The 53416-nt window shown below is 65.8% G+C and carries 42 protein-coding genes and 3 pseudogenes; 25 read left to right on the top strand and 20 right to left on the bottom strand.

Annotation, left to right across the window (positions count from 1 at the left end; all coding sequences use genetic code 11):
• From WAO18_RS17995 to WAO18_RS17985, 3 genes and pseudogenes are all read right to left on the bottom strand, one after another.
• Nucleotides 1-178: pseudogene (locus WAO18_RS17995) on the bottom strand (hypothetical protein); the annotation flags it as partial.
• A gap of 43 nt (nucleotides 179-221) precedes the next feature.
• Nucleotides 222-443, bottom strand: a complete 222-nt coding sequence (locus WAO18_RS17990) for a hypothetical protein (RefSeq protein ID WP_422207592.1) — start codon at nucleotides 441-443, stop codon at nucleotides 222-224.
• Nucleotides 392-610, bottom strand: a pseudogene (locus WAO18_RS17985) (FHA domain-containing protein); the annotation flags it as partial. The pseudogene WAO18_RS17985 and the gene WAO18_RS17990, both read right to left, overlap by 52 nt.
• 320 nt (nucleotides 611-930) lie before the next feature.
• Between WAO18_RS17985 and uvrB the strand changes: the two are divergent.
• The gene (gene uvrB / locus WAO18_RS17980) at nucleotides 931-3090 is read left to right on the top strand and encodes an excinuclease ABC subunit UvrB (protein WP_422207587.1); all 2160 of its coding nucleotides are present in this window, start codon (nucleotides 931-933) and stop codon (nucleotides 3088-3090) included.
• Entirely contained in the window at nucleotides 3087-4490 is a 1404-nt protein-coding gene (locus WAO18_RS17975; RefSeq protein ID WP_422207586.1) for an MFS transporter, read from the top strand. The genes uvrB and WAO18_RS17975 overlap by 4 nt, the downstream gene beginning before the upstream one ends.
• Nucleotides 4491-4540: 50 nt before the next feature.
• Here the strand turns inward: WAO18_RS17975 and WAO18_RS17970 are convergent, their stop codons facing one another.
• Nucleotides 4541-6103, bottom strand: a complete 1563-nt coding sequence (locus WAO18_RS17970) for a glycosyltransferase family 39 protein (RefSeq protein WP_422207591.1) — start codon at nucleotides 6101-6103, stop codon at nucleotides 4541-4543.
• A gap of 310 nt (nucleotides 6104-6413) precedes the next feature.
• Between WAO18_RS17970 and WAO18_RS17965 the strand changes: the two genes are divergently transcribed.
• Genes WAO18_RS17965 through WAO18_RS17950 form a run of 4 tightly spaced genes read left to right on the top strand, consistent with a single transcriptional unit; the run spans nucleotide 6414 to nucleotide 8950 of the window.
• Nucleotides 6414-6857 carry a universal stress protein gene (locus tag WAO18_RS17965; RefSeq protein WP_422207585.1) on the top strand — a complete coding sequence of 148 codons (444 nt, stop codon included), beginning with the start codon at nucleotides 6414-6416 and terminating at the stop codon, nucleotides 6855-6857.
• Between the two features lie 23 nt (nucleotides 6858-6880).
• On the top strand, nucleotides 6881-7738 hold the full coding sequence (locus tag WAO18_RS17960) for an SDR family NAD(P)-dependent oxidoreductase (protein ID WP_422207584.1): 858 nt from the start codon (nucleotides 6881-6883) through the stop codon (nucleotides 7736-7738).
• A complete protein-coding gene (locus WAO18_RS17955; RefSeq protein WP_422207583.1) occupies nucleotides 7680-8174 on the top strand; it encodes a nuclear transport factor 2 family protein in 495 nt (164 codons plus the stop codon). Before WAO18_RS17960 ends, WAO18_RS17955 begins: the two co-directional genes overlap by 59 nt.
• Entirely contained in the window at nucleotides 8171-8950 is a 780-nt protein-coding gene (locus WAO18_RS17950) for an SDR family NAD(P)-dependent oxidoreductase (protein ID WP_422207582.1), read from the top strand. Before WAO18_RS17955 ends, WAO18_RS17950 begins: the two co-directional genes overlap by 4 nt.
• 2 nt (nucleotides 8951-8952) lie before the next feature.
• Here WAO18_RS17950 and WAO18_RS17945 read toward each other — a convergent pair whose 3' ends face one another.
• The 3 genes from WAO18_RS17945 to WAO18_RS17935 all read right to left on the bottom strand — a co-directional run bounded on the left by WAO18_RS17945 (nucleotide 8953) and on the right by WAO18_RS17935 (nucleotide 11636).
• Nucleotides 8953-10467, bottom strand: coding sequence for an Hsp70 family protein (locus WAO18_RS17945; protein WP_422207581.1), 1515 nt, complete (start codon nucleotides 10465-10467; stop codon nucleotides 8953-8955).
• 103 nt (nucleotides 10468-10570) lie between these two features.
• On the bottom strand, nucleotides 10571-10876 hold the full coding sequence (locus WAO18_RS17940; RefSeq protein WP_422207580.1) for an alpha/beta fold hydrolase: 306 nt from the start codon (nucleotides 10874-10876) through the stop codon (nucleotides 10571-10573).
• Nucleotides 10877-10958: 82 nt separating this feature from the next.
• On the bottom strand, nucleotides 10959-11636 hold the full coding sequence (locus tag WAO18_RS17935) for an MBL fold metallo-hydrolase (protein WP_422207579.1): 678 nt from the start codon (nucleotides 11634-11636) through the stop codon (nucleotides 10959-10961).
• A gap of 93 nt (nucleotides 11637-11729) precedes the next feature.
• On the opposite strand from WAO18_RS17935, the gene uvrA reads away from it, so the two are divergent.
• Nucleotides 11730-14645, top strand: a complete 2916-nt coding sequence (gene uvrA / locus WAO18_RS17930; protein WP_422207578.1) for an excinuclease ABC subunit UvrA — start codon at nucleotides 11730-11732, stop codon at nucleotides 14643-14645.
• Here the strand turns inward: uvrA and WAO18_RS17925 are convergent.
• The 5 genes from WAO18_RS17925 to lysX all read right to left on the bottom strand — a co-directional run bounded on the left by WAO18_RS17925 (nucleotide 14635) and on the right by lysX (nucleotide 21336).
• Nucleotides 14635-15798, bottom strand: coding sequence for a winged helix DNA-binding domain-containing protein (locus WAO18_RS17925; protein WP_422207577.1), 1164 nt, complete (start codon nucleotides 15796-15798; stop codon nucleotides 14635-14637). The two genes, uvrA and WAO18_RS17925, sit on opposite strands and share 11 nt — an antisense overlap.
• A 14-nt stretch (nucleotides 15799-15812) precedes the next feature.
• Nucleotides 15813-16064 (bottom strand): hypothetical protein, encoded by a 252-nt coding sequence (locus WAO18_RS17920; protein ID WP_422207576.1) that lies wholly within the window; start codon nucleotides 16062-16064, stop codon nucleotides 15813-15815.
• A 9-nt stretch (nucleotides 16065-16073) separates the two neighbouring features.
• Nucleotides 16074-16487, bottom strand: a complete 414-nt coding sequence (locus WAO18_RS17915) for a DUF6653 family protein (protein ID WP_422207575.1) — start codon at nucleotides 16485-16487, stop codon at nucleotides 16074-16076.
• 5 nt (nucleotides 16488-16492) lie between these two features.
• A complete protein-coding gene (locus tag WAO18_RS17910) occupies nucleotides 16493-17962 on the bottom strand; it encodes an alpha/beta hydrolase (RefSeq protein WP_422207574.1) in 1470 nt (489 codons plus the stop codon).
• A 62-nt stretch (nucleotides 17963-18024) separates the two neighbouring features.
• Complete coding sequence (gene lysX / locus WAO18_RS17905; RefSeq protein WP_422207573.1) at nucleotides 18025-21336, bottom strand: bifunctional lysylphosphatidylglycerol synthetase/lysine--tRNA ligase LysX; 3312 nt, start codon at nucleotides 21334-21336, stop codon at nucleotides 18025-18027.
• A 429-nt stretch (nucleotides 21337-21765) separates the two neighbouring features.
• On the opposite strand from lysX, the gene infC reads away from it, so the two are divergent.
• The 4 genes from infC to WAO18_RS17885 all read left to right on the top strand — a co-directional run bounded on the left by infC (nucleotide 21766) and on the right by WAO18_RS17885 (nucleotide 23903).
• Nucleotides 21766-22365, top strand: a complete 600-nt coding sequence (gene infC / locus WAO18_RS17900) for a translation initiation factor IF-3 (protein ID WP_422207590.1) — start codon at nucleotides 21766-21768, stop codon at nucleotides 22363-22365.
• 20 nt (nucleotides 22366-22385) lie between these two features.
• Nucleotides 22386-22580, top strand: a complete 195-nt coding sequence (rpmI, locus tag WAO18_RS17895) for a 50S ribosomal protein L35 (protein WP_422207572.1) — start codon at nucleotides 22386-22388, stop codon at nucleotides 22578-22580.
• Between the two features lie 66 nt (nucleotides 22581-22646).
• A complete protein-coding gene (rplT, locus tag WAO18_RS17890) occupies nucleotides 22647-23036 on the top strand; it encodes a 50S ribosomal protein L20 (protein WP_422207571.1) in 390 nt (129 codons plus the stop codon).
• A gap of 81 nt (nucleotides 23037-23117) precedes the next feature.
• On the top strand, nucleotides 23118-23903 hold the full coding sequence (locus tag WAO18_RS17885; RefSeq protein WP_422207570.1) for a TrmH family RNA methyltransferase: 786 nt from the start codon (nucleotides 23118-23120) through the stop codon (nucleotides 23901-23903).
• Here WAO18_RS17885 and WAO18_RS17880 read toward each other — a convergent pair.
• Entirely contained in the window at nucleotides 23900-24979 is a 1080-nt protein-coding gene (locus WAO18_RS17880; RefSeq protein ID WP_422207569.1) for an oxygenase MpaB family protein, read from the bottom strand. The genes WAO18_RS17885 and WAO18_RS17880 overlap by 4 nt on opposite strands.
• A gap of 212 nt (nucleotides 24980-25191) precedes the next feature.
• Between WAO18_RS17880 and WAO18_RS17875 the strand changes: the two genes are divergently transcribed.
• Entirely contained in the window at nucleotides 25192-26130 is a 939-nt protein-coding gene (locus WAO18_RS17875) for an adenylate/guanylate cyclase domain-containing protein (RefSeq protein ID WP_422207568.1), read from the top strand.
• Nucleotides 26131-26139: 9 nt separating this feature from the next.
• Nucleotides 26140-26940: a rhomboid-like protein gene (locus WAO18_RS17870; RefSeq protein WP_422207567.1), complete on the top strand. Its 801-nt coding sequence runs from the start codon at nucleotides 26140-26142 to the stop codon at nucleotides 26938-26940.
• An 8-nt stretch (nucleotides 26941-26948) separates the two neighbouring features.
• Here the strand turns inward: WAO18_RS17870 and WAO18_RS17865 are convergent, their stop codons facing one another.
• Both WAO18_RS17865 and WAO18_RS17860 read right to left on the bottom strand, forming a co-directional pair.
• Nucleotides 26949-28322, bottom strand: coding sequence for a M1 family metallopeptidase (locus tag WAO18_RS17865; protein ID WP_422207566.1), 1374 nt, complete (start codon nucleotides 28320-28322; stop codon nucleotides 26949-26951).
• Nucleotides 28277-32170 (bottom strand): Pls/PosA family non-ribosomal peptide synthetase, encoded by a 3894-nt coding sequence (locus WAO18_RS17860; RefSeq protein WP_422207565.1) that lies wholly within the window; start codon nucleotides 32168-32170, stop codon nucleotides 28277-28279. The genes WAO18_RS17865 and WAO18_RS17860 overlap by 46 nt, the downstream gene beginning before the upstream one ends.
• A gap of 192 nt (nucleotides 32171-32362) precedes the next feature.
• Here WAO18_RS17860 and pheS point away from each other — a divergent pair, with 192 nt between their 5' ends.
• Genes pheS through argH form a run of 10 tightly spaced genes read left to right on the top strand, consistent with a single transcriptional unit; the run spans nucleotide 32363 to nucleotide 44327 of the window.
• The gene (pheS, locus tag WAO18_RS17855; protein WP_422207564.1) at nucleotides 32363-33406 is read left to right on the top strand and encodes a phenylalanine--tRNA ligase subunit alpha; all 1044 of its coding nucleotides are present in this window, start codon (nucleotides 32363-32365) and stop codon (nucleotides 33404-33406) included.
• Nucleotides 33406-35904, top strand: coding sequence for a phenylalanine--tRNA ligase subunit beta (gene pheT, locus WAO18_RS17850; RefSeq protein ID WP_422207563.1), 2499 nt, complete (start codon nucleotides 33406-33408; stop codon nucleotides 35902-35904). Before pheS ends, pheT begins: the two co-directional genes overlap by 1 nt.
• A 57-nt stretch (nucleotides 35905-35961) precedes the next feature.
• A complete protein-coding gene (gene argC / locus WAO18_RS17845; protein WP_422207562.1) occupies nucleotides 35962-37005 on the top strand; it encodes an N-acetyl-gamma-glutamyl-phosphate reductase in 1044 nt (347 codons plus the stop codon).
• Nucleotides 37002-38216 (top strand): bifunctional glutamate N-acetyltransferase/amino-acid acetyltransferase ArgJ, encoded by a 1215-nt coding sequence (argJ, locus tag WAO18_RS17840; protein WP_422207561.1) that lies wholly within the window; start codon nucleotides 37002-37004, stop codon nucleotides 38214-38216. The genes argC and argJ overlap by 4 nt, the downstream gene beginning before the upstream one ends.
• Nucleotides 38213-39082, top strand: coding sequence for an acetylglutamate kinase (gene argB / locus WAO18_RS17835; RefSeq protein WP_422207560.1), 870 nt, complete (start codon nucleotides 38213-38215; stop codon nucleotides 39080-39082). The genes argJ and argB overlap by 4 nt, the downstream gene beginning before the upstream one ends.
• Complete coding sequence (locus WAO18_RS17830; RefSeq protein ID WP_422207559.1) at nucleotides 39079-40269, top strand: acetylornithine transaminase; 1191 nt, start codon at nucleotides 39079-39081, stop codon at nucleotides 40267-40269. Before argB ends, WAO18_RS17830 begins: the two co-directional genes overlap by 4 nt.
• Nucleotides 40266-41192 carry an ornithine carbamoyltransferase gene (gene argF, locus WAO18_RS17825; RefSeq protein ID WP_422207558.1) on the top strand — a complete coding sequence of 309 codons (927 nt, stop codon included), beginning with the start codon at nucleotides 40266-40268 and terminating at the stop codon, nucleotides 41190-41192. The genes WAO18_RS17830 and argF overlap by 4 nt, the downstream gene beginning before the upstream one ends.
• Complete coding sequence (locus WAO18_RS17820) at nucleotides 41189-41683, top strand: arginine repressor (RefSeq protein WP_422207557.1); 495 nt, start codon at nucleotides 41189-41191, stop codon at nucleotides 41681-41683. The genes argF and WAO18_RS17820 overlap by 4 nt, the downstream gene beginning before the upstream one ends.
• A 26-nt stretch (nucleotides 41684-41709) precedes the next feature.
• Nucleotides 41710-42918 carry an argininosuccinate synthase gene (locus tag WAO18_RS17815; RefSeq protein WP_422207556.1) on the top strand — a complete coding sequence of 403 codons (1209 nt, stop codon included), beginning with the start codon at nucleotides 41710-41712 and terminating at the stop codon, nucleotides 42916-42918.
• Complete coding sequence (gene argH / locus WAO18_RS17810) at nucleotides 42915-44327, top strand: argininosuccinate lyase (protein WP_422207555.1); 1413 nt, start codon at nucleotides 42915-42917, stop codon at nucleotides 44325-44327. The genes WAO18_RS17815 and argH overlap by 4 nt, the downstream gene beginning before the upstream one ends.
• Nucleotides 44328-44331: 4 nt before the next feature.
• On the opposite strand, the gene WAO18_RS17805 is transcribed toward argH, so the two are convergent.
• Nucleotides 44332-46623: a putative bifunctional diguanylate cyclase/phosphodiesterase gene (locus WAO18_RS17805; RefSeq protein WP_422207554.1), complete on the bottom strand. Its 2292-nt coding sequence runs from the start codon at nucleotides 46621-46623 to the stop codon at nucleotides 44332-44334.
• Between the two features lie 165 nt (nucleotides 46624-46788).
• Nucleotides 46789-48567 (bottom strand): ABC-F family ATP-binding cassette domain-containing protein, encoded by a 1779-nt coding sequence (locus WAO18_RS17800; protein WP_422207553.1) that lies wholly within the window; start codon nucleotides 48565-48567, stop codon nucleotides 46789-46791.
• Between the two features lie 170 nt (nucleotides 48568-48737).
• Here WAO18_RS17800 and WAO18_RS17795 point away from each other — a divergent pair, with 170 nt between their 5' ends.
• Entirely contained in the window at nucleotides 48738-51707 is a 2970-nt protein-coding gene (locus WAO18_RS17795) for an acyl-CoA synthetase (protein WP_422207552.1), read from the top strand.
• Between the two features lie 14 nt (nucleotides 51708-51721).
• Nucleotides 51722-51946, top strand: a complete 225-nt coding sequence (locus WAO18_RS17790; RefSeq protein WP_422207589.1) for a Trm112 family protein — start codon at nucleotides 51722-51724, stop codon at nucleotides 51944-51946.
• Here WAO18_RS17790 and WAO18_RS17785 read toward each other — a convergent pair.
• From WAO18_RS17785 to WAO18_RS17775, 3 genes and pseudogenes are all read right to left on the bottom strand, one after another.
• The gene (locus WAO18_RS17785; RefSeq protein WP_422207551.1) at nucleotides 51912-52535 is read right to left on the bottom strand and encodes a TetR/AcrR family transcriptional regulator; all 624 of its coding nucleotides are present in this window, start codon (nucleotides 52533-52535) and stop codon (nucleotides 51912-51914) included. The genes WAO18_RS17790 and WAO18_RS17785 overlap by 35 nt on opposite strands.
• Before the next feature lies 1 nt (nucleotide 52536).
• Nucleotides 52537-53286 (bottom strand): ABC transporter permease, encoded by a 750-nt coding sequence (locus tag WAO18_RS17780; RefSeq protein WP_422207588.1) that lies wholly within the window; start codon nucleotides 53284-53286, stop codon nucleotides 52537-52539.
• A 14-nt stretch (nucleotides 53287-53300) separates the two neighbouring features.
• Nucleotides 53301-53416, bottom strand: a pseudogene (locus tag WAO18_RS17775) (ABC transporter ATP-binding protein); the annotation flags it as partial.

Here is a 53416-nt window from a genome sequence, read left to right as displayed (position 1 = left end):
GATTGAAGTGAAAGATCGTTGCGCGTAGACCCAGCGTCGGCAGCAGCCACGATTCGAGGTAGTTGAACTGTGCGCGGCCAGGAGTTGGGCGGGCCAGATAAAGGCCCCATGGCCGCACGACGTACTCATCGACGGCCCGCACGACACCCTTAGGATCGGTGTTGGTGCGGGCGAGCAGGTCGAACGTCTCGTGCTTGGGCGGGTGGATGGTGTACCTCTTATCAGCGGCGGAGCCGGATTCTCCAACGGACAAAGCACGCGAAGAACAGCGTCAATCCGGCCAGCATGCCCATGTCGAGTAGCCCGAAGTGCCGGGTGTGCGGCCAGAACTGGTCCTGGGGAAGCAGCGTGTCCGGCACCAAGTGCCGGACGTCGACAGTTGACGACGCGGCCGCGTACCCACGAAGTTCCCGTTCACCGAACCGTTGTCGATGGCCATCCACTTGCCCTGCTCGAAACGCAGGATCAGGTGCGCGCGCGAGATGCGTGGGTCTGCGATTCGGACGTCAACGCGCAGATCGCGGCCGATGACGACGTCGTGACCCGGCGCAAAGGTGCTTTCTGAGCTCTTGGGCCCGATGCTCAGATGGGGAGGGGCTGGTCGACTCACCACTCCAGTATCGACTCCACAGCGGCACGGCTTCCTCGGTACGCACCGTGATTCGCCTATGTGTTGCCGTGAGCTGCAAAGGAGCTGCGATTCACAGCTGTTTCATAAGCGGCACAACAGGAGCCGCGAGGCCCACGGAGGGTCGTGTAGAACTCGGCCGCGCCCGACGAGATGTCGAACACGGCTTCGTCCGACGACTCACCGGTGTTCACCATGTCGAAGTCTGACGACGGGCACCTCATTGAATGCGACCCGGGCACCCGGGTATGGAGCAGCCAGCACAGCTGACCTTGTCGGTGATGCGTTCTACCCTGGTGAACATGGCGTTTGCTACCGAGCATCCTGTGATTGCGCACTCCGAATACCGCCCGGTCGAGGCGATGGTGCGCGCCGGTGGCCATTTCGAGGTGGTCAGCCCCTACGCACCGGCCGGTGACCAGCCGGCCGCCATCGACGAGTTGGAACGCCGGATCCAAGCGGGGGAGCGCGACATCGTGCTGCTGGGCGCCACCGGTACCGGAAAGTCGGCCACTACCGCGTGGCTCATCGAGCGGCTGCAGCGGCCGACTCTGGTGATGGCGCCCAACAAGACGCTGGCCGCGCAGCTGGCCAACGAGCTGCGAGAGATGTTGCCGCACAACGCCGTTGAATACTTCGTCTCCTACTACGACTACTACCAGCCCGAGGCGTATATCGCGCAGACCGACACCTACATCGAAAAAGACAGCTCGATCAACGACGACGTGGAGCGGCTGCGACACTCCGCCACGTCGTCGCTGCTGTCGCGCCGCGACGTAGTGGTGGTGGCGTCGGTGTCCTGCATCTACGGCCTGGGCACGCCGCAGTCCTACCTGGATCGCTCGGTCGAGCTTCAGGTGGGCACCGAGGTCCCGCGTGATGGACTGTTGCGGCTGTTGGTCGACGTGCAGTACACCCGCAACGACATGTCCTTCACCCGCGGCACGTTCCGGGTCCGTGGCGACACCGTCGAGATCATTCCGTCGTATGAGGAATTGGCCGTCCGCATCGAGTATTTCGGCGACGAAATCGAAGCGCTCTACTACATGCACCCGCTCACGGGCGAAGTAATCCGCAAGGTCGACTCGCTTCGCGTCTTCCCGGCGACGCACTACGTTGCCGGACCGGAGCGAATGGCCCACGCCATCTCCACCATCGAGCAGGAACTCGAGGAGCGCCTCGCCGAGCTGGAGAGCCAGGGCAAGCTACTGGAGGCCCAAAGGCTGCGGATGCGGACCAACTACGACGTCGAGATGATGCGTCAGGTCGGGTTCTGCTCCGGCATCGAGAACTACTCGCGACACATCGACGCTCGCGGCCCGGGCTCGCCACCCGCGACCCTGCTGGACTACTTCCCCGAAGACTTCCTGATGGTCATCGACGAGTCGCACGTGACCGTGCCGCAGATCGGTGGCATGTACGAGGGCGACATGTCGCGTAAACGCAACCTCGTCGACTACGGGTTCCGGCTCCCCTCCGCGTGCGACAACCGGCCGCTGACCTGGGAGGAGTTCGCCGACCGGATAGGGCAGACGGTGTACCTGTCGGCCACGCCCGGTCCTTACGAGTTGAGCCAGGCCGCGGGCGAGTTCGTCGAACAGGTCATCCGTCCGACCGGGCTGGTCGACCCGAAGGTGGTGGTGAAGCCGACCAAGGGCCAGATTGACGACCTGATCGGCGAGATCCGCAAGCGCGCCGCGGCCGACCAGCGGATCCTGGTCACGACGCTGACCAAGAAGATGGCCGAGGACCTCACCGACTACCTGCTGGAACTGGGCATCCGGGTGCGCTACCTGCACTCCGAGGTCGACACCTTGCGGCGGGTCGAACTGCTCCGCCAGCTGCGGCTGGGTGACTACGACGTGCTGGTCGGCATCAACCTGCTGCGCGAGGGCCTCGACCTCCCCGAAGTGTCGCTGGTCGCGATCCTGGATGCCGACAAAGAAGGCTTTCTGCGCTCATCCCGCAGCCTGATCCAGACCATCGGCCGCGCCGCCCGCAACGTGTCCGGCGAGGTCCACATGTACGCCGACAAGATCACCGACTCAATGCGAGAGGCGATCGACGAGACCGATCGGCGCCGTGCCAAGCAGGTCGCCTACAACGAGGCCAATGGCATCGACCCGCAACCGTTGCGCAAGAAGATCGCCGACATCCTGGACCAGGTCTACCGCGAGGCCGACGACTCCGATGCCATCGAGATCGGCGGCTCGGGGCGTAACTCGTCGCGCGGCCGGCGAGCGCAGGGCGAGCCCGGTCGGGCGGTCAGTGCCGGCGTGTACGAGGGGCGGGACACCGCCAACATGCCGAGGGCCGAGTTGGCCGACCTGATCAAAGACCTCACCGCGCAGATGATGACCGCGGCGCGCGACCTGCAGTTCGAGTTGGCCGCCCGGTTCCGTGACGAAATCGCCGACCTCAAGAAAGAGCTGCGCGGAATGGACGCCGCCGGTCTGAAGTGAGCTCACCCCACGGCTCGGTGGCCGCCGACGGCTGGCGCACGCTATTGGGTCCCCAGTTCCTGGGGACCTCGATACTGCTTGCCGGCGGAGTTTTGCTCTATGCGACCAACGAGTTCCTGACGATCAGTCTGCTGCCGAGCGCGATCGCGGACATCGGTGGCGAACGGCTGTACGCCTGGGTCACCACTCTGTACCTGGTGGGGTCGGTGGTCGCTGCGACGACGGTCAACGCGGTGCTGCTGCGCATCGGACCGCGGGTGTCATTTCTGTTGGGACTGGCCGTGTTCGGGATCGGCAGCGTGGTGTGCGTGGCGGCTCCCGGTATGGAGGTATTGCTGGTAGGTCGCACTCTGCAGGGCGCGGCCGGAGGGTTGTTGGCCGGTTTGGGCTACGCGCTGATCAATACCGCTCTGCCCCGGTCACTGTGGACCCGCGCCTCGGCACTGGTGTCGGCGATGTGGGGCGTCGCGACGGTGACGGGCCCGGCGGCCGGCGGTCTGTTCGCCCAATTCGGCTTGTGGCGGTGGGCGTTCGGCGTCATGGCAATGCTCGCCCTGGCGATGGCCGTGCTGGTCCCGATGGTGTTACCGGCGCGCCGCGTCGATCCGGAGGGCGTCGAGCCGGCGCTGAAGGTGCCGGTGTGGTCGGTAATGCTGCTGGGCGCTGCGGCGCTGATCGTCAGCGTTGCCCAGGTGCCCACCAACGTCGCGCTGACCGCAACGCTGCTTGCGGTCAGCCTGGTCCTGATCGCCGCATTCCTGGTCGTCGATCGGCGGATGGTTGTTAAAGTACTGCCGCCCAGTGCATTTGGCGCCGGGCCGTTGAAGTGGATCTATCTGACTCTGACGGTGCTGATGGCCGCGGCAATGGTGGACATGTATGTGCCGCTGTTCGGGCAACGCCTGGCGCATTTGGTTCCCCTCGCGGCCGGTTTTCTGGGCGCGGCGCTGGCGGTCGGCTGGGCCGTCAGCGAGATCCTCAGCGCGTCGCTGAAGAACAGGAGAACCATCAACCGCGTGGTCGTGGGTGCGCCGCTGCTGATTGCGGTGGGTCTGATCCTGGCCGCGGCCACCCAATTCGACAACGCGGCCACGGGGCTCGTCGTCACGTGGGCACTGGCGCTCACGATCACCGGAGTCGGCATCGGGACGGCCTGGCCGCACCTGTCGGCCTGGTCGATGCTGTTCGTCGACGACGAGAAGGAAGGTGCCGCAGCGGCCGCGGCGATCAACACGATCGAGGTCATCGCTGGCGCCTTTGGCGCCGGGCTGGCTGGTGTCGTCGTCAACACCGCGCACGGCAGCACGGTCATCGCCGCGCGGGCGTTGTTCGCGGTCTTCGCCGTTGTGGGCGTGCTGGGCGCATTTACCGCTCACCGCGCCACTCGGAGCATGCGATGATCAACTTATGTTCGCGCACAACCGGATTCGACTAAAGCGAAGTCCTGTCGTCAGCGGGTCGACTTGAGCACCTGAGTGCGGTGAAACTGCCACCGCTCGACGATGTGAAATCCGACATTTCTCGCTGTCTGGTACGCGGGTGCGCGCACCAGCACCCGTCCCGGCGGTAGCGATTTCCCGCTCTGATGGTTGGGCAGCTTGGTGTCGTGGGTGGAAATGGTCCACAGCGTGGTGCATTTGTAGAGGTGACCCACCACCAGCCACACCGCCACGTGACCGTCCCACAGCGTCTCGCGCTTGGGCGCGGGGACGCCGCGACTGATGTCGACCAGCGGCCGGAACGCGTCGGGACGGGCCGCAAGCAGCGCCCGAACCGGCCCGGGCAGCCAGCCGACCGTGTTGTCGACCAGCAGGCAGTCGCCGGGAGCTGCTTGCGCGCTGATCAGATCGGCAACGTCGCTGTAATCCCAGCCTTCTTTGGCGTACCGCTGTCGCTGCGACAGAAGATAATTCGGGAATGCCGCGACGGTGAGCACGATCAGCGTCGCAGCGATCCATCGCGGTTTACCCGCGACTGCGACGATGCAGATCGCCAGCACGACCGCCATCGCCGGGGCGCTGAAGAACAGATACCGCGGGTAGTAAAACGGATCGCTGACCGCCGAATAGATCAGGCTGATGGCGGTGGGCACTAGTATCCAGGCGGCGCAGATGATCAGCACCCGGCGGGTATCTCCGGCCGAGTGCCATCGACCCATTTTCCGAATCGCCAGCGCTGCAATGAAAATGAGTGCTGCCACGATCGCGAACGGAACGCTGTTGTCGAAATACTGATGCAGCACGACATCGAGGATGTTGTGCCAATTCAACGGATAGATCCAGGCGACCTGGAAGCTCTGGCCGTGCGCGAACAGCATCAACGGTGTCAATGCGGCTACCGCGATCGCTGATGTGATCGCCCACCACCGCAACACCGACTTGCTGCGCCGTAGCACAGGCGTCACGACGGCGTAGACCGGCACCAGCAACACCAGATAGATGTTGAGCAATATCGACAGCATCAGCGCGAGCGCGTAGAACGCCCAAAGCCGCGGCCGTTGTCGGCGTACCGCGGCGATCAACAAAATGGTCAGCCACACCGCGGCGGCCGCCGTCAAGGCGTACGAACGCGCTTCGACGGCCGCCCACGTCACCCGCGGCAGGATGGCGAACACGACGCCCGCACACACCGCGGTGGTCCTCGGCAGGAACTGCCTCGCGAACACCACCACGCCGGCTGCGGCGATCCCGACGGCCAGGCAACTGGGCACCCGGGACCAGAACTCGGTCAGCGGGAAGATGCTGAACCAGCCATGCATCACTAGGTAGAACAATCCGTGCACGGCGTCGATGTGGCCCAGCAGCCGCCACAGGTCGGGTAGCGAACGGCCGGCGGAGGCGGAAATCGTGGCGCTCTCGTCGAACCACAGTGACGGCCGGCCCGCCCCGGCAGCTCCGATGACAGCGGCCAGCACCGCGACTGCAAGCGGGTCGAGGATCCGGCTCGGGGGCCGCAGACGCGACGCGCTTGCGGTGACCGCCGCCCGGGGTTCGTCGACTGTTGTGGCAACCATGATGTGTGTCACTTTAAAGCCACCGTGGTTAACCTGCTTACTCGTACTGCCTGCTCACGCGCCACTTTTGCCGGTCGACACCCCAACGGGCCAAGGATCTCATCGTCGGAAGATGTTGCGCTTCAACACTTTTCACTGATTTAGATGGTTAATCGGGGGTGGGGCCGACGCATTTGACGGCTCAGAGTGCGCTTGCCGCAGCGCGGGCGCGGAAATGTCCACCGCGTCGGCGTGTCTCAAACCGGCCATCTGGCTACGGCAAGGCATTACTGTCTTGGGTTGGCGTAGCAACCGACACCTGGGAGGGTAAATGAGCGCCTATCGGACCGTGGTGGTAGGTACCGACGGCTCGGATTCGTCGCTTCGCGCGGTGGAGAAGGCGGGCAGCATTGCCGGGGCGGACGCGAAGCTGATTGTCGCGACGGCGTACTTACCTCAGCACGAGGATGCCCGAGCCGCTGACGCCCTGAAAGACGAGAGCTACAAAGTCTCGGGCAGCGCCCCGGTCTATGCGATCCTGCGCGAGGCCAAGGAACGCGCTGCCGCCGCCGGAGCCGCCAACATCGAAGAGCGGTCAGTCGTCGGCGCTCCCGTCGATGCGCTGGTCGGGCTTGCCGAAGAGGTCAATGCTGACCTGCTTGTCGTCGGCAACGTCGGCCTGAGCACGATCGCCGGCCGGTTGCTGGGATCGGTGCCGGCCAACGTCTCGCGACGGGCCAAAGTCGACGTGCTGATCGTCCACACCACCACGTAAGCGGGCATCCGCGCGTCAACCCGGTGATCGACACCGCGAAGTACGGGCCGTGGGCGCTGATCGCGGGCGGCTCGGAGGGGGTCGGCGCCGAATTCGCACGGCTACTCGCCGAAGCCGGCTTCAATCTCGTGCTGGTCGCTCGTAAGGCAGACGCTTTAGCGCAGACCGCGGACCAGTGCCGCCGGTACGGCGGCGGAGTCCGCACCCTCTCGACCGATTTGAGCGCGCCCGATGCCTGCGCCGGCATCGCCGCGGCCACCGACGGGTTGGAGGTCGGGCTGTTGATCCTGGTCGCGGGCGCAAACACCCACAGTCACGAGTTTCTTGACGGCGAGCTGGCCGAATTCCAGCGGGTGATCGATCTCAACGTGTCGACACCGCTGGGCCTCGTGCACCACTACGGACAGGAAATGCGCGCCCGGCGACGTGGCGGCATCGTGGTACTGGGCTCGCTGGCGGGCTATCTCGGATCGGCTCGGCACACCGTTTACGGCGGAGTGAAGGCCTTCACCAGGCTCTTCGCCGAGGGGCTCTGGCTCGAACTCCGGGAGCACGGCGTCGACGTGCTGGAACTGGTGCTGGGCGTGACGCGCACGCCGGCGATGGAACGAGTCGGCCTGAACTTCGACGCGCCCGGGGTCGTCGTCGCCGACCCCGCCGATGTGGCCCGCGAGGGCCTGGAATGGCTGGGCCGGGGTCCCGTGCACGTTGTCAGCGGCAACGAGCAGATGGTGGCGATGCGCAACGATCCCGATCGGGCCAAGGCGGTGCTCGGCGCGCATCGCGCCATGCAGAGGCTGTTGAAGGTGGAGAGGAATGTCGATGACGGTGGAGGAGCGACTGGCGGGGCTGGAACAACGGCTGCGCCGGGCCGAGGATGAACTGGCCATCGGTCGACTGATGGCATCCTACGGACCGCTGGTGGACGCCGGCGACGCTGCGGCGGTCGCGGAATTGTGGTCAGAAGAAGGCGAGTACGACGTCGATGGCTGGCACATGCGCAGCCGGGCCGACGTCGCCGACATGGTGCGATCGTCAGCGCATCAGGGGCTGATCGGCAGCGGTTCGGCCCATTTTCTCGGCCCGGTGTGCGTCGAGGTCGACGGCGACAACGCGATTGCGGTGTGCGAGTCGGTCGTGGTCCTGCGCAACGACGACGGCCGTGGCTACCGGGTGTGGCGGGCCGGTGCAAATCACATCACGTTGCGCCGGACGCCCGCCGGCTGGCGGATCGACAAACGCATCACCCGCGCGCTGGACGGTTCCAGCGAGGCGCGCGGCTTGCTCGCCGCCGGCGCTCATGGACGGTCGGCATGACAGAGCTTCAGGGCAGGGTCGCGCTGGTCACCGGCGGGGGAGCCGGTATCGGTGCGGCCATTGCGCGCCGGTTTGCCGAAGAGGGCGCGAAAGTCGTGGTGGCCGAACGGGACACCAATACCGGGCAGGACGTCGCCGAGTCGATCGGCGGTCTGTTGGTCCCAGTCGACGTCTCGGTGCGCGACCAAGTCGAAAATGCTGTCGCACAAGCTGTTTCAGCATACGGATCGATCGACATCCTGGTGAACAATGCCTGGGGCGGCGGATCGATGGGCCGGGTGGAGAACAAGACCGATCAGCAGCTCAGCGACGGCATCGCGATCGCCTACTACGGGCCGTTCTGGGCGATGCGAGCCGCCCTGCCGCACATGCGGGAACGCGGCTGGGGCCGGATCATCAACGTCTGCAGCCTCAACGGCGTCAATGCCCACATGGGCACCCTGGAGTACAACGCCGCCAAAGAGGCGCTGCGCGCGCTGACCCGCACCGCCGCAAGAGAGTGGGCGCCGTACGGCATCGCCGTCAACGCCATCTGCCCGGCCGCCAAGAGCGCCGCGTTCATGCGTGCACTCGGAAACAACCCGGACGTCGCGGCCTTCGCGGATTCGATGAACCCGATGGGCCGAGTCGGAGACCCCTACCTCGACATCGCACCGGTCGCGGTGTTCCTGGCCGGCGAAGGCTGTCGCTATCTCACCGGCAACACGTTGTTCATCGACGGCGGCAGCCACATCAACGGGGTGGCCTGGACGCCCGACCTCGATGCCGCGAATTAACGTCAGGCGCTGGCGAGGTCGTGGCGCTCCAGCCGGAATGTCCGGCTCAGCTGCTCCGGGCGCGTCGTCAGGGTCACCTCCACGGCCCCGCCGGCCGTGATGACGTAGCGCTCCTCGACATCGGGGCCGTCCTCGCGTCGTCGCACGGTCCGGCGTGGAAGGTCCTGGTCGTCGCTTAGATTGGGATCGAACGGAAAGAACACCGGGTCATACGGTGTGACGTCGCCGTCGGGACGGCCGTCGCGTAACCGGGTGCACTCCACGAATCGGAAGTGCCCGATGTTGTGCGCCGCCCGATAGGTCCGGGTGACGACGAAGGGCGGCTGGCCCGCGGTCGGCAGCGCAGACCCCTTGGGCACAATCGGGTCGAAGCACACGTCCTCACCCGCGCACGCCTCGCGGAAAACCCCGAAGTGGCGCGAAAGGCGTTCGGACAAACCAAATCCCGCTTCGCGGTCCAGAAAGACGGCCAGGCCGATCGCGGTCGCCGCGAATGGGTGCAGTGAGCGCTTGACCCGTTTTTCATCGAACGTCGCGCGCAACGTCCGGGCAACCAGGGGGAAACTTCCGGCCCCGCCCACCACATAAATGCCCGCAAGGTCCGACCAGGCGACGTCACCGGCGGCATGGTCGCGTAACACCCGCGAAAGAGCGGCAATTGTCTTGTCCACCAGCGGAACACAAGCGTTGTAGATGTCTTCGATCGGGCAAGCGAACGGCGGCTTGTCGACCCCGGCCAGGTCGACCAGAAAGCGCCGGGTGTTCGGGCTCACGGCCTCCTTGCGTGCCGCGCACTCCTCGAGCAACAGATCGCGTGTTCCCGCGGGCAGCTTGCGCAGGTCGGCGCCTTTGCGCACGAGCTTGAGGATCGTCTCGTCGAAGTCGTCGCCGCCGAGCCGCTGAATGCCCTCGCTGAAGACGACCTCGTTCAACCGGCCGGTCATCTTCAGCAGCGACGCGTCAAACGTCCCGCCACCGAGGTCGTAGATCAGCACATACTCCCGCTTGGCGGTGATCGTCGAGCGGTACCGGTGGGCGTATTCGAAGCCCGCGGCCGACGGCTCGTTGAGCAGGGCGACCACCTCGAAGCCTGCCTGCGTGAACGCATCCAGCGTCAGGAACCGCTGCGCGCTGGACGCGTTGGCCGGCACGCTGATCGCGGCTTCGACCGGCTCTCCCGAGGGCAATTCGATGTTCGACCGCTGCTGCAGGTCAGCTTTCAGCTGTGCGAGAAAGCCCGCGAAAAGGTCGGCCAGCCGATAGCTGCGCCCGGCGAGCTCGACGGTCGTCCTGGGTCCGGCGTCGTTGAGCAGACGCTTGAACGACCGCAGCACAGAAAAGCCCGGGTCGTGGCGGACGGTGGCAGCGTCCAGACCGAAGCGCAACTCGCCGGCTTCGTTGGCGGCGATCATCGATGGCCAGGAGTCGGCACCGTCGAAACACACCACGGGATAATTGCCACGATCGACGACCGCGGCGACGGTGTGCGTTGTGCCGAAGTCGATCCCCACCCTCATCGCGGTAAGCTTAGGCGCTGCACCGCCTTTCGTGGCTGCGAATCACCAACCAAGTTGGCAGCAGTCGGCAAGGCGCGGTCGCTCGGCGCCCAACGAGGTGTCGTCAGGTGATGGGGATAGGTTGCCGCAGTTGCTTAGCAGCTCGAACCTGGTGCTCGACCGGTTGGATTGTTGTGCCGACGAGGTGGGGGCGGTCGAGGCCATGCTCATCGAGCCAGCGCTCGGCGTCGTCGTATAGGTCGGCGATGGTGGCTGGCCTGCGTTGTGGTTCGCTACCGCCGCGGTGGCCGATCGCGGTCGGAGTGTGCACCTGGTGGTAGTCCGACAGCAATGGCACCAGATCGTCCCAGACACGTCCCGAGCTGGTGAACGGATGTAGCAGCACTAGTGGTGGTTTCAGGCCGGTCACCGGGACAGTGTGTCAGCCAGCTTTGGCCGGCGCCGGGAAACTGGGTGTGGCGAGCGCCGTACCTAGCTTGCGCGAGAAGGACTTACCAGCCTCTGGCGCGCCATTCCCGGAGGTGCGGACGCTCGGCCCCGAGTGTGGTGTCGTCGCCGTGGCCGGGGTACACGACTGTAGCGTCGCTGTACCGACCGAAAACGCTGCTCTCTAGGTCGCTCATTAGCGATTCAAAGTCTTCTGGACGTGTTGTCCGCCCAGGACCGCCCGGGAACAGGCAGTCCCCGGTGAACAGCTGGGTCACTCCGCCGGTGGCCGGGCCGTCGAGTGCCAGCGCAACGGAGCCCGGGGTGTGTCCGCGCAGATGGATGACATCGAACGTCAGCTCACCGATCTGGACTGTGTCGCCACCGGCGAGCAAGCGGTCCGGCTTGATCGGCAACGGATCGGCGTCGATCGCATGCGCGGCGGTCGGTGCGCCGGTGGCCTGGGCGACGGCTTCCAGTGCCTGCCAGTGGTCGAAATGCTGGTGGCTGGTGACGATCAGCGACACCTTGGGGGCGTGGGTCCGCACCAGTTCGACGAGCGAATCTGCATCGTTGGCGGCGTCGATCAGCAGGGTCTCGCCGGTCGCGGAACATGTGACCAGGTAGGCGTTGTTGTCCATGGGGCCCACCGAGGTTTTGACGATGGTCGCGCCCGGCAAGGTCCGACGGGCTGCGTTACCGGGATCGACGTGGCCGGTGTAGTCATCGTTCAGGACGGTCATACGTGTTAACGGTACTGGCCGACGGCGGCTTGTCGGTATGGGCACTTAGCATGGGGATGACGTGTGTGATGAGCTCGGAGTGGAAGAGACAGCGTGGCTGACCGCCTGATCGTTAAGGGTGCTCGCGAGCACAATCTGCGCAGTGTCGATCTTGATTTGCCACGGGACGCGTTGATCGTCTTCACCGGCCTGTCCGGCTCGGGAAAGTCTTCGCTGGCGTTCGACACCATCTTCGCCGAGGGCCAGCGGCGCTATGTCGAGTCGCTGTCGGCCTACGCCCGCCAGTTCCTGGGCCAGATGGACAAGCCCGACGTCGACTTCATCGAGGGGCTGTCACCGGCAGTGTCCATCGACCAGAAGTCGACCAACCGCAACCCGCGGTCGACGGTCGGGACCATCACCGAGGTGTACGACTACCTGCGGTTGCTGTATGCGCGGGCCGGCACGCCGCACTGCCCGGTCTGCGGCGAGCGGATCGCGCGCCAGACGCCGCAGCAGATCGTCGACCAGGTGCTGGTGATGCCCGAAGGCACCCGGTTCCAGGTGCTCGCGCCGGTGGTGCGCACCCGTAAGGGTGAATTCGCGGACCTGTTCGAAAAGCTGAACGCGCAGGGCTACAGCCGCGTCCGCGTCGACGGCGTGGTGCATTCGCTGACCGATCCGCCCAAGCTGAAGAAGCAGGAGAAGCACGACATCGAGGTGGTGGTCGACCGCCTGACCGTCAAGGCCAGCGCCAAGCAGCGGCTCACCGATTCGGTCGAGACCGCGCTGAACCTGGCCGACGGCATCGTCGTGCTGGAGTTCGTCGATCACGATCACGATGCCCAGAACCGCGAGCAGCGGTTCTCCGAGAAGCTGGCCTGCCCCAACGGGCACTCCCTGGCCGTCGACGACCTCGAGCCGCGGTCGTTCTCCTTCAACTCGCCGTATGGCGCGTGCCCGGAGTGCGTCGGTCTGGGCATCCGGAAGGAAGTCGATCCCGAGCTGGTGGTGCCAGACCCGGATCGCACGCTCGCCGAAGGCGCTGTGGCGCCGTGGTCGATGGGCCACACCGCGGAGTACTTCACCCGAATGCTGGCCAGCCTGGGTGAGGCGATGGGCTTCGACGTCGACACACCGTGGCGCAAGCTGCCGGCCAAGGCGCGCAAGGCGATTCTGGAGGGCTGCGACGAGCAGGTGCACGTCAAGTACCGCAACCGCTACGGACGCACCCGCTCCTACTACGCCGACTTCGAAGGCGTGCTGGCGTTTCTGGAACGCAAGCTGGATCAGACCGAATCCGAGCTGATGAAGGAGCGCTATGAGGGCTTCATGCGTGACGTGCCGTGCCCGGTGTGTGAGGGCACGCGGCTAAAGCCGGAAATCCTGGCCGTCACCCTGGCTGCGGGGGATCAGGGCGCGAAGTCGATCGCCGAGGTGTGCGAGCTGTCCATCTCCGACTGTGCCGACTTTCTGAACGGGCTCACGCTGGGCTCGCGCGAGCAAGCGATCGCGGGCCAGGTGCTCAAGGAAATCCAGTCGCGGTTGGGCTTTCTGCTCGATGTCGGGCTGGAGTATCTGTCGCTGTCCCGGGCAGCGGCCACGTTGTCGGGCGGGGAGGCGCAGCGTATCCGGCTGGCCACCCAGATCGGCTCGGGTCTGGTCGGCGTGCTGTACGTGCTCGACGAGCCGTCGATTGGGCTGCATCAGCGCGACAATCGCCGGCTCATCGAAACCCTCACCCGCTTAAGGGATTTGGGAAACACGCTGATCGTCGTTGAGCACGACGAGGACACCATCGCGCACGCCGACTGGATTGTCGACATCGGTCCGGGAGCCGGCGAGCACGGCGGCCACATCGTGCACAGCGGCACCTACGCCGACCTGCTGGCCAACCGGGAATCGATCACCGGCGCCTACCTGTCGGGCAAGGAAAGCATTGCCGCGCCGACGATTCGGCGTCCGGTCAACAAGAAACGTCAGCTCACGGTTGTCGGGGCCAACGAGCACAATCTGCGCGGGATCGATGTGGCATTCCCGCTCGGCGTGCTCACCGCGGTCACCGGGGTATCCGGTTCTGGAAAGTCGACACTCGTCAACGACATCCTGGCCTCGGTGCTGGCGAATCGGCTCAACGGCGCCCGGCATGTCCCGGGCCGGCACACCCGGGTTACCGGGTTGGACAACGTGGACAAGTTGGTCCGCGTCGACCAGTCGCCGATCGGGCGCACGCCGCGGTCCAACCCGGCCACCTACACCGGCGTATTCGACAAGATCCGCACGCTGTTCGCCGCGACCACCGAGGCCAAGGTGCGCGGTTATCAGCCGGGCCGGTTCTCGTTCAACGTCAAGGGCGGTCGCTGCGAGGCGTGCACCGGCGACGGCACCATCAAGATCGAGATGAACTTCCTGCCGGACGTGTACGTGCCTTGCGAGGTCTGCAACGGCGCGCGCTACAACCGCGAGACCTTAGAGGTGCACTACAAGGGCAAGACCATCTCCGAAGTGCTTGACATGTCGATCGAGGAAGCGGCGGAGTTCTTCAAACCGATCACCGGCATCCACCGCTATCTGCGGACGCTGGACGACGTCGGTCTCGGCTACGTCCGACTGGGCCAGCCCGCGCCGACGCTGTCCGGCGGTGAGGCGCAGCGGGTCAAGCTGGCCTCAGAGTTGCAGAAGCGTTCCACCGGACGCACGGTCTACATCCTCGATGAGCCGACCACCGGCTTGCATTTCGAAGACATCCGCAAGTTGCTCGATGTCATCAACGGCCTTGTCGACAAAGGTAATACGGTCATCGTGATCGAACATAACCTGGACGTGATCAAGACATCGGACTGGATCGTCGACATGGGACCCGAGGGCGGCGCCGGCGGGGGCACGATCGTCGCCGAGGGCACGCCGGAGGATGTGATGGCGGTGCCGGAGAGCTATACCGGCAAGTTCCTCGCCGAAACGCTTGGCGCCGCAAAGCCGTCGTCCGGGCCGGCTCGGCGATCGACCAAACGTCGGAAGGTCAGCGCTTAACACTGGCCGACTTCGACAGCGGCGAGGGAAACCGCGGTTTGATGACGACACCGTCGAGCCATGCGGTCAGTTCAGCGGCACGGCGCGTCAATGCCCCCCGACCGTCGCGACCCGGGTCCTCGAGAAGTTGTAGCTGGACGCGAGCCCCCCGATCCTGATACCAGCCACCCACCACGCGTCCGTCCCACCAGGCCGTCGGCCCGGCATTGCCGTTGCGGTCGAAGACCTGGCCGCGATGCTCGCCGAGATACCAGTCGCGGTCGAACCAACCCATTGTGGTGACATCGAGGCCCGGCAGCAGCGCGGCCACTGGTGCGATCCCGGGTTCGGTGTCCAGGTCTTCGGCCAGGGCATAGCCGGGGCCGCTATCCAGGCTGACCTCCACTGCGTCGATATCGCCCAACGCTTTTTGCGCAGCCGTCAAGGTGGTGCCGAACCACCATTTGATGTCGGCGGCGGTAGCGGGTCCAAAGGTGCGCAGCCATCGCCGCGTCAACTCTGCGACAGCGTCTCCCGAAGGTCTGCGTTGCTCTAGCCAATCGGTGGCCAGCGCCCATCGGGGCCGCGACGTGGTCCAGCCTCCGTCGTTCGGTCCGCGCACAATCTGGCCTCGGGCGGAGAGCAACGTCAATACCCGGGGGGCCACCGGAACCATTCCGCCCCATGGCTTCCCGGGCGCAGGGTCGTAGGTTCCCGCAATCTCGGGAAGCGCCGAACGCAGCTCCATACTGCTGAGCGGACCATGCCGGCCCAGATGGCCCAGCACCGCAGCACACGCTGTCTGCAGCCACTGCTCGCCGTCGGCGGTGACCTCCGCCTTGTGCAGGTCACTGACGAGCCGGCGATGCTCATTGGCGGCCACCCGATCGCTGGCGGCTGACTGAACGATCGGCAGGTCATCGACGCTGAGCACCCACAGCGTCCGCCTCATTGCCAAATGCCGCACCATGGAACGGCTTTGGTACAGCTCGTTCTCGAGGTCAGCGGTAATGAAGCCCGGGCACCGTACCCACAGCGACAGAAAGGGCGTGGCGGGATCCGTGGCGTGCAGACCCACCAGCGCGGTGGTGGCGTGAACTATCGAATCGGCGCGCGAAAGAAACTGTCTGCTGACCAGTCTTCTTCGTCGTTCATCGGTGGTGAATTGACGCACGGTGCCCTTCGGGCTCAGTGGTTGTCGTCGTGCATCGATTCACGGATCTGCGCCAGCCGATCGGCAGCCGCGCGCTGGCGCGCCTCGAATTGCTCCTCGACGTCACGACCTTCCGGACTTTCGGAATCTAATTCAGTTGCCCCGATTGATGTTTCGTAGCGCGACTCGATTTTCTCGCGGACCGAGTCGAATGTCGGTACGCCGGAGCTCGTGTAGCCGGTGTCGGCATCAGGCTCAGTCGCGGAGGTTTCTGGCTCATCAGGCACGATGCCAGGTTACCGGTGGCGCTCCAGGTAGCGCACCATTTGGTGCCAATAGACCAACGTCAACACCATCTGGCCCGCGGTCGCGATTGCCGCGGGTACGGCTCGGTGCCGGCGTGCGGCGACGGTAGCCACAACGGCGACCATGGAGGTCAGCACGCTCAGCGCCATCGCAGTGTCCTTGGGCCGGCGGGTAATCCAGAGTTCTTCGCCGAGCATCGCGCGGGTTGCCCATGGGCCTTCATCGCTGACCTTCGGAAAGATCACCGGGTTGAGCGCAAACCAGATGGCGGCCATCAGCGCGTGGCTGCGACGCCGCGTCCACACCGGCAACAGCACCAGCGGCGTGCTAGCCCATCGACTCCAGGCGCTCCACGGATGGGCATGCCGGGCGAAGATCGTGCGGCGCGCCCGCGCGATCTCCATGGGTGTTATCGACCTATTGGCTCGGCGTGCGGACCCGGGACCGATGCGGGCGGCCAGTTGGATCGCGTCGCGATTCTCGGCACTCCGGGAGTGTCCAGCCGTCCGGCCAGCCAAGGCAGCGCCGCGGCGAATGCGTTGCTGGCAAAGGCCCAGTCGTGCTTGCCCGGCTGGGCCACGATCGCGCAATTGATGCCATTGACGCGGCCGAGCCCGCACAGTGACTCGGCCGCTGTGATCTGGTCGTTGGGGTTGGCAGTGGAGTTGCGGCCGTTGTGGCTCACGTCGCCGGCGTCGGTCACCGACAGACCGCGATAACGTTTCGGCGGGTTGCTCGACGACACGTCGAACCAGCCCGAAACTCCGTTGTAGCGACCGTGTTTGGCGATCACGGTGGACGGGTCGAACGCGGCCCACGCGTCAGCGTTGCCGCCGAACAGCCGGGCGATGGTCTGTGCTTTGGTGCCGGCCTCGGGGCCCAGGTCGCCGGCGATATCGACAAATGAGCTGAACAACTCCGGATGCATGACGGTGAGATCCAGCGCGCAGGTGCCACCCATGGACCAGCCGACAATGCCCCATTGCGCCGAGTCCGGGCTGACGCCGAATTTCGAGATCATATATGGCACAACGTCTTTAGTGAGGTGGTCGGCGGCGTTGCCGCGGCTGCCGTTGACGCATTCGGTGTCGTTGTTGAACGCTCCGCCGGAGTCCACGAAGACGAACACCGGAGCGTTTCCCCCGTGCCGGGCCGCGAGATCATCGATCGTCTTCCCGGCGTTGCCGGCCCTCAGCCAGTCGGCAGGCGTATTGAACTCGCCGCCGATCATCATCACTGTCGGCAGCGGCGGTGGTGGGCTGCTGGTGAACCACGCGGGCGGCAGGTAGACGACTTCACCGCGGTGTCTGAAATGCGACGCATCGTCGGGAATCGTCACCGGTACGACGATGCCGTGGGCGGGCTGCAGGCCCGCGGCCGCCATCGCGGCCACGCCGGCCGCGTCGGTCTGGTAGGGCAGTGGACCGGAGGTGAGCTGATCCCAAGCCGTCTGCACGGTCGGGAAGTAGCCGACACAGAGGTTGAGCGTGAGTGCGGCGCTGAGCACACACAGTGGCACCGACAGCAGCGATGCGCTGCGCCGCCACCAGCGCGCGGTGCGCCAGCCCAGCGCCGCCACTGCCGCGGCGCTACCGCTGACGGCGATCCACCACCACAGCAGGTGCGGCGCAGGGTCGTCGGCCAGACCCCGGTTGTCGATGTACCAGTGCGACAATGCGGCCAAGGCGGCACCCAGTACTACCGCGACTGGTAGCCAGACCAGTCGCCACAGCCGTGATCGCCATCCGACCGCAACCAGCAGCGCAACCACCGAGACGGCCTGGACTACGCCGGGGACCCACCCGTGCATCAACGAAGTGTGGTTGTCGGCCAGTACCGCCGTCGGGAGGTTCGCCAGTGAACCTGTCACAGCGTCCATTGTGGTCTTTTTTGCACGCTTTGAGCATGACTTTTACCGATCTGGTACCCAGGCCGTTTTGCCTAACGCGGCTTCGCCAGCGGGAACGGCAATGTGTCGCGGATGCTTCGGCCGGTGATGAGCATGACGACGCGGTCGACACCCAGTCCGAGGCCACCGGTGGGTGGCATCGCGTACTCCATCGCCTGCAGGAAGTCCTCGTCGAGCTCCATGGCCTCGGGATCCCCGCCGGCGGCCAGGAACGACTGCTCCTCCAGTCGGCGTCGTTGCTCGACGGGGTCGGTGAGTTCGCTGTAGGCCGTACCCAACTCGACGCCCCACGCCACCAGGTCCCAGCGCTCGGCGATGCCCGCTTCGCTGCGGTGGGGGCGGGTCAGCGGCGACACAGAGAGCGGGAAATCAATGTAGAAGGTCGGTCGTTCAGTGCGGGCCTCGACCAGGTGCTCGTAAAGTTCCAGAACTACCGCGCCGGCGTCCCATTGCGCCAAGTACGGAATCTGTGCTGCGTCGGACAACCCACGCAGCATGGTCAGGCTGGTGCTGGCGTCGATGTGCTCACCGAGGGCCTCGGACACCGCGTCATGCACGGTCTTGATCGGCCAGACGCCGGAGATGTCGATTTTCTCCAGTCCGTCGCTGCCAGGCCGCATCACCACCTGAGCTCCGTTGGCGGCCTGCGCGGCATTCTGAATCAGCTCCCGGCTGCCGTCGATCCAGTCTTTGTAATCGGCGTGCGCCTGATACGCCTCCAGCAATGTGAATTCCGGATTGTGGCTGAAGTCGACACCCTCGTTGCGGAAAGCTCTACCCAGTTCGAACACCCGCTCCAAGCCACCCACGCAGAGCCGCTTCAGGTATAGCTCGGGCGCAATCCGCAGGTACAGATCGAGGTCATAGGTGTTGATGTGGGTGATGAATGGCCGGGCGGTGGCACCACCGTGAATCTGTTGCAGGATCGGGGTTTCGACTTCCAGGAATCCCTTGGCGTTGAGGGTCTCTCGGATCGATCGCAGCACGCTGCTTCGCGCTGCAATCAGCTCGCGCGACTCGGCATTGATGGCTAGGTCGACGTAGCGGCTGCGCACTCGGGCTTCCGGATCGGTCAGCCCGTTCCACTTGTTCGGCAGCGGACGTAGGCATTTTCCGATCAGGCGCCAGCTGCGCACGATCAGCGACTGGGTGCCGGTCTTGCTGTAGCCCATCTTTCCGGTCACTTCGACCAAGTCGCCGAGATCGATCGCTTTGGTGAAATCCGCCGTGCGACCATGCTCCAGAATCGAATTCTCCAGCAGCAGTTGTACTTCCGCTGACCAGTCGCGCAGCTCGGCGAACAGCACGCCGCCGAAGTCCCGGATCCGCAGCACCCGTCCCGACACCGAAACCGCCGACTGATCGTCGACGCCCAGGGCTTGAGCCACCGTATGACTGGGTGGCTGACCTACCGGATAGGCATCAATCCCGTTGTCCTGCAATATCTTCAGCTTGGACAACCGGACGCGCATCTGCTCTGGCAGCCGCCGGCCCCGGTCGTCGACGTCGCCGAAGTCGGCTTCCTGCAGCGCCGACGCGTCCGGCGCGGAGCCGTCATGGTGCAACAGGCCGGTCGCCAGCAGTGTCGCCGGCACCGACGGGTGTTGGCCGGTGTGTTGTTCGTCGCGCCTGGCGAACGGCAGCACCAGGAAGCCCTCCGCGATGGATGACGCGACGCCCACCCGCGGGACCATCCGGCCGTCTTCGTAGCAAGCGAACCGCGGCACCCAATCGGGCTGGTACTTCATGTTCGAGCGGTACAGCGTCTCCAGCTGCCACCAGCGTGAGAAGAACAGCAGAAAACCGCGCCACAGCCGCGCCACCGGGCCGGCACCCAGTTGGGCCCCCTGCTCGAATGCCGATCGGAACATGGCGAAGTTCAACGAAATTCGACTGATGCCGATGCGTTCGGCGTGCAGGGCCAGCTCGCTGACCATCAGCTCGATGGTGCCGTTAGGGGACTGCGGCGAACGGCGCATGAGGTCGAGCGAAACGCCGTTGCGCCCCCAGGGCACCAGCGACAACATCGCCACGACCTTCTCCTCGGACGAAATGGCTTCCACGAGAAGGCAGTCGCCGTCGGCCGGATCGCCGAGCCGGCCCAGCGCCATCGAGAAACCGCGCTCGGACTCGGTGTCCCGCCAGGCATCTGCCCGTTGGGTCACGTGCGCCATTTCGGCGGGTGCGATGTCGTAGTGCCGTCGAATGCGCACCGTCAGCCCGGCGCGACGCGCTCGAGTCACCGCCTGGCGTACCCCGCGCATCTCTCGTCCGGACAGCCTGAACTCGGCGGTGTTCAAGATCGCTTCGTCGCCGAGCTCCAGCGCGTTCAGGCCGGCCTCGCGAAATGCCTTGGCCCCAGCCGAACTCGCCCCCATATTTCCCGGCGTCCAGCCGTAGGACTGGCACAGCGCCAGCCAGGCGTCGATGGCCTGGTGCCATGCCCGCGGGTCGCCGATTGGATCGCCACTGGCCAGGCAGACTCCGACCTCGACGCGGTAGGTGATGGCCGCGCGGCCACTCGGCGCGAAAACCACCGACTTGTCCCGGCGAGTGGCGAAGTACCCCAATGAATCGTTCTTGCCCCATAGCTCGAGCAGCCCGCGAATCGCGGATTCGTCCTCGCCGGTGAGTGCATTTTCGGCCCGCTGCGACTGGAACAACACGATCGCGGCGACGATCAGCGCCATCGCACTGAACAATCCGAAGAGGGCATTGAGGAATATGGGCGGACGGCCAGTGAATTGCGCCGACTCGACGACGGCGAATCCGACCACCCGGTTCACTACATAGAACAACCGGTCTTCGGCGGCCAGCGAGCGGGGAAATGTCTCGACCAGACCCCAGGACACCACGATTCCGATGGCCCACCCGGTCAACAGCACTCCGGCTGCCTTGTACAGCGCACCCTGGCGGACCTTGGCCCAAAACTCGCGGTAGGCAAGGATGAGCACCATTAGGGCGGCCAGATGCAGCCCGAGTCCGAGGGTCTCGCCGAAGCTCTTCGCCGGGCTGGGGTGGTCCGCTATCAGACCGCCGACGTTCAAGCCAGCCGCCAGCAGCAGGTTGAGTACCAGCAGCCACCACGCGATGCGTTTGCGGGCGGTGAGTGCGCCGGCCAATAGGGCCAGCACGAATGACCACGCAAAGCTGGTGTCGGGGAAGTTGAAGACGTAGTCGTTGATGAATTCGCGCGGCACCCTGATAAGCCACCGAATCACCGGCGACACACTGGCGATCAGCGACAGGGTGGCGATGACACCGACCGTCCAGCCGGCGGCTGCCGGCACCCAGCGGAGTCGAGAATTCGACTGGTTCCGCACGCGCGAAACGGTGAGGGTCACAGACGGCGAGGATATTCGGTTTAGCTATGGAATGCCTATGTTCCGTACCGCATGAGGTTGCTCGTGTCGGCGGTCCTGGGAAGCTTTGGTTGCCTCGTCTGGTGCCGCCGCCTGCCGCCGGCCCCATAACGAGATGACCGAGCTCAGCGTCGTGACTGGTAGACTCACCGGCGCGACCGTCTCCGGCGATGCCAGAGACAGCAAGTGGAGTCCCGATCCCACCGTTGGCCAATAAAGGCTCAGCGGTCCGGTCACTGGCACACCAGCTGTGCCGGTTCTGCGTTTTCGCAGGCGGCTTTGCCGTGATCGGTCGGCACCGGGCCCTGCTTATGCAGGGCTTTTTTGCTGATGGCGTGGTATTCCAACCGCTGACTCCCAACGGAGCAGGTGATGGTGGCAATCGACCAAAAGATCAATGAGGGAGGCCCCATCAGCACTGAGACCCGCGTAAACGAACGCATCCGCGTACCTGAAGTCCGACTGATCGGTCCAGGAGGGGAGCAGGTAGGCATCGTGCGTATCGAAGACGCCCTTCGCGTCGCCGCGGATGCCGATCTCGACCTTGTCGAAGTTGCGCCGGACGCCAGACCACCGGTCTGCAAGATCATGGACTACGGCAAGTTCAAGTATGAGACGGCGCAGAAGGCGCGTGAGTCTCGCAAGAACCAGCAGCAGACCGTCGTCAAAGAACAGAAATTGCGTCCCAAGATCGACGATCACGATTACGCGACGAAGAAGGGTCACGTGATCCGGTTCCTGGAAGCGGGAGCGAAAGTCAAGGTGACGATCATGTTCCGCGGACGCGAGCAGTCGCGACCCGAGCTGGGTTACCGGCTGCTGCAACGCTTGGGCGCCGACGTCGCCGACTACGGATTCGTCGAGACGTCGGCCAAGCAGGACGGACGCAACATGACGATGGTGCTGGCACCACACCGCGGCGCGAAGACCCGTGCTCGTGCGGCCCAAGACGCCAGTGGCCCCACCCCCCAGGCCCCAACCAACAGCGACCCCGAACCGTCGCCCAACTGACACCGGAGAAATAAGAACCCATGCCCAAGACCAAGACCCACAGCGGAGCATCGAAGCGATTCCGGCGTACCGGCACTGGGAAGATCGTGCGTCAAAAAGCCGGTCGTCGCCACCTGCTCGAGCACAAGCCGACCAAGCGGACGCGACGACTCGATGGACGTACCGAGGTGTCGGCCAACGACATCAAGCGGGTCAAGAAGATGCTGAACGGCTGACCGGCGACCGTCACCAAGTTCAGCCCCGAAACAACCACTACGTCCACACGAGGTTAGGAACACCCCATGGCACGCGTGAAGCGCGCAGTCAACGCCCACAAGAAGCGCCGCACCATTCTGAAGGCTTCCAAAGGCTATCGCGGCCAGCGGTCCCGCCTGTACCGCAAAGCCAAAGAACAGCAACTACATTCACTTACCTACGCCTACCGTGACCGTCGTGCACGCAAGGGCGAGTTCCGCAAGCTGTGGATCTCGAGGATCAACGCCGCGGCCCGGGCCAACGACATCACGTACAACCGGCTGATCCAGGGCCTGAAGGCCGCCGGCGTCGAGGTCGATCGCAAGAACCTCGCCGAGATCGCGATCAGCGACCCCGCGGCGTTCACCGCGCTGGTCGGTGTCGCGCGGGCCGCACTGCCCGACGACGTCAACGCGCCATCCGGAGAGGCCGCCTAACCTCGCCCGGCGGATCTGGTCCGGCGACGATGCGGGAACGGCCTGAGGAGGAGCCGGACAATCGGATCTCAATCGCACCCGGTGCTCACTGAACGATCGGCCCGGGTGGTTGCCGCGGTCAAACTGCACCGACAGGTCGCCCGGCGCCGCGGCCAATGCTTCCTGGTCGAAGGCGCCAACCTGGTCGAGGCCGCATCGCGGCGCGGACTGATCCGCGAGATGTTCGTCACCGAGGCCGCCGCGGAGCGCCACGCGGTTCTGCTGGCGGAACAAAGCGCATCGGTGCATCTGGTTACCGAACGCGCCGCGAAAGCTTTGTCGGACACCGTGACTCCGGCCGGCCTGGTGGCGGTCTGCGAGCTCCCGAGCCCTGTGCTTGAGGACGTTCTGCGCAGCGAGCCCCGGCTGGTCGCTGTTGGCGTCGCGATCGGCGAACCGGGCAACGCGGGAACCCTGATCCGCATCGCCGATGCCATGGGTGCGGGCGCCGTGGTCTTCGTCGGCCACAGTGTCGATCCGTACAACGGCAAATGCCTGCGCGCGTCGGCGGGCAGCATCTTCACCGTGCCGGTGGTCGTAGCACCGGACGTGGTCGCTGCGATCGGTGCGCTGGCGGCTGCCGGGCTGCGGGTGCTGGCCACCACCGTGGATGGTGAGCTGTCGCTCGATGACGCCGATCTCGCGGCTCCGACGGCATGGCTGTTCGGGGCGGAAGCGCGCGGCTTGTCAGCACAGTTGGCCGTACAGGCAGACAGTCGGGTGAAAATTCCGATGTCCGGGGGAGCGCAAAGCCTGAATGTTGCTGCGGCGGCGGCGATTTGCCTCTACCAAAGTGCCCGAGCGCAGCGCGGCCGTTCTGGTCGCTAGGCGGCTCTGCCGCGGCCACGTGCCGGGCGCAAACCGGCCAGCGAGAACGTGGTGTGCACCAGCGAGCCGGCGCGCTCGAATATGGATTTGCGCGGCGGGAAGTAGTGCATCGGCAGCCCGCGGCGATCTGACGGCGGTGCCATGAAGCCGGGCGCCTCGACCAGCGGGGTGTCGGCGGAATCACGGCCCTCGGCGCGGCGGTACGCGGCCAGCGCACGCGGATGCAAGCGGATCTCATCGGGAACCGCCAGGAACGCCAGCTCGACCAGTTTTCCGAACAGTCGCAGCACCACTTCGTCGCTCGGTGTCCAACGCATGCCCGCCTTTTCGCGCACGGACGGCTCGAACAAACCGGCCGCGATCCAGCGCTGCCCCGCGACAAGAGGTTTGAACAGCTGATCCCATACCGGTGTCGGCATCAGCACGAACTTCGGCTTGGGGATCCGGATTTGGAAAATGTCGAGCGTTGCCTGGTTGATCTCCAGCTCATCACGGCAGACCCGTTGCCAGTACTCCTGAAAGTCCTCCCAGGACTTCGGGACTGGCCGCATGCTCATGCCGTACATCGCGTACCACTGCACGTGTTCGTCGAACAGCTGTCGCTTCTCGGCCTCGGTCAGCCCGCCACAGAAGTACTCGGCCACCTTGATCACCAGCATGAAGAATGTGGCGTGGGCCCAGTAGAAGGTCTCGGGGTTCAGCGCGTGGTAGCGCCGGCCGGTGGAATCGACGCCCTTGATGGTGTGGTGGTACTGCTTGATCTGCTCACCGGTCTGGGCGGCTCGGCCGCCGTCGTAGACAACGCCCATGATCGGGTACACCGAGCGCGCCACCCGTTGCAGCGGTTCGCGCAGCAGGATCGAGTGCTCCTCGACACCGGCGCCCAATTCCGGATACATGTTCTGGATCGCACCGATCCAGACTCCCATCATCCCGGTACGCAGGTCGCCGAAGTATTTCCAGGTGAGTGACTCAGGCCCCAACGGGGACGCCGACGGCAAAGTCTTGTCGTGCGGATCGACTGGCTCGCGCGCAGCGGAAGCGCGCGACTTGGAGGGCATCGACGTCACTGTCATCACAGCCTCCTGGTCCTGGTGGGCGATGATGAGACCACGATAATGTTGACAACGCATGTTGTCTACGATTTCAGTGCGAGTCGCGATGGGGTGTTATCGAGTGTCCACTCCGCCGTCGCAACCCCGTGATCAGGTGGTTCATCGCAGATCGTGTCGGACACCACGATGTCGGTCGTTGCCGGTCTCTCCCGACACCACCTACCCTGAGCGTTGTGGAACTCGGGCCTCACGCGGCGTCTGGCGAGCCCGAGCAAACGGTGACGACGCCGGCTTCGCCTGAGGCGGGACGACATTCGGCGGCGTCCTTACGCGGCGCAACGAAGTGGCTGCGCAGCACCAATCAAAGCCCCGGCATGATCGCGCTGGTCCGTCGCGCGCGACGGGTTCTGCCAGGCGACCCCGATTTCGGCGATCCACTGTCAACCGCGGGTCAGGGTGGCCCGCGCGCCGCAGCCCGGGCCACCGGCCGTTTGTTGGGTGAACGCGGTGGCGCGTCTCGCGAGGTCGGTCTCGGCGCGCTGCAGGTGTGGCAGGCCTTGACCGAGGCGGTGTCCCGGCGTCCGGCAAACCAGGAGGTCACCATCGTTTTCACCGACCTGGTTGGTTTCTCCACCTGGTCGTTGCACGCCGGCGACGACGCCACGCTCAAGCTCTTGCGGCGCGTGGCGCGGGCGATCGAACCGCCGCTGCTGGACGCCGGCGGGCACATCGTCAAGCGGATGGGTGACGGGACCATGGCGGTGTTTGCCGACCCACTCGTCGCGGTCGGTGCCGTGCTGGAGGCCAAACGAGCGTTGAAATCGGTCGACGTCGACGGCTACAAGCCGCGGATGAGGGTGGGCATCCATACCGGGCGTCCGCAGCGGCTGGCAGCCGACTGGCTGGGCGTCGACGTCAACGTCGCCGCGCGAGTGATGGAGCGGGCAACTCGCGGCGGAGTCATGGTGTCGGGGACCACACTCGACCACCTCGACCCCAACGACTTGGTCACATTAGGCGTCGCGGCCAAACGCGTTCATTGGTCGGTCTTTGGCAGTAAACCCGCTGGTCTTCCAGCCGATTTGGCTATCTATCGGCTCAAGCCGTCCAGGGAAACTGTTAGCGACTTATCAGGTTCGGACAACTCGGAGGACGAAAGTCCCCAGGCATAGTAGATGGCGATGATATTGCAGGTATTGTCGCGGCTTTCGCGCGTGCGGATCACTTTGGGCTACGCGGCCGTGCTGATCGGCGTCAGCGCGGTGCTCGTTGACCTCGGTCCGCGCGCGCGTGCGCACGTCATCGCACAGGCCAGCACGAATCTGCACAACCTGGCACACGGTCACCTGGCCACCTTGGTGGACAGCGCATTCGTCACCGATGCCGGTCCGATGTATTTCTGGTTGCCCTGCCTGGTGTGCCTGCTCGCCTTGGCCGAACTGATCTGGCAGAGCGGCCGGCTGGCCATTGTGTTCGTCACAGGCCATATCGGTGCGACGCTTCTGGTCGCCGTCGGCCTGACCGCGGCGATCAAATTCGGCTGGTTACCGATGTCGGTGTCGCACGCCAGTGATGTCGGTGTGAGCTACGGCGCGGTGGCAGTGCTGGGCGCTCTGACCTCGGCAATACCTCCGCGCTGGCGGCCGGCCTGGATCGGCTGGTGGATCCCGGTCGGCATCGCCGCGGCCGCGCTAGGCGACGATTTCACCGACGTAGGCCACACCATCGCGTTGGTGCTGGGCATGGTGTTCTCCCTCCGACTGGACGGCCCGGCACGCTGGACCCGAGTCCGGTGTGCGCTGCTGGCGGTATCCGCGGTGTTCGGCTTCTTCCTGTTGGCGCACGGCGCCTGGTCAATGTGGGCTGCCGCGGCCGTGGGCGCGCTGGGTGCCGTGACGGCTGAGCTCATCGCTCGCTCGCGCAAGACGCGTCGACGGCTGGCGCTGGACGAGCTGGCTCCGGAGCCGGCGCTCAACGGCTGAGCGACCCGCTAAGGCACTGCCCGCGAGTACAGCCAGCTGTCCCACAACTCCGACAACGACTCGTCGCAATAGCCGGCGGCCAGTCCGGTGAAATCGTCGGTGACGGCGTTGCCGTGGCGGTAGCGGGTCGTCCAATCTTTGAGTAGCGCAAAGAATTTCTCGTCGCCGAGTCGTCGGCGCAGTGCGTGCAGAGTCAACGCGCCGCGCTTGTACACCCGGTCGTCGAACATGTCGGCCGGGCCGGGATCGGTCAGTAGCAGATCCTGGGGCGACTCGCGCAGCTTGTCGTGATAGTGCCGGGCGAGTTCGTCGGCGCCGGGTCCGCCGCTGTGCTCGGACCACAGCCACTCCGCATAACACGCGAATCCTTCGTGCAACCAGATGTCACGCCACTGCCGCGCGGTTACGGAGTTGCCGAACCATTGGTGGGCTAACTCATGGGCGATCAGGCGCTCACTAGCCCGCGTGCCGTCGCAATGATTGGCCCCAAAGATTGAAATCCCTTGAGCCTCAAGCGGTATTTCGAGATCGTCGTCCGTCACCACAACCGTGTAGCCGTTCGCGAGCGGATATGGCCCGAATAGCTCGACGAACAACTCCATCATCTCGGGTTGGCGGGCGAAGTCTTCATAAAAGTCGCGACGGAGCCGCCCGGGCAACGCGGCCCGCATCGGCACCGGCGCCGTGCCAAGCCGCGTCATCTCGTACATCCCGATCTGCAGGGTGATGAGGTACGTCGAGGTCGGCTCGGGCTGTTGGTAGGTCCACTCGGTCTGCGCCGCACGCGGTCGGCGCGACACCAGCCGGCCGTTGGCGACCGCACGGTAGGGGTTATCGGCGCTGATCTGAATCCGGTAGGACGCCTTCGCGCTGGGGTGGTCGTCGCACGGATACCACGATGCGGCCCCGTTGGGCTGCCCTGCGACGAGCGCGCCATTGGTCAACTCCTCGAAACCCACATCACCCCACAACGACCGCAGCGGCCGCGGAGACCCGTGGTAGTGCACGACGACCGACATCGCCGCCCCGGTGGCGAGTTTCGACGAGAGTCGAATGCGCAATTTGCGATCGCGGCACGAGAAGTGGGCGGCGCGCTTGCCGTTCACCAAGACCTTCGTCACCGTCATCGCGTCGGACAGGTCGAGGGTGAACTCCGCCAGCTCGGTGAGGGCCGTCGCAGTGATCGTCACCGATCCCGAGAGCCGGTTGATCGAGACCTTGTACTCCAGGACCAGTTCATAGTGCGATACCCGATAGCCGACGTTGCCGCTCTTGGGCAGATACGGGTCGATCACCGTCTGCTCAGCGCCGGGCGCGAGCTTCTTGACATCGCGTTTCACGCAACAGCCTTCTTGCCGGACTTCTCCCGGGCCAGATTCCATGGTCTGATCGGATTGCCTTGCCAGCGTGTCGATTTCGGTACTGCGTCACCGCGCACCACCAGCGATGCGGGACCGACCGTCACCCCGGCGCCGAGCCGGGCCGCCGGCAACGCCACTCCGTGCGGACCCAGTGTTGCGCCATGCTCCAGCACGACCGCGTCCATCCGCATGATGCGGTCGTGAAACAGATGCGTTTGCACCACGCAGCCGCGGTTGACGGTGCTGCCCCGGCCGAGCGTGACCAGGTCGGCCTCTGGCAGCCAATAAGTTTCACACCAGGCACCGCGGCCGACCTTGGCTCCCAGCCCGCGCAGCCACATGTTCATGACGGGCGTGCCGCTGGCCGCGCGCGCGAACCACGGCGCCGCAACGGTTTCCACGAACGTGTCGGCGAGTTCATTGCGCCACACAAACGACGACCACAGCGGGAACTCGCCTGCCCGAATCCGGCCCACCAGAAGCCACTTCGCGGCGACCGCGACGGCGGCGGCAACCCCACCCGCGGCAAGCAACACCAGGCCGCCGCACAGCGCGGCACACCAGATACCGACGATGCGGGCCAGCGCCTGCAGGATGCCCAGAACCGCCAACCCGATCGCGGCGGTCACCATCACCGGAAGCACCCGGAGCGCCTCGACCGTTGCCCGCATCGCCTTCAACCGCCACGGTGGTTCGTAGGTGCGGGCCGTATCCGCCTCGGCGGGCCGCCTGCGCAGCCGCATGGGCGGGCTGCCCAGCCAGGACGAACCGCGTTTGGCTTTGGGCGGAGCCGCCGACAACACCGCGACGAGTCCTTCGTCGGGCACCCGGCGGCCCGGTTGGGTGATGCCAGAGTTGCCGAGAAACGCGCGCCTGCCGACCGTCGTCTTGGCCGCATAGATCCAGCCGCCGCCCAGTTCGTACGACGCGACCATCGTGTCGTCGGCCAGGAATGCGCCGTCCTCGATGACGGTGAACTTCGGAGTCAGCAACACCGTCGAAATCTCGGTGTCGCGGCCGACTTTGGCGCCCAGCAATCGCAGCCAGCCGGGTGTTGCCAAGCTCGCGTACAACGGAAACAGGTGAGTTCGCGCGCCGTCCATCAGCCGCTCGGTTGCCCACAGCTGCCATCCGCTGCGGCTCCGCACCGGGTGGTAGCCCTCGCGCAGTCCAATCGACAGCATCCGCACAGCCACGACCGTCATCACCGCGTAAGCCGCCAAAGCGGCCAGCGTCGCGACCGGCGTCCACACCAGCGCGGGTAGCACCGCCTGCGACAGCCGGTGAGTGTGGCGCACTGCCAGTCCGACTACTGCCAGCCCCGCCACGAGCGCGGTCAGCGGCATCGCCGCAAGCATTACTGACGTCAGCGCGTACCCGGCGACCCAGTGGGATCTGCGCGCCGGCCGTTCGTCTGGCCACGGGTGCTTCACCCGACCGGACTTCACTGCAGGCGAACCTTTCCAGTACTGACGACTTTTGACTTTCCCGATGACGCCCGAGCCGGGAGCGACATCCGCATTCTTACCGACGACGGCGCCGGGCAGCAGCGTCGTCCGCGCCCCGATCGTGGCGTCGTTGCCGATCGTGATCGCGCCGACGTGGAAGGCGTCGCCGTCGATCCAGTGCCCGCGCAGGTCCACTTCGGGCTCGACCGCGCTTCGGTGCCCGAGCGTCAGCAACCCGGTCACCGGCGGCATCGAATGCAGATCGACGCCCTTGCCGATATCTGCGCCCAGAGCGCGCGCGTAGTACACCAGCCACGGCGCCCCGGCCAAGTTCTCCGCACCGCTGGCATCGGCGAGCCGCTCGGCCAACCACACCCGCAGATGCACCCACCCCCCGCGACGGTAGGTCCCCGGCTGCATATTCGGCAGCAGCAGCCGCGCTGCGAGCACCGCGATCGACATCCGGCCCACCGGCGTGACGAACACGACGAAAGCCACCGCAACCAGCCACCAGCTCACCGCGACGGTCCACGGGACCAGATGCACGGCCCGGGCGACATTGTTTCCCAGCGCCAACCAGGTCACCCACTGCAGCGCGGCCAGAGTGGCCAGCGGCACCGACAGCACGATCTGCGCGAGCTGCGCCTGGATCGGGGTCGGTCGCACCACCCGCTCGATCACCTCCGGCGGCGCCTCGAGCTCGTCGAGAAAGCCGGCCAGCGATCCCAGCCGGGGATGGTCGTACAAGTCGGCGACGGTGACCTGGGGATACCGATCTCGCAGTCCGGAGACGAACTGTGCGGCGGCCAGCGAGCCGCCGCCGAGCGCAAAGAAGTCGGCCTCCGGGCCCGGCACGGTGGCGCCCAGCAGGTCCTGCCACAGGCCGGCCAGCCACTGCGCCGACCCAGTGAGCTCGGGCGTCCGCTCGGCATCGCCACCCGGCGGCCAGGGCAGCGCGTCGCGGTCGACCTTGCCGGATGTGCGGGTAGGCAACTCGTCCACGCGGACCAGGCGCGGCACCAACGCGGCGGGAAGCCGCTCGGCGAGCTGTGCGCGCGCGGCGGCCATGTCGAAATCCGGGTCGGCGCTGACGACGTAGCCGACCAGCACCGGTGTACCGCCGGCGGTCCGCCGAACCGCCGCCGCGCCGCCGCTGACTCCCGGAAGGTGAACCAACGCCGCGTCGACCTCGCCCAACTCAATCCGCCGACCGCCGACCTTGACCTGGTCGTCGGCTCGGCCGCAGAAGATCAGGCCGTCGCTCTCGAGCCGAACCAGGTCGCCGGAGCGGTACGCCCGTCGCCAGCCCAGCGTCGGCATCGGCGCGTACTTCTCGGCGTCCTTGCCCTCGTCGAGGTAGCGGGCCAGACCCACGCCGCCGATCACCAGCTCGCCCACGGCGCCGTAGTTCACCGGTTGGCCGTCGGAATCGACGACGGCCAGGTCCCAGCCCGCCAGCGGCAAACCGATCCGCACCGGGCCGACACCGTCGAGCCTGGCCGCGCACGCGACCACGGTGGCCTCGGTGGGGCCGTAGGTGTTCCACACCTCGCGTCCCTCGACGGCGAGGCGCGCGGCCAGCTCCGGCGGACAGGACTCGCCGCCGAAGATCAACAGCCGCACCGCTTCAAGCGCCTCGGCGGGCCACAGCGCGGCCAGTGTCGGCACGGTCGACACCACGGTCACGTCGCGGCTGACCAGCCATGGGCCCAGGTCCATCCCGCTTCGCACCAGCGACCGCGGTGCCGGAACCAGGCACGCGCCGTGTCGCCAGGCCAGCCACATCTCCTCGCACGACGCGTCGAAGGCCACCGACAACCCGGCCAGCACCCGATCTCCCGGCCCAATCTCGTTGTTCTGCAAGAACATCTGTGCTTCGGCGTCGACGAACGCGGCCGCGCTGCGGTGCGTGACCGCGACGCCCTTCGGTGTGCCGGTCGATCCAGAGGTGAAAATGATCCACGCGTCGTCGCGGGGAAGCGGGCCACCTGCGCGCCAGCCCCGCGAGGAGCCCGGGCCGCGCGTCATGCCGGCTTCGCTGACAATCGCGACGACGTTGGCCTCGCCGAACACCAATTCAGCCCGTTCGTCAGGGTCGTCGGCGTCGACCGGGACGTAGGCGGCGCCGACCGCCAGTGTGGCCAGGATCGCCTCGTAAAGCGCAAAGCTGCCCGAGGGCATCCGAATGCCGATGCGATCGCCGCGACCGATGCCGCGGGCGGCCAGCCACGCGACGCTGGCTTCGATGTCGCCGATCAGCTCGCTGTAGGTGAGCTGAATCATGCCGTCGTCGATCGCCGCGGCTTCCGGGTAACGCGCGGCGGTGTCGTAGAGGATGTCGATCAGCGTGCGTGGGCTCGCGGCGCACGGCGACAGCAGGTACTGCGCCGGGATCTGTTCGGGAGCTTGGGGCGTCGCCACCTGTACGAAACTACTCAAGGCTGGGCGCTTCGCTGGCCAGCGCGCGCACGGCGAGTGGGAAATCTCCGCTGACGGCTGCCGATCGTCGGCGAGGGGACCACATATGATCGGCTCTTGCGCGTCACGCCGTGTCGCCAGCCCGCAGTTATGGCCTCAGCAAGGCTTATCCGTTGAAGAGGAGAGTGTCGCCGCGTGGTTGACCAACCCGTCGACCTGTCGCCGGATGCGTTGACCGCCGCGGTCGACGCAGCCCGGCTAGCCTTCGCGGCCGCGGCTGATCTCGACGCGCTGGCTCGTGCCAAGACCGAACATCTCGGCGATCGCTCGCCGGTGGCGCTGGCGCGACAGTCGCTGGCCACCGTGCCCAAGGCCGACCGCGCTGACGCCGGCCGGCTGGTGAATACCTCGCGCGGCGATGTCCAACGCAGCTACGACGAACGTCTGGAGGCGCTACGCGCCGAGCGCGATGCGGCGGTGCTGATCGCCGAGCGCATCGACGTGACGCTGCCCTCGACTCGGCAGCCGACCGGCGCGCGCCATCCGATCACGATCTTGGCCGAGCACATCGCCGACACGTTCGTCGCGATGGGATGGGAACTGGCCGAGGGGCCCGAAGTCGAGACCGAGCAGTTCAACTTCGATGCGCTCAATTTCCCCGCCGACCATCCCGCCCGCGGCGAACAGGACACCTTCTACATCGCGCCGGACGGCTCACGACAGTTGCTGCGCACGCACACCTCACCGGTGCAGGTGCGCGCCCTGCTGGAGCGCGAGTTGCCGGTCTATGTCATCTCAATCGGTCGGACATTCCGGACCGACGAACTCGACGCCACCCACACCCCGGTCTTCCATCAAATCGAGGGGCTCGCGGTGGACCGTCGCCTGTCGATGGCTCATCTGCGTGGCACGCTGGACGCGTTCGCCCGTGCCGAATTCGGGCCGCAGGCGCGGACCAGGATTCGCCCGCACTTCTTCCCCTTCACCGAGCCGTCGGCCGAAGTCGACGTGTGGTTCGAGAACAAAAAGGGCGGTGCCGGCTGGGTGGAGTGGGGCGGTTGCGGGATGGTGAACCCGAACGTGCTGCGCGCGGTCGGCATTGACCCGCAGCAGTATTCGGGCTTCGCGTTCGGCATGGGCCTGGAACGCACCCTGCAATTCCGCAACGGAATTTCCGATATGCGCGACATGGTCGAAGGCGATGTCCGGTTCTCGCTGCCGTTCGGAGTGGGGGCCTGATGCGCGTCCCCTACAGCTGGCTGCGTGAAGTTGTCAGCGCCGGCGCACCAGGGTGGAACGTATCGCCGACTGACCTCGAAGACGCGTTCGTGCGGATCGGCCACGAAGTCGAAGAGGTCATCACGCTCGGCCCCGTGGACGGGCCGCTGAAGGTGGGACAAGTCACCGCGATCGAAGAACTCACCGAGTTCAAGAAGCCGATCCGCGCCTGCAAGGTCGATGTCGGCGAGGACAAACCTCGCGAGATCGTCTGCGGGGCAACCAACTTTGCCGTTGGCGACCTGGTCGTGGTGGCGCTGCCCGGCACGACGCTGCCCGGTGGCTTCAACATCGCCGCGCGCGAGACTTACGGCCACACCTCCGATGGGATGATCTGCTCGGCAGCCGAACTCGGCTTGGCCGCTGATCATTCCGGAATTCTGGTGCTGCCGCCCGGAGCCGCAGAGCCGGGGGCCGGTGGTGTCGAGGTACTCGGGCTCGACGACGTGATCTTCGACCTGGCCATCACGCCGGACCGGGGCTACTGCATGTCGGTGCGCGGGCTAGCGCGGGAGATTGCCTGCGCGTACGACCTCGACTTCGTCGACCCCGCCGACGTACCTGCGCTCCCTCGAGAGGCGGAGGCCTGGCCGCTGACGGTGCAGCCCGAGACCGGCGTGCGTCGGTTCGCACTGCGCCCAGTCACCGGTATCGACCCAACTGCCGTGTCGCCCTGGTGGTTACAGCGCCGACTGTTGCTCAGCGGTATCCGTGCGATTTCGCCGGCCGTCGACGCGACGAACTACGTGATGCTGGAACTGGGCCATCCGATGCATGCGCACGATCTCAACCGGATTACTGGCGGCCTCGCAGTCCGGTTCGCCCGGGCCGGCGAGACAGTCGAAACGCTCGACGACGTCGAGCGTCAGCTCAACCCCGCCGACGTACTGATTGTCGACGATGTCGCGACCGCCGCGATCGGCGGCGTGATGGGGTCTGGCAGCACCGAGATGCGCGACGACTCCACCGATGTGCTGCTGGAGGCCGCGGTATGGGATCCGGCCGCGGTCTCGCGGACCGCGCGGCGGCTGCACCTGCCCAGCGAAGCCGCCCGCCGCTACGAGCGTGAGGTCGACCCGGCCATTTCCGTTGCGGCGCTGGACCGCTGCGCATCGTTGCTGGCCGACATCGCCGGCGGCGAGGTCTCGGCGAAGGTGACCGATTGGCGCGGTGAGCCGCCAGTGGGTGACTCGGTCGCCGATTGGGCCGGGCCTGCGATCTCGCTGGCGGCGGACCTGCCGGACCGGATTGCTGGGGTGAGCTATCGCCCGGGCACCACCGCTCGGCGGTTGACCCAGATCGGCGCCGCGGTAAGCGATGTCGGCGACACCCTGACCGTGACGCCGCCGAGCTGGCGGCCCGATCTGTTGCAGCCGGCCGACCTGGTCGAGGAAGTGCTGAGGCTGGAGGGTCTGGATGTCATCCCGTCGGTGCTGCCCTCGGCGCCGGCCGGCCGCGGACTTTCGGCTACGCAGCGCCGCCGCCGCGCGATCGGCAAGTCGCTGGCGCTGTCCGGCTACGTCGAGATCCTGCCGTCGCCTTTCCTGGCCGCCGACATCTTCGACGCCTGGGGCCTGTCCGCCGACGACGTCCGGCGTAGGACCACGCAGGTGGTCAATCCGTTGGAAGCCGATCGGCCGCATTTAGCCACCACCTTGTTGCCGGGTCTGCTTGAGGCGCTGTCGCGCAACGTCTCTCGCGGCATCGTCGACGTCGCGCTGTTCGCCATCGCGCAGGTGGTGCAGCCGACCGAGCAGACCAGGGGTGTCGAGGTGATCCCGGTGGACCGGCGCCCCACCGACGACGAGATCGCTGCGCTCGATGCGTCGCTGCCGCGGCAGCCGCAGCACGTCGCGGCGGTGCTGACCGGGCTCCGCGAGCCGCGCGGCCCGTGGGGCGATGGTCGACGAACCGAGGCCGCCGATGCTTTCGAGGCAGTGCGAATCATCGCCCGCGCCAGCGCGATCGAGGTAACGTTGCGCGCTGTTCACCATCTGCCGTGGCATCCGGGCCGCTGCGCAGAAGTGCTCGTGGGGGAGGTCGTGGTCGGCCACGCCGGCCAGCTGCACCCGGCGGTGATCGAGCGCTCCGGCCTGCCTAAAGGCACGTGCGCGGTCGAGTTGAACCTCGACGCCATCCCTATCGTCGATGCGTTCCCAGTGCCGAGCGTTTCGCCGTTTCCGGCCGTGTTCCAAGATGTCAGCCTGGTTGTGGATGCCGATGTGCCCGCGCAGACGGTGGAGGCCGCGGTCCGGGCCGGCGCGGGGGACCTGCTGGAGGATGTTCGGCTGTTCGATGTCTATACCGGCCCGCAGTTCGGCGCGGATCGCAAATCTCTGACGTTCGCCCTGCGGTTCCGCGCGGCTGATCGCACCCTGACCGAAGACGAGGCCAGTGCCGCGCGAGACGCGGCCGTGCGCCGGGCAGCTGAGCAGGTCGGCGCGGTATTGCGCGGCTGAATCAGTCCTGGAGAATGAATTTGCATCAGTGTGCATAGTCATGCAACGATGGGTGCCATGAGTCAGGGGATACGGGTGGCGGTCGCCGGTGCCAGCGGCTACGCAGGCGGTGAGATCCTGCGGCTGCTGCTTGGGCATCCGGCTTACCACGACGGACGGCTGACTATCGGCGCGCTGACCGCTGCCGCCAGTGCGGGCGACCCGCTCGGCGAACACCATCCGCACTTGGTGCCGCTGGCCCAACAGGCCCTGGAGCGCACCGAGGTCGACGTGCTGGCCGGACATGACGTGGTTTTTCTGGCCCTTCCGCACGGTCATTCGGCGACCCTTGCCCAACAACTCGACCCGCAGACGTTGGTGGTGGACTGCGGCGCGGATTTCCGGCTCAGCGACGCCGACGCGTGGGAGCGCTTCTACGGTTCCCCGCACGCAGGCAGCTGGCCCTACGGGCTACCCGAGCTGCCCGGTAATCGCGACGCGTTGCGCGATGCCAGGCGCATCGCCGTGCCGGGCTGCTATCCGACCGCCGCGCTGCTGGCGCTGTTTCCCGCCGTTGCTGCCGATCTCATCGACCCCGCCGTCACGGTCGTGGCGGTCAGCGGCACCTCGGGCGCCGGCCGCGCCGCGAAAACCGATCTGCTCGGTTCGGAGGTCATTGGTTCGGCCCGGGCCTACAACATCGCCGGTGCGCACCGGCACACTCCCGAAATCGTGCAGGGGCTCGGTCAGTTCACCGATCGCAACGTCACCGTGTCGTTCACGCCGGTGCTGATCCCAACTTCACGCGGCATCCTCGCCACCTGCACCGCCCGGACCTCCGCACCGCTGTCGCAACTCAGAGCCGCATATGAAAAGGCTTACCACGACGAGCCTTTCGTGTATCTGCTGTCCGAAGGGCAATTGCCACAGACCGGCGCGGTGATCGGCAGCAACGCCGCGCACATCGCAGTCGCAGTGGACGAGGACGCGTCGACTTTCGTCGCGATCGCAGCGATCGACAATCTGGTCAAAGGCACCGGAGGCGCGGCCGTGCAGTCGATGAATCTCGCGCTGGGTTGGCCGGAGAATGAAGGCCTTTCGGTGGTCGGGGTGGCGCCATGACGGACGTCACCGACGTCTCGCCCTTGGTCCGCGCGCAGGGCATCACTGCCCCGGCCGGTTTTCGCGCCGCCGGCATCGTGGCCGGGATAAAGGCATCCGGCAATCTCGACCTCGCTCTGGTGTTCAACGAGGGGCCCGATCACGCGGCCGCCGGAGTTTTCACCCGCAACAAGGTCAAAGCTGCGCCGGTGTTGTGGACCCGCCAGGTTTTGGCCGACGGCCGGTTGCGCGCGGTGGTCCTGAATTCCGGTGGTGCGAACGCTTGTACCGGGCCGGGCGGTTTCCAGGACACCCATGCCACCGCGGAGGCGGTGGGCACCGCACTGTCGGAATGGGGCACCGAGACCGGGGCGATCGATGTTGCGGTGTGTTCCACCGGCTTGATCGGCGACCGGCTGCCGATGGACAAGGTTCTCGCCGGCGTCGTCACTCTGGTGCACGAGATGGCCGGCGGCATCTCCGGGGGCGACGAAGCCGCCCGGGCCATCATGACCACCGATACCGTGCCCAAACAGGTTGCGCTGCATCATCGGGGCAACTGGACCGTCGGGGGAATGGCCAAGGGCGCCGGGATGCTCGCGCCATCGCTGGCCACCATGCTGTGCGTGCTCACCACCGACGCCGTCGCCGAGGCGTCGGCGCTCGAGCAGGCGCTGCAACGCGCCACCGCGCTCACATTCGACCGGCTCGACATCGACGGCGTCTGCTCGACCAACGACACCGTCCTGCTGTTGGCATCCGGTGCCAGCGAAATCACGCCCAGCCAAGCCGATCTCGACGATGCCGTGCTGCGAGTCTGCGATGATCTGTGCGTCCAGTTGCAAGCCGACGCCGAAGGCGTCACCAAACGCATCACGATCAGCGTCACCGGCGCGATGACCCAGGACGACGCCGTCACGGCAGCCAGGGTGATCGCACGGGACAGCCTGGTGAAGACGGCGCTGTTCGGGTCCGACCCGAACTGGGGCCGAGTGCTGGCCGCTGTCGGCATGGCGCCGGTAGAACTCAACCCCGACCGGATCACCGTGTCGTTCAACGGTTCAGCGGTATGCGTCGACGGTGTCGGCGCACCGGGAGCGCGCGAGGTGGATCTGTCGGTCGCCGACATCGAGGTCTCCGTCGACCTGGGAGTCGGCACCGCGCATGCCGCGATCCGCACCACCGACCTGTCGCACGCGTACGTCGAAGAGAACTCGGCGTACAGCTCATGATCTCGACCGACATCAAAGCGCAGGTCCTGGCCGAGGCCTTGCCCTGGCTGACCCGGCTGCACGGCAAGATCGTTGTGGTCAAATACGGCGGCAACGCGATGACTGACGACGGGCTCCGGCGAGAGTTCGCCGCCGACATGGCGTTCCTGCGCAACTGCGGCATTCATCCGGTCGTCGTGCACGGCGGAGGCCCGCAGATCAGCGCCATGCTCACCCGATTGGGCATCACCGGCGATTTCAAGGGCGGATTCCGCGTCACCACACCCGAAGTGCTCGACGTGGCGCGCATGGTGCTGTTCGGTCAGGTTGGCCGCGAGCTGGTGAACCTGATCAACGTGCACGGCCCGTACGCGGTCGGCGTCACGGGCGAAGACGCAAATCTGTTCACCGCGGTGCGGCGCAGCGTCAGCGTCGACGGCGTAGACACCGACATCGGTCTGGTGGGCAACATCGCCCGGGTGAACCCCGCTGTGGTACTGGATTTGATCGCCGCCAACCGAATTCCGGTCGTGTCGACGCTGGCGCCCGACGTCGACGGTGTCGTGCACAACATCAATGCCGACACCGCCGCTGGCGCGTTGGCCGAGGCGCTGGGAGCCGAGAAGCTGTTGATGCTCACCGATGTCGAAGGTCTCTACACCAGCTGGCCGGACCGGGATTCACTGGCCAGCGAAATCGACACCGCCGCTTTGGCGCAACTGTTACCGACGCTGGCGACCGGCATGATCCCGAAAGTCGAGGCCTGCCTACGGGCGGTGACCGCCGGCGTACCCAGTGCACACGTTATCGACGGCCGCGTCGAGCATTGTGTGCTGGTTGAGCTGCTCACCGACGAAGGGTCCGGCACGAAGGTGGTGAGCGCATGACGAACACGCAGACCATGCAGCAACGTTGGTCGGCGGTGATGATGAACAACTACGGTGTGCCGCCGGTGGCCCTGGCCAGTGGCCGCGGCGCCGTGGTCACCGACGTGGACGGCAAGTCGTACCTCGATCTGCTGGGCGGCATCGCGGTCAATGTGCTGGGGCACGGGCATCCCGCCGTGCTCGACGCCGTCACACGACAGATGTCGACGCTCGGGCACACCTCCAACCTGTTTGCCGCCGAACCCGGCATCGCACTGGCCGAGGCGTTGGTCGGTCTCCTCGGCACCGATGCGGAGGCCCGGGTGTTGTTCTGCAACTCCGGCACCGAGGCCAACGAGGCGGCCTTCAAACTCTCACGACTCACCGGCCGGACCAAACTGGTTGCCGCGCAAGGTGGTTTCCATGGCCGGACCATGGGCGCACTGGCACTGACCGGGCAGCCGTCCAAGCAGGCGCCGTTCGCACCGCTGCCCGGCGACGTCACACACGTGCCGTACGGCGACGTCGACGCCCTGGCGGCAGCGGTCGGTGACGACACCGCTGCGGTGTTCCTCGAGCCGATCATGGGGGAGAGCGGCATCGTCGTGCCGCCCGACGGCTATCTGGCGGCCGCCCGCGACATCACCGCCCGCCACGGAGCGCTGCTGGTTCTCGACGAAGTCCAGACTGGAATGGGCCGTACCGGAACATTTTTCGCACACCAGCACGACGGCGTCACCCCCGACGTGGTAACGCTGGCCAAAGGACTGGGTGGGGGATTGCCGATCGGTGCGTGCCTGGCGGTCGGTCCGGCAGCGCAGCTACTGACCCCCGGCCTGCACGGCAGCACCTTCGGCGGCAACCCTACCTGCGCCGCCGCCGCGCTCGCGGTGTTACGGGTATTGGCCGGCGAAGACCTGGTACGGCGGGCCGGGGTGCTCGGAAAGACCTTGCACCACAGCATCGAATCGCTTCATCACCCGTCGATCGACCACGTCCGAGGCCGTGGGTTGTTATGCGGGATCGCCCTCACCTCTCCCACCGCGAAAGGGGTCGAAGCGGCCGCTCGCGCCGCCGGCTTCCTGGTCAACGCCGCCGCACCTGACGTCATCCGCCTGGCGCCGGCGTTGATCATCACCGAGCATCAGCTCGACACGTTCGTCACCGCGTTGCCCGGTATCCTGGACACCGCCGGGGAGGCGCCATGATCCGGCACTTTCTGCGCGACGACGACCTGACACCGAGCGAACAGGCCGAGGTGCTGGCGCTGGCCGCCGAATTGAAGAAGGACCCGTTCTGCCACCGTCCGCTGGACGGACCGCGCGGCGTCGCGGTGATCTTCGACAAGAACTCCACCCGTACCCGGTTCTCCTTCGAGGTGGGTATCGCACAGCTCGGCGGGCACGCGGTGGTGGTCGACGGCCGCAGCACCCAGCTGGGCCGCGAAGAGACGTTGCAGGACACCGCGAAAGTGTTGTCCCGCTACGTCGATGCCATCGTGTGGCGCACCTACGGGCAGGCGCGTCTGAGTGCGATGGCCGAGACCGCGACGGTGCCGATCGTGAATGCACTCTCCGACCAGTTCCACCCCTGTCAGGTACTCGCTGATCTGCAGACCATCGCCGAACGCAAGGGATCACTGCGTGGTTTGCGGATGTCCTACTTCGGTGACGGCGCCAACAATATGGCGCACTCGTTGATGCTCGGCGGTGTCACTGCCGGCATGCACGTAACAGTTGCAGCCCCAGCCGGATTCGCGCCCGATCCATTGTTTACCGCCGCCGCCGAACACCGTGCCGCGGACACCGCAGGCTCGGTGACCATCACCGCGGACCCCATCGCCGGGGCGTCCGGCGCCGACGTGCTGGTGACCGACACCTGGACATCGATGGGCCAGGAAGACGACGGGCTGGACCGCGTCCGGCCGTTCCGGCCGTTCCAGCTCAACGCCGATCTGCTGACCAAGGCAGACGCAGAAGCTGTTGTGCTGCATTGCCTTCCGGCTCATCGCGGTCACGAGATCACCGACGATGTGATCGACGGCCCGCACAGTGCGGTGTGGGACGAGGCCGAGAACCGGCTGCATGCGCAGAAGGCGCTGCTGGTCTGGCTGTTGGAGCGATCGACATGACGCGCTCGAAGACCACTCCCGAGATCACCCGGGTCGGACGGCAGGCGCGCATCGTTTCGATCCTGTCGTCAGCCGAGGTGCGCAGCCAGAGCGAGTTGGCCGCGCTGCTCGCCGCCGACGGTGTCGAGGTCACCCAGGCGACCCTGTCGCGGGACCTGGAGGATCTCGGGGCGGTGAAACTGCGGGGCGCCGACGGCGGGGTCGGCGTCTACGTCGTGCCGGAGGACGGCAGCCCACTGCGCGGCGTATCCGGTGGCACCGCGCGACTGTCGAGGCTGTTGAGCGAGGTACTGGTTTCCACCGACGCCACCGGAAACCTCGCCGTACTGCGGACCCCGCCCGGCGCCGCCGACTACCTGGCCAGTGCCATCGACCGGGCAGCGCTGCCCTACGTCGTCGGGACCATAGCCGGGGATGACACGATCTTCGTGGCGGCTCGCGAGCCGATGACCGGTGCGGAACTCGCAAACCTGATCCAAGACCTCACATAACCGCACAACTTTAAGGAGAACAGTTCATGTCCGAGCGCGTCATCTTGGCGTATTCCGGCGGTTTGGACACCTCGGTGGCTATCAGCTGGATCGGCAAGGAGACCGGCCGGGAAGTTGTCGCGGTCGCGATCGACTTGGGTCAGGGCGGTGAGGACATGGAGGTGGTGCGCCAGCGGGCGCTGGACTGTGGCGCCGTCGAAGCCGTGGTCGTCGACGCCCGCGACGAATTCGCCGACGGCTATTGCCTGCCCACCATCTTGTCCAACGCCCTCTACATGGATCGCTACCCGCTGGTGTCAGCGATCAGCCGGCCTCTCATCGCCAAGCATCTGGTCACGGCAGCCCGCGAACACGGCGGCAGCATCGTCGCGCACGGGTGCACCGGTAAGGGCAACGACCAGGTCCGCTTCGAGGTCGGATTCGCCTCGCTGGCACCGGATCTGGAAGTGCTCGCCCCGGTCCGCGACTATGCGTGGACGCGGGAGAAGGCCATCGCGTTTGCCGAAGAGAACGCCATCCCGATCAACGTCACCAAGCGTTCGCCGTTCTCCATCGACCAGAACGTGTGGGGTCGAGCGGTGGAAACCGGTTTCCTGGAACACCTCTGGAACGCGCCCACCAAGGACGTATACGACTACACCGAAGACCCCACGGTGAACTGGAACACCCCCGACGAAGTGATCGTCGGCTTCGAGCGAGGCGTGCCGGTGACCATCGACGGCAACTCAGTATCAGTGCTGCAGGCCATCGAGGAACTCAACCGACGCGCAGGCGCGCAGGGTGTCGGGCGCCTCGATGTCGTCGAAGATCGGCTAGTGGGCATCAAGAGTCGCGAAATCTACGAGGCGCCGGGCGCGATGGTGCTCATCACGGCCCACGCTGAACTCGAACACGTCACGCTGGAGCGTGAGCTGGGCCGATTCAAGCGGCAAACCGACCAGCGCTGGGCGGAGCTGGTGTACGACGGGCTGTGGTACTCGCCGTTGAAGACCGCGTTGGAGACCTTCGTCGCCAAGACTCAGGAGCACGTCACCGGCGAGATCCGAATGGTGTTGCACGGCGGCCATATCGCCGTCAACGGCCGGCGCAGTAGCGAGTCGCTCTACGACTTCAACCTGGCCACTTACGACGAGGGCGACACATTCGATCAGTCGATGGCGAGGGGCTTCGTCTACGTGCACGGGCTGTCGTCCAAGCTGGCCGCGCGCCGGGACCTGGCCGCAGACGAAACGTGAGCACCAACGAGGGATCGCTGTGGGGCGGGCGGTTCGCCGAGGGCCCGTCCGATGCGCTGGCCGCGCTGAGCAGGTCCACCCACTTCGACTGGGTACTGGCGCCCTACGACATCACCGCATCCAAGGCGCACACTCAGGTGCTGTTCAACGCCGGGCTGCTGACCGAGGATCAGCGCGACGGGCTGCTGACCGGACTGGACAGCCTGGCCGAAGACCTCGCCGACGGCAGTTTCGGCCCGTTGGTCAGCGACGAGGACGTGCACGCCGCGCTCGAGCGAGGGCTGATCGACCGGATCGGACCCGACTTGGGAGGTCGTCTGCGGGCCGGCCGCTCGCGAAACGACCAGGTGGCCACGCTGTTTCGGATGTGGCTGCGGGACGCGCTCCGGCGAGTAGCCGCCGGCGCGTTGGACCTTGTCAGCGCACTGGTCGACCAGGCCGCGGCTCATTCGAGCGCCATCATGCCGGGCAAGACGCACCTGCAGTCGGCTCAGCCGATCCTGCTTGCCCACCATTTGCTTGCGCACGCCCATCCACTGCTGCGCGACGTCGACCGCATCGTCGATCTTGACGCGCGCGCCGCGTTGTCGCCGTACGGCTCAGGAGCGCTGGCCGGCTCGTCGCTGGGGCTGGATCCTGACGCGATCGCCGAACAACTCGGTTTCACGGCGGCCGCCGACAACTCCGTCGACGCGACAGCGTCAAGGGATTTCGCCGCGGAGGCGGCGTTTGTCTTCGCGATGATCGGTGTCGACCTGTCCCGGCTTGCCGAGGACATCATCATCTGGAGCTCAACCGAATTCGGCTATGTCACCCTGCATGACTCGTGGTCGACCGGTAGTTCGATCATGCCGCAGAAGAAGAACCCCGACATCGCCGAGCTGGCTCGCGGCAAGTCCGGCCGATTGATCGGAAACCTGGCCGGCCTATTGGCCACGCTCAAGGCTCAGCCACTGGCCTACAACCGCGACCTGCAGGAGGACAAGGAACCGGTGTTCGACTCGGTGGCACAGTTGGAGCTGCTGCTGCCGGCGATGGCCGGACTGGTGAGCAGCCTGACTTTCAATGTCGAGCGGATGGCAGCACTGGCCCCTGCCGGCTACACCCTCGCCACCGATATCGCCGAATGGCTGGTGCGCCAGGGTGTTCCGTTCCGTGATGCCCACGAGGCCGCGGGAGCGGCCGTGCAAGTGGCCGAACGGCTGGGTATCGGGCTGGACGAGCTGACCGACGATCAACTGGCCGAGATCAGCGCCAACTTGACCCCTCAGGTGCGAGAAGTCCTCACCATCGAGGGCTCGGTGTCCTCACGCGACGCGCGCGGTGGCACTGCACCCAGCCAAGTTGCCCGGCAACGTGATTCAGTTGTCGCCGCGGCCGAACGGCTTCGGGAGAAGTTGAGCCGCTAGGCGACTACTGATTTCTTCTCGTCGGAACGTCGGGGACCTGCGGTATTTCACCGGCCGGCAACGGTCCGCAGAAATAGTTGCCTTGGACGACATCACAGCCGAATCGTCTGAGCCACTGAGCCGTTTCGTCGTTTTCCACGCCTTCGGCGACACTCGCGATACCGAATTCCTCGGCCAACTCGATGACTGATCGAGCGATAGTCGCGGCACGCTGGTCGTACAGGATCGGCGAAATGAGTTGACGGTCAAGCTTGACTTCGTCGATTGGCAACTCACGTAGATAGGTGAGCGTGGAGTATCCGCTGCCGAAGTCGTCGATCGACACCCGGATACCGGCTTGCCGTAGACGATTGAGGACCGCGCGCCCCTTGCCGAAGTCGGCCACCATCAACTCCTCGGTGATCTCCACCGTCAGCAGGCTGGCCGACATGTTGTACGAATCCAGCACGGACATGATGCGGTCGGGCAGGGTGTCATCGTCGAGGGACCGCGCCCACAGGTTGATGGCAACCGGGATTGCGGAACCTGCCCGGCACCAACCCGAAGCATCCGCGACCGCCCGGGAAAGCACCAAATCGGTCACGGCGTCCATAAGCCCGTGTTCACGGACCAGCGGCAGGAATTCGCGCGGCTCCAAGGTACCTAAAGTGGAGTGTTCCCAACGTATTAGCGCCTCCGCACCGCGGATTGACCCACTGGCCATCCCGAATTGGGGCTGGTACACGAGCGTGAGCAGACGGTCGTCGATAGCGCGTCGCAGATCCCACAGCAGCTGTAGCCGGGCGATGCCGTCGCGAAACGACTGCCGGGTGCCGAGATGAGCGTCCATCTCCGGGGTAAACGTCTGCACGTCAGTAGCACTCGTTTGTTCGGCGCGGGATCGAGCAGCTTCGGCATTGTTCAGCAGGTCTCCCGGGGTGACCGAGGCTCCGTCGTCCGATCCTGCCGTTGCCACGCCAATGCTCAGGTGCACGTACACCCGATTGTCTCCGATGTCGAGCGCGCCGTCGAAGGCTCGGGCGAGTCTTTTGCCGACCTGCGCGGCGACCTCGGGGCGGTCTTCGACCAGAACCGCGAATTCGTCTCCACCCATTCGCGCGACGGTGTCACCGGCCCGGACGCTGGCTTGGATCCGGGCGCCGACACCGCGCAACAATTCGTCGCTGGCGGCGTAACCCAGTGTGTCGTTGACAACGTTGAAATCGTCGACTCTGACGCTGAGCAGACTGACCGGGACAGCCAGACGAAGGTGCAACTGCACAGCGTGCGCCAGCCGTTCATCGAGCAACCGCCGATTCGCCAGGCCAGTCACCGTGTCGCGCAAGGCGGCGTCGGCCACCTCATCGAGCAGACGTCGCTTCCGGTCGAGGGCCAACAGATGGCGCAACAGCACGGCGCTGACGAGTACCACGCCCGCCGAGAAGAGGAACGCATCCCCGCGGTCCGCGGGCCAGAAATGCACGGCGCCAACGACGATCGCGGCGGACACGGGCAGATACGGCAGCCACATCGACAGCCGCGAGAACGAATGGGATGTCCGGGTGTCGAGGTCGGGTCCGGGCCGCGAGGCAATTGCGGACAGCGCGAGAAAGTAGGTCCCGCTGACCCACCCGAGAGTTACGACGTCATCCGGGTCGGCCTTGTTCTCGTACAGGTGTAGCGCGCCGGCCATACCGATGGCCGCGAACCCCGCGGCCAGCAGCACCGGCGATGCCCTGCGACCAGGTTCGGCTATCCAGACGACAATCAATGCAATGACGACGAGCCCGAGATAGATAGCCGTGATGCCGGCCAACAGGATGCGCGGGATGCTCACCCGGTCCGCTGCGCCCAGCACCAGACTCCCCAACGCCAAGAACAACGACGTGGCGACGATGATCCCGTCGAGCAGCAGGCCGACGCCGAACCGATAGTCATCGCGATGAGGAACCAGAACCGTTGCACCCAAAGCGCATAACGGCAACACCACGTAGCCCAGCTCAGCTGCGGAGGAATTCGAAATCGGGCCGGTGTCTGCCAGTTCGACGTAGCACCAAACGGCATTACCGGCTGCCCAGCCCCCCACCCCGGTAACCATGGCAATCCACGCAAGTCGCTGACGGCCATGAACGGCCCAAGCGGCGTTTACCGCACACGCAGTCGCGAAGACACCCATGATCACAATGCCCACTGGGCCGATCGCGGCGACGCCTGAGCCCGAATTGCCCCTCTCGGTTAACAACATCACCGCGAACAAGAGCACGCCCACGGTCGCCAACACCATGAGCGCTACTCGGCCCGGCGTCATTGCGGACATCTCTCAACCTGTCAGAGGTGGGCACCAAATTCCGGACAAGCGACGTTCGCTCGCTAATAACCTTAAAATATGCTGAGCGTGGCCGTAGTAATTTTGGCACTGCACCGGAATTCCGGAGCTCAGGTTCGAATTTCCGAAATATTTTTACGGTAGTGAAATTCAAAATCACTCAAACGCTTCCGAAACTTCCATCCATCGATTCTCGAGCTCGGCGATGCTGCCTTCGAGTTCGCGCAATTCCTCGGTGAGGCGAGCGATGCGAACGTGGTCGGACTGATCATGCTCGGCCAGTTCATGATGCTTGGCAGCGACCTGTTCAGCCAGTCGCGCCAGCCTGCGATCGATGGCACCGATCTCCTTTTCGGCGGCGCGAAGCTCGGCCCCCGAGATCTGCTGCGACTCCGGAGTTCTGGTGGCAGCGGCTGCGGCCCGCCCCACACTCGCCTCGGACGCCAGTCGCAAATACTCGTCGATGCCACCGGGAAGGTGTCGCAGCCGACCGTCCAAGATCGCGTACTGCTGATCGGTGACGCGCTCCAAGAGGTAGCGGTCGTGGGAGACCACGATCAACGTGCCCGGCCACGAGTCGAGCAGATCTTCGGTGGCGGCCAGCATGTCGGTGTCCACGTCGTTGGTGGGCTCATCCAGCATCAGCACATTGGGCTCGGCCAATAGCGTGAGCATAAGTTGCAGGCGGCGGCGTTGCCCACCGGATAGCTCGCTGACCCGGGCCGAAAGCTGACCGCTCGCAAACCCGAGGCGCTCCAGCAGTTGGGCGGGAGTGACGTCACGTCCGTCGACCTGGTACCCGCTGCGCAGCCGACCCAGCACATCGGCGACCCGCTCGCCGGCCAGCGGAACCAACTCGTCACCTCGCTGGTCGAGCATTCCCAAGCGAACTGTCTTGCCGCGCTTTACTTTTCCGCTCTCCGGCTGGACGGTGCCGGTGATCAGCCCCAGCAGGGTCGACTTGCCGGCCCCGTTGGCCCCGACGATGCCGGTGCGTTCGCCGGGTCCGATCCGCCATTCGACATCGCGCAGTACGGGCCGGCCTTCGAACGACACCGACACATCAATCAGATCCACGACGTCCTTGCCGAGTCGCGCGGTGGCGAGTTTGGCCAGCTCGACTGTATTGCGAAGCGGTGGCACGTCGGCGATCAGCTGGTTGGCCGCATCGATACGGAACTTCGGTTTCGATGTGCGGGCCGGGGGACCGCGGCGCAACCAGGCCAACTCCTTGCGCATCAGGTTCTGCCGCTTGGACTCGGCGAGGGCGGCTTGTCGGTCCCGCTCGACACGCTGCAATACGTACGCGGCGTAACCGCCCTCGAATGGCTCGACGATCCCGTCGTGCACCTCCCACGTCGTGTTAGCCACCTCATCGAGGAACCAGCGGTCGTGGGTTACCAAAAGCAGTCCGCCGGTGTTACGGGCCCAGCGCTGCTGCAGGTGCGCGGCCAGCCAGGTGATGCCCTCGATGTCGAGATGGTTGGTCGGCTCGTCGAGCGCGATGATGTCCCACTCGCCGACCAGCAGCGCCGCCAGCTGAACCCGCCGCCGCTGACCGCCGCTGAGCGTGCCGATCACGGCGTCCCACCCGATGTCGGACACCAGGCCGGTTACGACTTCGCGGATGCGCGGATCACCGGCCCACTCGTGTTCGGGGCGATCACCGACCAACGTCCATCCCACCGTGCTGTGGGGGTCGAGGATGTCGGCCTGGTTCAGCGCTCCGACCCGCAATCCGCTGCGCCGGGTGACCCGCCCGGCATCCGGGCGCACCTGACCCGTGAGCAAATCCAGCAAACTAGATTTTCCGTCGCCATTTCGTCCTACGATGCCGATGCGATCGCCGTCGCTGACCCCGACGGTCGTCGATTCGAAGACGACCCGAGTCGGATATTGCAGGTGTACTGCCTCGGCGCCCAGCAGATGTGCCACCGGCCCGACCCTAGCCGCATGCCGGGCAGAGGCGATCGGCGAGCCGGAGCGACTAGGCTGGTCGAACGGACGGGCACCGTGGCCAAAGCAACGGACCCACCCCTGTCATGTGCCATGATGTCAGGCCCACGCGCAGCACAGGATGGTCTTTGTTCGAGGGGAGCGGCGGCATGGATCTGAAGTTTTCAGCGGTTACGCGACCGGTTGAGCGCCTCATGGCGACCGCACAGAACGGCCTGGAAGTCCTGCGGCTGGGTGGGCTGGAAACCGGCAACTCCCCGTCCCCGTCACAGACCGTCGAGAGCACGCCGATGTACAAGCTCCGACGGTATTACCCGCCGGACAGCCGCCCGGGGCACCCTCAGGCAGGCCCGCCGGTGCTGCTCGTGCACCCGATGATGATGTCGGCGAATATGTTCGACGTCACTCGCGAGGAAGGCGCGGTCGGCATCCTGCACGCCGCCGGGCTGGATCCCTGGGTTATCGACTTCGGCTCACCCGACAAGATCGAAGGCGGGATGCGCCGCACGCTGGCGGACCACATCGTCGCGCTGAGCGAGTCGCTCGATGCCATCACCGATATCACCGGTCAGGACGTACACCTGGCCGGCTATTCGCAGGGTGGGATGTTCTGCTACCAGGCGGCGGCTTACCGGCGCTCGAAAAGCATCGCCAGCATCGTGACGTTCGGCTCGCCGGTCGACACCCTGGCAGCCCTGCCGATGGGACTTCCGCCCAACTTGGCTCCCGGTATCGCCAATTTCATGGCCGACCATGTCTTCAACCGGCTCGATATTCCAGGTTGGTTGGCGCGCACCGGCTTTCAGATGCTCGACCCGCTCAAAACCGCTAAAGCGCGGGTCGATTTCGTGCGCCAACTGCACGATCGCGAGGCGCTGCTGCCGCGCGAAGCCCAGCGCCGATTCCTGGAGTCAGAAGGCTGGATCGCCTGGTCCGGACCGGCCATCTCCGAACTGCTCAAGCAATTCATCGCGCACAACCGGATGATGACCGGCGGTTTCGCGATCAACGGCCAATTGGTGACGCTGACCGATATCACCTGTCCTGTGCTGGCTTTCGTCGGCGAGGTCGACGACATCGGTCAGCCGGCCGCGGTGCGGGGTATCCGGCGAGCTGCGCCCAACGCCGAGGTCTACGAATACCTGATCCGGACCGGCCATTTCGGCTTGGTGGTCGGATCCAGAGCAGCGCAGGAGTCGTGGCCGACGGTCGCCGATTGGGCGCTGTGGATCTCCGGAAACGGCGACAAGCCCACCGACATCTTCCCGATGGCCGATCAGCCGGAAGAACCTACCGATCGCGGTGTCGCGCTCACTTCCCGGCTGATGCACGGCCTCGGCGAGGCCTCCGAGGTGGCACTGACATTCGCCCGCGGCGCCGCCGACGCCGTGTTCGCGGCGAATAAATCCGTGCGCACGTTGGCCGTCGAGACCGTTCGCACGCTGCCCCGTCTGGTTCGCCTGGGCCAGATCAACGACCACACCCGGATCTCGTTGGGCCGCATCATCGGCGAGCAGGCGCACGACGCTCCCAACGGCGAATTCCTGCTCTTCGACGGGCGCGTGCACACCTACGAAGCGGTGAACCGGCGGATCGACAACGTGGTGCGCGGCCTGATCGCGGTCGGAGTGCGCCAAGGCGAACACGTCGGGGTGCTCATGGAGACCCGGCCGAGCGCGCTCGTCGCCATCGCCGCGCTGTCGCGGTTGGGTGCCGTCGCGGTCCTGTTGAAGCCCGATATCGACCTGGCCGCGTCAGTCCGGCTCGGCGGCGTGAGGGAAATCATCACCGATCCCACCCATCTCGAGACCGCGCGGCAATTGCCCGAGCAAATCCTGGTTCTGGGCGGTGGTGAATCGCGCGACCTGCATCTGGGTGACGAAGCCAACGTCATCGACATGGAGCAGATCGACCCCGACGCCGTCGAGTTGCCGGCCTGGTACAGGCCGAACCCGGGATATGCGCGCGATCTCGCGTTCGTCGGGTTCAGCACCGTGAGCGGCCAGCTCGTCGCCAAGCAGATCACCAACTACCGTTGGGCGTTGTCGGCCTTTGGTACCGCCTCGACCGCCGCCCTGGGACGCACCGACACCGTGTACTGCCTCACCCCGCTGCACCATGAGTCCGCGCTACTGGTCAGCCTCGGCGGGGCGGTGGTCGGCGGAACCCGTATCGCATTGTCCCGTGGGCTGCAGCCCGACCGATTCGCTGCCGAGCTTCGTCAGTATGGCGTCACCGTCGTCTCCTATACCTGGGCGATGTTGCGCGACGTCATCGACGACCCCGGGTTTGCCTTGCACGGCAACCATCCGGTGCGGTTGTTCATCGGCTCGGGTATGCCGACCGGTCTGTGGCAGCGGATCACTGAGGTGTTCGCGCCCGCGCAGATCGTCGAGTTCTTCGCGACCACCGACGGACACGCGGTGCTGGCCAACGTGTCCGGCGCCAAGATCGGTAGCAAGGGACGGCCACTGCCGGGTGCGGGACGGGTCGAACTGGGCGCCTACGACGCCGAACACAATCTGATCCTGGAGACCGACAGCGGACTGGTCCGCGTTCCGGACGCCAATGAAGTCGGCGTGTTGCTCGCCGAGCCGCGCGGACCGATCGATCCGACCGCGTCGGTCAAGCGCGGTGTCTTCGGTCCGGCGGACACCTGGATTTCCACCGAGTACTTGTTCCGCAGAGACGCCGACGGCGACTTCTGGTTAGTGGGCAGGCGCGGCTCGACGATTTCCACTGAGCGCGGAATCGTTTACTGCGAACCGATCACCGACGCGCTGGGCCTGATTCCCGCGGTGGACCTCGCGGTGACGTATGGGGTGCCGATGGACGGTCACCAGGTGGCGGTGGCCGCGGTGACGACGCGTCCGGGGGCGACGATCACCGCCGCCGATCTCACCGAAGCCGTTGCCGCCATGCCGTTCGGGCTGGGACCCGACATTGTGCACGTGGTGCCGGAGCTGACGCTGAGCGCGACCTATCGTCCGACCGCCAGCCCGTTGCGTGCCGCCGGGATTCCCAAGCCGGGTCGGCACGCGTGGCTCTTCGACGCCGAGGCGAATCAATTCCGGCGCCTGACCGGTCCCGCGCGGGCGGAGTTGTCGGGTGCGCAATAAGCTTGGGGATGAACGTGATTGACGAAGAGTTGCTGAGCATCCTGGTGTGCCCAGCAGACCGGGGTCCGTTGGTGCTGGTGGACGACGCCGACGATCACCTGCTGTACAATCCGCGACTGCGCCGCGCCTATCGCATCGAAGACAACATCCCGGTGTTATTGGTGGATGAGGCCGTTGAAGTCGGCGACGACGAGCATGCCCGCCTCATCGCGAAGGCAGCTCCGGTAAATCCCCAGTGAGGTAACGCTGCAGGTTCGGGGCGATGGTCCGCGCTATCTGATCGGCCGGCAGCGATGTGAACGGCTCCAAATCCAAGATGTAACGCGCCAACACCACGCCCGCCAATTGCGATGCCACGAACTGGATCCGGATGATCCCGCTTCCCGGGGGGTCGTCGACACGCGCGCCCAGCTCGACCGCGATCACGTCTTGGATGAACGAACGGAACAGGTTAACTTCCGAGCCGGCAATGATCGACCGCAGCGTGGCGATGAGCCCCGAACCCAGCTCGGAGTCCCACAGTGGCAACAACGTCGACGGAATTGCGTAGCCGAGTCCCTCGATGGGCACCTCGCGTAGCGGGCCGATGATGTCCATCGGGTCGATCGGGATGCGAACCGCCGCGGCGAACAGCTTTTCCTTGGTGCCGAAGTAGTGATGCACCAACGCCGAATCGACGCCCGCCGCCGCGGCTACCGCACGTATCGAGGTATTGCTAATCCCATTGCGGGCAAACAATACTCGGGCATTATCCAGAATCCGCTGGCGTGTGTCGGAATTCCCGGAGGGGCGGCCGGGCCGCTTGCGCCCGGTGTTGGTGGTCGCCACGCTATGGAGTCCGTCGCCGAAGGGTCGCGGCAGCCAGGCACAGTGCAGCGAGCGCAAAACCCAACACAGCCAGAATGTCACGTACCGCGACGCCGGTCAGCTCGGTATGCGCGCCAACTTGTTGCAGCGCCTCCAGCGCGTAGCTAGCCGGCATCACATTGCTGATCCACTCCAGCCAGGTCGGCATCAGTGCGCGGGGAACGATGATCCCGGCCAGCAACAGCTGCGGCACCATCACCAGCGGAATGAACTGCACTGCCTGAAACTCGGTGCGCGCGAACGCACTACACAACAATCCGAGACCGACACCGAGGACCGCGTTGACGATAGCGATCAGGAACACCCACAGGGGACTGCCTGCGGTGTCGAAGCCGAGAAGCCAGAAAGCCACCAGGCAAGCCAGGGTGGCTTGCACCGCCGCGGCGATCGAAAAGGCCGTCCCATAGGCGATCAGCAAGTCGAGCCGGCGCAACGGAGTGGTCAGGATGCGCTCGAGCGTTCCCGAAGCCCGTTCGCGCTGCATGGTTATCGCCGTGATGATGAACATCACGAAGAGCGGGAAAATGCCCAGCAGGACCAGGCACGCGTTGTTGAACGGCGATGGCGTACCCGGTCGGTGCGGAGCGTTCTCGAACATGAAGTACATCAACGTGATAACCAAGACCGGCACCGCTAAGATCATCGCGACGCTGCGGTGATCGGCGGCAAGCTGGCGCAGGATACGTAAGGTGGTCGCGCCGTACGGTTTCAGAGATCCCTGAAGACCTAACCGACTCGGCGCTTCGTGCCGCGCTTGATGATGGACAGAAACGCGTCCTCCAGTGACGTGCATCCGGTGTCCTCTCGTAGTTGGGTTGGGGTGGTCTGCGTAACCAGGTGGC

This window comes from Mycobacterium sp. (genome assembly GCF_049278535.1).
Lineage (GTDB): Bacteria > Actinomycetota > Actinomycetes > Mycobacteriales > Mycobacteriaceae > Mycobacterium.
The sequence above is the reverse complement of the archived record's forward strand: the minus strand, read 5'-3'. Positions and strand labels throughout refer to the sequence as shown.

Coding starts and splice junctions, on each gene's coding strand:
- uvrB (WP_422207587.1), top strand. CDS start 931: ATGGCGTTTGCTACCGAGCATCCTGTGATTGCGCACTCCGAATACCGC.
- WAO18_RS17970 (WP_422207591.1), bottom strand. CDS start 6,103: ATGGTTGCCACAACAGTCGACGAACCCCGGGCGGCGGTCACCGCAAGC.
- WAO18_RS17965 (WP_422207585.1), top strand. CDS start 6,414: ATGAGCGCCTATCGGACCGTGGTGGTAGGTACCGACGGCTCGGATTCG.
- WAO18_RS17955 (WP_422207583.1), top strand. CDS start 7,680: ATGACGGTGGAGGAGCGACTGGCGGGGCTGGAACAACGGCTGCGCCGG.
- WAO18_RS17950 (WP_422207582.1), top strand. CDS start 8,171: ATGACAGAGCTTCAGGGCAGGGTCGCGCTGGTCACCGGCGGGGGAGCC.
- WAO18_RS17945 (WP_422207581.1), bottom strand. CDS start 10,467: ATGAGGGTGGGGATCGACTTCGGCACAACGCACACCGTCGCCGCGGTC.
- WAO18_RS17935 (WP_422207579.1), bottom strand. CDS start 11,636: ATGACCGTCCTGAACGATGACTACACCGGCCACGTCGATCCCGGTAAC.
- WAO18_RS17915 (WP_422207575.1), bottom strand. CDS start 16,487: ATGGAGATCGCGCGGGCGCGCCGCACGATCTTCGCCCGGCATGCCCAT.
- WAO18_RS17910 (WP_422207574.1), bottom strand. CDS start 17,962: ATGGACGCTGTGACAGGTTCACTGGCGAACCTCCCGACGGCGGTACTG.
- rpmI (WP_422207572.1), top strand. CDS start 22,386: ATGCCCAAGACCAAGACCCACAGCGGAGCATCGAAGCGATTCCGGCGT.
- rplT (WP_422207571.1), top strand. CDS start 22,647: ATGGCACGCGTGAAGCGCGCAGTCAACGCCCACAAGAAGCGCCGCACC.
- WAO18_RS17880 (WP_422207569.1), bottom strand. CDS start 24,979: ATGACAGTGACGTCGATGCCCTCCAAGTCGCGCGCTTCCGCTGCGCGC.
- WAO18_RS17870 (WP_422207567.1), top strand. CDS start 26,140: ATGATATTGCAGGTATTGTCGCGGCTTTCGCGCGTGCGGATCACTTTG.
- WAO18_RS17865 (WP_422207566.1), bottom strand. CDS start 28,322: ATGGAATCTGGCCCGGGAGAAGTCCGGCAAGAAGGCTGTTGCGTGAAA.
- pheT (WP_422207563.1), top strand. CDS start 33,406: ATGCGCGTCCCCTACAGCTGGCTGCGTGAAGTTGTCAGCGCCGGCGCA.
- argC (WP_422207562.1), top strand. CDS start 35,962: ATGAGTCAGGGGATACGGGTGGCGGTCGCCGGTGCCAGCGGCTACGCA.
- argJ (WP_422207561.1), top strand. CDS start 37,002: ATGACGGACGTCACCGACGTCTCGCCCTTGGTCCGCGCGCAGGGCATC.
- argB (WP_422207560.1), top strand. CDS start 38,213: ATGATCTCGACCGACATCAAAGCGCAGGTCCTGGCCGAGGCCTTGCCC.
- WAO18_RS17830 (WP_422207559.1), top strand. CDS start 39,079: ATGACGAACACGCAGACCATGCAGCAACGTTGGTCGGCGGTGATGATG.
- argF (WP_422207558.1), top strand. CDS start 40,266: ATGATCCGGCACTTTCTGCGCGACGACGACCTGACACCGAGCGAACAG.
- WAO18_RS17820 (WP_422207557.1), top strand. CDS start 41,189: ATGACGCGCTCGAAGACCACTCCCGAGATCACCCGGGTCGGACGGCAG.
- WAO18_RS17815 (WP_422207556.1), top strand. CDS start 41,710: ATGTCCGAGCGCGTCATCTTGGCGTATTCCGGCGGTTTGGACACCTCG.
- WAO18_RS17805 (WP_422207554.1), bottom strand. CDS start 46,623: ATGTCCGCAATGACGCCGGGCCGAGTAGCGCTCATGGTGTTGGCGACC.
- WAO18_RS17795 (WP_422207552.1), top strand. CDS start 48,738: ATGGATCTGAAGTTTTCAGCGGTTACGCGACCGGTTGAGCGCCTCATG.